The sequence below is a fragment of the Streptomyces galbus genome (assembly GCF_005280195.1).
GTDB classification, from domain to species: Bacteria; Actinomycetota; Actinomycetes; order Streptomycetales; family Streptomycetaceae; genus Streptomyces; species Streptomyces galbus.
In genome coordinates, this window is record NZ_SZPR01000036.1 from 55,388 (window position 1) to 113,058 (window position 57,671).

Annotated in this window: 26 protein-coding genes and 1 pseudogene (1 of these 27 cut by a window edge); 18 read left to right on the top strand and 9 right to left on the bottom strand. The window is 75.0% G+C overall.

Going from position 1 to position 57,671, the window contains the following annotated elements; translation table 11 throughout:
- The first annotated feature begins 91 nt into the window (after positions 1–91).
- Positions 92–1,186, top strand: coding sequence for an endo-1,4-beta-xylanase (locus E4U92_RS33630; protein ID WP_137304235.1), 1,095 nt, complete (start codon positions 92–94; stop codon positions 1,184–1,186).
- Between the two features lie 160 nt (positions 1,187–1,346).
- On the opposite strand, the gene E4U92_RS33635 is transcribed toward E4U92_RS33630, so the two are convergent.
- Positions 1,347–2,375, bottom strand: coding sequence for a LacI family DNA-binding transcriptional regulator (locus E4U92_RS33635; RefSeq protein WP_168725254.1), 1,029 nt, complete (start codon positions 2,373–2,375; stop codon positions 1,347–1,349).
- Between the two features lie 147 nt (positions 2,376–2,522).
- Between E4U92_RS33635 and E4U92_RS33640 the strand changes: the two genes are divergently transcribed.
- The 5 genes from E4U92_RS33640 to E4U92_RS33660 all read left to right on the top strand — a co-directional run bounded on the left by E4U92_RS33640 (position 2,523) and on the right by E4U92_RS33660 (position 8,567).
- Positions 2,523–3,827, top strand: coding sequence for an ABC transporter substrate-binding protein (locus tag E4U92_RS33640; RefSeq protein WP_137304236.1), 1,305 nt, complete (start codon positions 2,523–2,525; stop codon positions 3,825–3,827).
- Between the two features lie 5 nt (positions 3,828–3,832).
- Complete coding sequence (locus tag E4U92_RS33645; RefSeq protein ID WP_137304237.1) at positions 3,833–4,789, top strand: carbohydrate ABC transporter permease; 957 nt, start codon at positions 3,833–3,835, stop codon at positions 4,787–4,789.
- Positions 4,786–5,604 (top strand): carbohydrate ABC transporter permease, encoded by an 819-nt coding sequence (locus E4U92_RS33650; RefSeq protein ID WP_137304238.1) that lies wholly within the window; start codon positions 4,786–4,788, stop codon positions 5,602–5,604. The genes E4U92_RS33645 and E4U92_RS33650 overlap by 4 nt, the downstream gene beginning before the upstream one ends.
- Positions 5,601–7,991 (top strand): beta-xylosidase/alpha-l-arabinosidase, encoded by a 2,391-nt coding sequence (locus E4U92_RS33655; RefSeq protein WP_137304239.1) that lies wholly within the window; start codon positions 5,601–5,603, stop codon positions 7,989–7,991. Before E4U92_RS33650 ends, E4U92_RS33655 begins: the two co-directional genes overlap by 4 nt.
- Before the next feature lie 117 nt (positions 7,992–8,108).
- Complete coding sequence (locus E4U92_RS33660) at positions 8,109–8,567, top strand: nucleotidyltransferase domain-containing protein (protein ID WP_229863328.1); 459 nt, start codon at positions 8,109–8,111, stop codon at positions 8,565–8,567.
- Positions 8,568–8,569: 2 nt separating this feature from the next.
- On the opposite strand, the gene E4U92_RS33665 is transcribed toward E4U92_RS33660, so the two are convergent.
- From E4U92_RS33665 to E4U92_RS33680, 4 genes are all read right to left on the bottom strand, one after another.
- Positions 8,570–10,438 carry a GMC family oxidoreductase gene (locus E4U92_RS33665; protein WP_137304240.1) on the bottom strand — a complete coding sequence of 623 codons (1,869 nt, stop codon included), beginning with the start codon at positions 10,436–10,438 and terminating at the stop codon, positions 8,570–8,572.
- Entirely contained in the window at positions 10,435–11,859 is a 1,425-nt protein-coding gene (locus E4U92_RS33670; protein WP_137304241.1) for a hypothetical protein, read from the bottom strand. Before E4U92_RS33670 ends, E4U92_RS33665 begins: the two co-directional genes overlap by 4 nt.
- A gap of 138 nt (positions 11,860–11,997) precedes the next feature.
- Positions 11,998–12,708: a FadR/GntR family transcriptional regulator gene (locus E4U92_RS33675; RefSeq protein ID WP_137304242.1), complete on the bottom strand. Its 711-nt coding sequence runs from the start codon at positions 12,706–12,708 to the stop codon at positions 11,998–12,000.
- Between the two features lie 150 nt (positions 12,709–12,858).
- The gene (locus E4U92_RS33680; protein ID WP_137304243.1) at positions 12,859–14,196 is read right to left on the bottom strand and encodes an APC family permease; all 1,338 of its coding nucleotides are present in this window, start codon (positions 14,194–14,196) and stop codon (positions 12,859–12,861) included.
- 160 nt (positions 14,197–14,356) lie between these two features.
- Here E4U92_RS33680 and E4U92_RS36930 point away from each other — a divergent pair, with 160 nt between their 5' ends.
- A complete protein-coding gene (locus tag E4U92_RS36930) occupies positions 14,357–14,707 on the top strand; it encodes a HEAT repeat domain-containing protein (RefSeq protein ID WP_229863326.1) in 351 nt (116 codons plus the stop codon).
- Positions 14,708–14,717: 10 nt separating this feature from the next.
- Here the strand turns inward: E4U92_RS36930 and E4U92_RS33690 are convergent, their stop codons facing one another.
- Positions 14,718–15,851: a ferritin-like domain-containing protein gene (locus E4U92_RS33690; RefSeq protein ID WP_137304244.1), complete on the bottom strand. Its 1,134-nt coding sequence runs from the start codon at positions 15,849–15,851 to the stop codon at positions 14,718–14,720.
- Between the two features lie 123 nt (positions 15,852–15,974).
- Between E4U92_RS33690 and E4U92_RS36115 the strand changes: the two genes are divergently transcribed.
- Positions 15,975–16,196 (top strand): hypothetical protein, encoded by a 222-nt coding sequence (locus E4U92_RS36115; protein WP_168725252.1) that lies wholly within the window; start codon positions 15,975–15,977, stop codon positions 16,194–16,196.
- Positions 16,169–16,384 (top strand): annotated as a pseudogene (locus tag E4U92_RS33695) (ABC transporter substrate-binding protein); the annotation flags it as partial. The gene E4U92_RS36115 and the pseudogene E4U92_RS33695, both read left to right, overlap by 28 nt.
- A 5-nt stretch (positions 16,385–16,389) precedes the next feature.
- On the opposite strand, the gene E4U92_RS33700 reads toward E4U92_RS33695, so the two are convergent.
- A complete protein-coding gene (locus E4U92_RS33700; protein ID WP_137304245.1) occupies positions 16,390–17,148 on the bottom strand; it encodes an AfsR/SARP family transcriptional regulator in 759 nt (252 codons plus the stop codon).
- Positions 17,149–17,574: 426 nt separating this feature from the next.
- Between E4U92_RS33700 and E4U92_RS33705 the strand changes: the two genes are divergently transcribed.
- The 4 genes from E4U92_RS33705 (at position 17,575) to E4U92_RS33720 (ending at position 20,374) form a co-directional block, all read left to right on the top strand.
- Positions 17,575–18,483: a manganese catalase gene (locus E4U92_RS33705; RefSeq protein WP_137304246.1), complete on the top strand. Its 909-nt coding sequence runs from the start codon at positions 17,575–17,577 to the stop codon at positions 18,481–18,483.
- Between the two features lie 88 nt (positions 18,484–18,571).
- On the top strand, positions 18,572–18,811 hold the full coding sequence (locus E4U92_RS33710; RefSeq protein ID WP_137304247.1) for a hypothetical protein: 240 nt from the start codon (positions 18,572–18,574) through the stop codon (positions 18,809–18,811).
- Positions 18,804–20,141 (top strand): Nramp family divalent metal transporter, encoded by a 1,338-nt coding sequence (locus E4U92_RS33715; RefSeq protein WP_137304248.1) that lies wholly within the window; start codon positions 18,804–18,806, stop codon positions 20,139–20,141. Before E4U92_RS33710 ends, E4U92_RS33715 begins: the two co-directional genes overlap by 8 nt.
- A 47-nt stretch (positions 20,142–20,188) precedes the next feature.
- Positions 20,189–20,374 carry a hypothetical protein gene (locus E4U92_RS33720; RefSeq protein ID WP_137304249.1) on the top strand — a complete coding sequence of 62 codons (186 nt, stop codon included), beginning with the start codon at positions 20,189–20,191 and terminating at the stop codon, positions 20,372–20,374.
- Here the strand turns inward: E4U92_RS33720 and E4U92_RS33725 are convergent.
- Both E4U92_RS33725 and E4U92_RS33730 read right to left on the bottom strand, forming a co-directional pair.
- A complete protein-coding gene (locus tag E4U92_RS33725; protein WP_229863321.1) occupies positions 20,352–21,224 on the bottom strand; it encodes an SGNH/GDSL hydrolase family protein in 873 nt (290 codons plus the stop codon). The genes E4U92_RS33720 and E4U92_RS33725 overlap by 23 nt on opposite strands.
- Positions 21,225–21,312: 88 nt before the next feature.
- Positions 21,313–22,230 (bottom strand): AraC-like ligand-binding domain-containing protein, encoded by a 918-nt coding sequence (locus tag E4U92_RS33730; RefSeq protein WP_229863318.1) that lies wholly within the window; start codon positions 22,228–22,230, stop codon positions 21,313–21,315.
- 203 nt (positions 22,231–22,433) lie between these two features.
- Here E4U92_RS33730 and E4U92_RS33735 point away from each other — a divergent pair, with 203 nt between their 5' ends.
- The 5 genes from E4U92_RS33735 to E4U92_RS33755 form a co-directional block, all read left to right on the top strand.
- A complete protein-coding gene (locus E4U92_RS33735) occupies positions 22,434–24,158 on the top strand; it encodes an immunity 49 family protein (RefSeq protein ID WP_229863309.1) in 1,725 nt (574 codons plus the stop codon).
- Positions 24,159–25,456: 1,298 nt separating this feature from the next.
- Positions 25,457–26,665, top strand: coding sequence for a cytochrome P450 (locus tag E4U92_RS33740; RefSeq protein ID WP_137304252.1), 1,209 nt, complete (start codon positions 25,457–25,459; stop codon positions 26,663–26,665).
- 87 nt (positions 26,666–26,752) lie between these two features.
- Complete coding sequence (locus tag E4U92_RS33745) at positions 26,753–28,108, top strand: serine hydrolase domain-containing protein (protein ID WP_137304253.1); 1,356 nt, start codon at positions 26,753–26,755, stop codon at positions 28,106–28,108.
- A 392-nt stretch (positions 28,109–28,500) separates the two neighbouring features.
- Positions 28,501–47,184: a non-ribosomal peptide synthetase gene (locus E4U92_RS33750; protein WP_137304254.1), complete on the top strand. Its 18,684-nt coding sequence runs from the start codon at positions 28,501–28,503 to the stop codon at positions 47,182–47,184.
- 13 nt (positions 47,185–47,197) lie between these two features.
- On the top strand, positions 47,198–57,671 hold the 5' portion of the coding sequence (locus E4U92_RS33755) for a non-ribosomal peptide synthase/polyketide synthase (RefSeq protein ID WP_137304255.1). Its footprint extends 9,461 nt past the window's final position; only the first 10,474 of its 19,935 coding nucleotides appear in the window; it begins with the start codon at positions 47,198–47,200; the stop codon falls past the right edge of the window.

Consider the following 57,671-nt stretch of genomic DNA (forward strand, 5'->3'; position numbering starts at 1 on the left):
CGTCCCTTGTGGCGCCCCATACCGTTGCGCCGCGCTCTTCCGAAAGCGCCTCGAAACATTCGGAACTCCACTCTCCCTAGGAGGAGTGCCAGTGAAGGTGCCCCGCTACGTCCTGGCAGTCGCCGTGACGTCGTCCCTCGCTCTCGTCCCCCTCGCCACCGCCGGCTCGGCCACCGCCGCGCAGGCACCCGCCCACGCCGGCAAGGAGCGCACGCTCCGCCAGCTCGCGGCCGACGACCGGCTGCGCATCGGCACGGCCGTCGACATGGCGGCGCTCGCCGACGACCCCGACTACCGCCGGATCACGGGTGAGCAGTTCTCCACCGTCACCCCGGAGAACGTCATGAAGTGGGAGGTGATCGAACCGCAGCGGGGCGTGTACGACTACGCCGCGGCCGACCAGCTCGTCGCGTTCGCCGCGCGGCACGGGCAGAAGGTGCGGGGCCACACGCTGGTCTGGCACAGCCAGTTGCCCTCCTGGCTGACCACCGGCGACTTCACCGCGCAGGAGCTGCGCCAGATCCTGCACCGGCACATCACCGACACCGTCCGGCACTTCAAGGGCCGCATCTGGCAGTGGGACGTCGTCAACGAGGCGTTCAACGACGACGGCACCCTGCGCAACTCGATCTGGCTGCAGAAGCTGGGCCCGGGCTACATCGCCGACGCGTTCCGCTGGGCGCACGAGGCCGACCCGCACGCCAAGCTGTTCTACAACGACTACAACATCGAGTGGTCCGGCCCCAAGAGCGACGCCGTGCTCGACCTGGTCGGCAGGCTGAAGGCCGAGGGCGTGCCGATCGACGGGGTCGGCTTCCAGGGGCACTTGGGCATCCAGTACGGGCTGCCCGGCGGAGTGCCCGAGAACTTCGCCCGCTTCGAGAAGCTGGGCCTGGACACCGCGGTCACCGAGGCGGACGTCCGCATGGTCCTCCCCGCGGACGACGAGAAGCTGGCCACGCAGGCCGAGGGCTACCGGCTGCTGCTGGACGCCTGCCTGCGCACCCGGCACTGCATCTCGTTCACGGTCTGGGGATTCACCGACCGCTATTCCTGGGTGCCCGGCGTGTTCGAGGGTGAGGGCGCGGCCAACCTCCTGGACGAGGACTACGGCGTGAAGCCGGCCTTCCGCGCGGTCCAGAAGGCGCTCTCCGGCCACGCCCGCGCGAAGTCGGCGACGCGGTAACCGCTCACGCCTCCCGCCCCGCCCTGTCCCGAACGGCCCGCCTCCTGCGAGGGCCGTCGGGCGGGGCGGGGCTCTCTGCGTCTCCTCCCGGCCACCCGGTGATCGATCCGGACCGTCGCCCCGATGTCCGTCCACACAAACGGAGTTCGCCCCTCAATCCTCACCCCGCCACCGGCCCCGCGGTCGTCTGGCGCACCACCAACCGCGTCGCCAGCTCGATCCGCCGCGCCGTGGCGTCCGGGTCCGCCGGCTCCAGCAGCATGCGGGTCGCCTCCTCGGCCATGTGGCGCAGGGGCTGGTGGACCGTGGTGAGGGGCGGGCTCGTCCACTGGGCGAGGGAGACGTCGTCGTAGCCGACCACGGAGAGGTCCCGCGGGACGCTCAACCCCCGTAGCCGGGCCGCCTGCAGGACACCGAGGGCCTGCAGGTCGCTGCCGGCGAAGAGCGCCGTGGGCGGGTCGGGCAGCGCGAGCAGCTCCATGGCGTGCCGGTAGCCGCTCTGGACGTGGAAGTCGCCGTACCGCACGAGGGCGGGGTCGACGTCCAGGCCCGCCATGGCCATCGCGGAGCGGTAGCCGTCGAGGCGGGCCAGGGAGCACATCAGGTCCTCGGGCCCGGTGATCACGGCGACGCGCCGGTGCCCCAGGTCGGTGAGGTGGCGGGTGGCGGCGAGGCCGCCCGCCCAGTTGGCCGAGCCGACCGAGGGGACGTCGGGGTCGGGGTCGCCGGCGGGGTCGATGATGACGAACGGGATGCCGTAGGAGCGCAGTCGGCGCTTCACGGGCTCGGGGAGCGTGGAGAAGACCAGGACGACGCCGAGCGGCCGCCGCCGGAGCACTCCCTCGACCCAGTCCTCGGCGGGCGCGTGCCGGGTGCCGCTCTCGGTGAGGACGACCGTCGCGCCGTTCGCCTTCGCGACGGTCTCGACGCCGAGGATCAGCTCGACCGCCCAGACGCTCTCGAGTTCGTGGAAGACCAGTTCGACGAGCGGCGCCCGGGTCGGGCCGGGCGGGCGGCGCCGGTAGCCCTGGGCCGCGAGCAGGCGCTCCACCTTGGCGCGCGTCTGGTGGGAGACGTCCGCACGCCCGTTGAGCACCTTCGAAACAGTCGGCAGTGAAACCCCGGCCTTTCGGGCCACGGTCGCAAGGGTCACACGTCCCTCGTCCGTCGCGTCGTCGTCTTCGTCCATGCAGCGCAGGATAGGTCACTGGGGTCACGGCCGGGGTAACGCTTTGGTCGCGTGCTTGCAAGGTCATTGACCAGATCTCACGTCGGCCCCTACTGTCCGTCCGCATGGACTTTCGGCAATGATGCCGAAACTTTCGAGAGGCGGACGATGAAGACACGCACGCGGTTGCACGGACTGCTCGCCTGTGGCGCCACCCTCACCATGGCCTTGAGCCTGACGGCCTGCGGGGGGAACGGCAGCGGCGGATCGTCGAACGACGGGAAGATCCACGTCCTGGTGTACGGCGACGCCAGCAACAAGGTCGAGAAGCAGATCGTCGCGACGTTCAACAAGACGTCGGACGTCAAGGCCGTGCTCGACACCATTCCCGGTGCCGACTACCAGCAGAAGCTGCAGACGATCATCAGCACGCCGCAGGCGCCGGACGTCTTCTTCAACTGGGGCGGCGGCAGCATCCAGCCCTTCGTCAAGGCCGACCTGCTCATGCCGCTGGACGACTTCATCGCCAAGGACCCGAACCTCAAGGACAAGTTCCTGCCCTCGGTGTTCAACAGCGCCGTGGTCAACGGCAAGTCCTACGGCATCCCGATGCGCGGCACCCAGCCGGTGATGCTCTTCCACAACAAGAACGTCCTCGACAAGGCGGGCGTCCAGCCGCCCAAGACCTGGGACGAGCTGCTCGCCGCGGTCAAGGCGCTGAAGAAGGAGAACGTCACCCCGATAGCCCTCGGCGGCGGTGACCAGTGGCCGACGCTGATGTGGTTCGAGTACCTCTACGACCGGGTCGCCGGTCCGGAGCTGTTCCAGAAGGCCCTGGAGGGCGACAAGGACGCCTGGGCGAGCCCCGACAGCAAGAAGGCCCTCGGCAAGATCAAGGAGCTGGTGGACGCCGGCGCCTTCGGCACCAACTACGACTCGGTGAAGTACACCAACGGCGCCTCCCCGGCCCTGGTCGCCTCCGGCAAGGCGGCCTTCGAGCTGATGGGCTCCTGGTACTACTCCCAGCAGCAGACGGACGCCAAGGACTTCGCCGCCAAGGGCCTCGGCTACACCACCTTCCCGACGGTGCCCGGCGGCAAGGGCGACCCGTCCAACGTGGTCGGCAACACCAACAACTTCTACTCGGTGCTGAAGAAGACCAAGCACCCCGAGGCCGTCGCGCAGTTCCTGAAGCTCATGTACTCCGACGAGTTCGTCAAGGCGCAGATGGCCATCGGCAACCTGCCCACCACGACCAACGTGCCGAAGTTCCTCACCACGTCGGCGAGCCCCGAGTACTCGCGCTTCCAGTACGACCTGGTGGCCGCCGCCCCGTCGTTCCAGCTCTCGTGGGACCAGGCGTACCCGCCGGCCGCGAGCACGCCGATGCACCAGGCCGTGCAGCAGTTCTTCAACGGCCAGCTCGACGCCGACGGATTCATCAAGGCCATGCAGGCCCTGCCCACCGAATGACACTCATGACCACTCAGACCACGAGTGCTCCCACCGCCGCCGAGACCCCCAAGAAGGTCCGGCGGCGGCCGGAGGGCTCCTCCGCCGTCCTCGTGGGGCGCCCGGGCTTCGTCTGGGCGCTGCCCGCCACCCTGTTCTTCGCCCTCTTCGCCATCGCACCGCTGATCATGGTGGCGGTGCTGTCCTTCATGAGCTGGAACGGCCTCGGCTCACCCCAGTGGGTCGGCACCGACAACTGGAGCCGGATCCTCGACGACCCGGTCATGATCAACAGCATCTGGCTCACCCTCCTGCTGACCGCGCTCGGCGTCGCCATCCAGACCCCGCTCAGCATCGTGCTCGGCGTGTGGGCCGCCGGCCACCAGCGCAACCGCGCCGTCCTGTCCGCGATCTACTTCATCCCGCTGCTGCTGTCCTCCACCGCGGTCTCCGTGCTGTGGCGGGCGCTGCTCGACCCGAACTTCGGCATCCCCGCCCGCGCCACCTGGCTGTTCGGGGACGGCAACCTGTTCGGCAAGCAGGCCACCGCGATCGGCGTGCTGGCGTTCGTGAGCACCTGGCAGTTCACGCCCTTCCACACGCTGATCTACCAGGGCGCCGCACGTGCCGTACCCGACGTCCTCTACCAGGCCGCGGAGATCGACGGCGCCGGGCGCTACCGGCAGTTCTTCCACATCACCCTGCCGCAGCTGCGCAACTCGATGATCACCTCGATGATCCTGATGATCGTCGGTGGACTCACCACCTTCGAGACCGTGCTGATCCTGACCCAGGGCGGGCCGGGCAGCGACACCACGATCAGCGCCTACTACATGTACCAGAAGGCCTTCAAGAGCTTCGACTTCGGCGCCGGCTCGGCGATCGCGCTCTGCCTCGTCGTGGCGGCCACCATCATCTCGCTGGTCGTCGTGCGCGTGTCCGGCTACGACAAGATGCGCAGCGACATGGAGGGTGTGTCATGAGGCGCCGCCCCAACTACCTGGCCGGCGCGGGCTCGTTGGTCTGGCTGCTCTTCGTCGGCCTGCCGCTGTACGTGCTGCTCGCGGCGACGCTGCGCACCCGCGAGGACTACGCCAAGAACGGCCCGGTGTCCTGGCCGGACACCTTCACCCTGCACAACTACACCGGCGCCTTCGACTCGGGCTTCGGGCAGTACTTCTTCAACACCCTGCTGGTCACCGTGTGCGTGGTCGGCATCGTGCTCGCCCTGGTGCCGCCGCTGGCGTACGCCATCGTGCGCAGCCGCAGCCGGGTCACCTCGCAGATCTTCCGCCTGTTCCTGCTCGGCCTCGCGATCCCCGCGCAGGCGGTCATCGTCCCGATGTTCTACCTGATCAGCGAGGCAGGGCTGTACGACAACCTGCTGGGCGTGATCCTGCCGACGGCGGCCTTCTGCCTGCCGATGTCGGCACTGATCCTCAGCGGCGCCATGCGCGACATCTCCCCCGAGCTGTTCGAGGCGATGGCCATGGACGGGGCGAGCCCGCGGCGGATGTTCTTCCAGCTGGTGGTGCCGCTGTCCCGCGGCGGACTGTCCACCATCGTGGTGTTCTCCGCACTGCAGGCGTGGAACGGCTTCCTGTTCCCCCTCGTCCTGACCCAGTCCGACTCCACCAAGGTCGTGACGCTCGGTCTGTACAACTTCCAGACCGAACACGGCGTCGACATCCCCGGCCTGCTGGGCGCGGTGACGCTGTCCATGGTGCCCGTCCTTCTCGTCTACCTGTTCGCCCGTCGCGCCCTGGTCCAGGGCCTGATGGGCGTCGGAGGAAAGTGACCCCCAACGTGGCCGTTGAGACCACCCCCGAAACCCCTCAGATTCCCTTGTGGAACGACCCCGCCCACGACATCGACACGCGGGTCTCGGCGCTGATCGAGGCCATGACCCTCGACGAGAAGATCGCCCAGTTGTACGGCGTGTGGGTCGGCGCGTCCGCCGAGGGCGGTGAAGTCGCCCCGCACCAGCACGAGATGGACGACGCCGTCGACCTCGACGCCCTGCTCCCGGCCGGGCTGGGCCAGTTGACCCGTCCCTTCGGCACTGCGCCCGTCGACCCGGCGCTCGGCGCGCTGTCCCTGATGCGCACCCAGGCGCGGATCACCGCCGCCAACCGCTTCGGCATCCCGGCCGTGGCCCACGAGGAGTGCCTGGCCGGCTTCGCCACCTGGCAGGCCACCGCCTACCCCGTGCCGCTGTCCTGGGGCGCCTCCTTCGACCCCGAACTGATCCGCGAGATGGCCACCGCGATCGGCCGCGACATGCGCGCGGTCGGCGTCCACCAGGGCCTCGCACCCGTCCTCGACGTGGTGCGCGACGCCCGCTGGGGTCGCGTCGAGGAGACCATCGGCGAGGACCCCTACCTGGTCGGCACCATCGGCACCGCCTACGTCCAGGGCCTGGAGTCCGCCGGGATCGTCGCCACCCTCAAGCACTTCGCCGGCTACTCCGCCTCCCGCGCCGGACGCAATCTCGCCCCGGTGAGCGCGGGCCCGCGCGAACGCGCCGACGTGCTGCTGCCGCCGTTCGAGATGGCCCTGCGCGAGGGCGGTGCCCGCTCCGTCATGCACGCCTACACCGACACCGACGGGCTGCCGTCCGTGGCGGACGAAGGACTGCTGACCGAACTCCTGCGCGGCACCTGGGGTTTCGAGGGCACGGTCGTCGCCGATTACTTCGGCATCGCCTTCCTCAAGATCCTGCACGGGCTGGCCGGCGACTGGGCCGACGCGGCGGGCACCGCCCTGCGGGCCGGCGTCGACGTGGAACTGCCCACCGTCAAGACCTTCGGCGCACCCCTCACCGAGGCCGTGCGCGCCGGACGCGTCCCCGAGGCCCTCGTCGACCGCGCGCTGCGCCGCGTCCTCGCCCAGAAGGCGCGGCTCGGCCTGCTCGACCCGGACTGGAGCCCGGTGCCGCCGGCCCTGGCCGGAGCCGACCCGGACGACCCCGACGCACTGCGCGGCACGGTCGACCTGGACAGCCCCGCCAACCGCGAACTGGCCCGCACGGTCGCCGAGGAGGCGGTGGTGCTGCTCAGCAACGACGGCGTCCTGCCGCTCACCGCACCGCGCCGCATCGCCCTGGTCGGCCCCAACGCCGAGGAGGCCACGGCCGTCCTGGGCTGCTACTCGTTCCCGCAGCACGTCGGCGTGCACCACCCCGACCAGCCCGTCGGCATCGAACTGCCCACCCTGCGCGAGAGCCTGGAACGCGAGTTCCCCGGCGCGGAACTGACCGTGGTGCGCGGCACCGGCGTCGACGACGGCGACACCTCCTCCCTCGCGGACGCGGTGGCGGCGGCGCGCGACGCCGACGTGGTGGTGGCCGTGCTCGGCGACCGCGCCGGCCTGTTCGGGCGCGGCACGAGCGGCGAGGGCTGCGACGTGGAGTCGCTGGCCCTGCCCGGCGCCCAGCAGCAACTCCTCGACGCGCTGCTGGACTCGGGCACCCCCGTGGTGACCGTGCTGCTCGCCGGACGCCCCTACGCGCTCGGCCGGGCCGTGGCGGAGTCGGCCGCCATCGTGCAGTCGTTCTTCCCCGGCGCCGAGGGCACCCCGGCCCTGGCGGGGGTACTGAGCGGGCGGGTCAACCCGTCCGGGCGCCTGCCGGTCAGCGTGCCCCGCGGCACCGGCACCCAGCCCTCCACCTACCTCGGCGCGCGGCTCGCGCAGGCCAGCGAGGTCTCCAACGTCGACCCGACGGCGGCGTTCCCCTTCGGGCACGGCCTGTCCTACACGCGGTTCGTGTGGAGCGACCTGGCCGTCGACGCCGACACCACCGGTACGGACGGCGAGGTGACCCTCGCGTTCACCGTCCGCAACGCCGGTGAGCGGCCGGGCACCGAGGTGGTCCAGCTCTACCTGCACGACCCGGTGGCGTCCGTGGTCCAGCCGGTGCAACGGCTCGTGGGATTCACCCGGGTGCCCCTGCGGGCCGGCGAGTCCCGCCGGCTGCGGGTGACCGTCCCGGCCGACGTCGCCTCGTTCACCGGCCGCGACGGCCGGCGCGTGGTCGAGCCGGGTGAGCTGGAGCTGCGGCTGTCCGCGTCCAGCGGCGACGCCCGGCTCACGGCGCGGGTGACGCTGGAGGGCCCGGAGCACCCCGTGGACCACACCCGGCGCTTCCACGCGCTGTTCCAGGAGGACACCGCCATGACGGCGTAGGGGGGCCGTCGGGCGGGCAGGACGGGTCGGTCGCGGAGGGAGGCTCCCGCGGCCGGCCCGTCATCATGGGCGGCCTGAGAACCTTGCGACCATCACCGCGCGGAAGGGAACGCACACGTGCCTCACGACGACCGGTCGGCGCACCCCCCGGCCGCCCTGCCACCGCAGCGGGCGGCCGAGATCCACGACGTCATCGACCGGATCACCGCGTGGTGCGGGGACCGGGAGGACGTCGTCGGACTCCTCCTGGTGGGTTCCTGCGCCCGTGGCGCCGCGCGACCGGACTCCGACGTCGACCTCGTCCTGCTCACCACGGACCCCTCCCGCTACCTGCTGGCGGACGCCTGGGTCGCGGACCTGCGGCTGGGGGAGACGGTCCGCACCCGGCGGTGGGGACCCGTCACGGAACGGCGCTGCCGCACCGCCTCCGGCCTGGAGGTCGAGCTGGCCGTCGCCTCCCCGGACTGGGCGAGGACGGACCCCGTCGACCCCGGGACGCGACGGGTCGTCACCGACGGCGCCCGCGTCCTGCACGATCCGGCCGGCGTGCTCGCCGCCCTCGTCGCCGCCTGCTGAGGTCACTCCCCGTCGCGGCGGACGGCTTCCACGCTCACGGCGTGGGCCAGCGCCATGATGGTGACCTGGGGGTTCACGCCGGGGGAGGACGGCAGCAGGCACGCGTCGGCGACCAGGACCCCTTCCGTCCCGCGCAGCCGTCCGTCGGGGCGCACGGGGGAGTGCCGGCCGTCCGCCCCCAGGGCCGCGGTGCCCGTGGGGTGGAAGGCCGACAGGTGCAGGCGCCGGTGGCCGGTGCGCCCGACCACGTCGTCGAGGGCGCCGGGCGAGGTGACCGCGGGGTGCGCCGGAATGCCGGTGAGGACCTCGCGGGCGCCCGCGGCGAACAGGATGCGTCCCATGTGGCCGACGGCCCGCAGCAGGCGGCGCCCGTCCTCGGCGTGCAGGGCGTACGAGGCGTGCGGCCGGCGCGCTCCGCGCACCCGTCCCGAGGGGCGGTCCGAGACCATCGCCCCGAGGAGAGCCAGGCGGGGCGCGTCGTCCAGCTCGCGCCTGAGCGCCGCCCCCAGGTGGGGGAGGACGAACGAGGTCATCCCCGGCGGTGCGGCGGTCGCCTCGACGAGGATCCCGTCGGCGTGCCACTGGTCGACACCGACGCTCTGCAGGACGTTGGGGCCCGCGCCCGGACCGGTGACGGGTTCGTCGAAGCGCCCCGCGACGCTGACCGCCGGGTGGATCGCCAGGTTCCGGCCCACCCCGGGGTGACCCGCCAGCCCCGAGCGCCGCAGCAGGGCCGGAGTGTGCAGGGCTCCCGCCGCCACGACGACGAGGCGGGTGGCGAGCGTGAACACCGTGCCGTCGGGGCGTACCGCCTCCACCGCGACGGCCCGGCGGGCGCCCGCACGGTACTCGGTGACGATCCGGGTGGCGCGGGCACGCGTGACGATGCGCGCCCCCGCCGCGCAGGCCCCGGGCAGCACGGACAGGTGCACGGCCTTCTTGGCACCGCTGGGGCACCCGGCCACGCACTCACAACACCCGCCGCACCCGGCGGCGTTGCGACGCAGGGCGGCGGCGGACCACCCCAGGCGGCCGGCACCGAGCAGGGCCAGCGCGCCGTTGCGGCCGAGCACGGCCGGGTCGGGCGCGGCCACGCCCAGGAGTTCCTCGACATGGTCGAGGTGGCGCGCGAAGTGCGCGGGGTCGGCGAGTTCGACGCCGTGCCCGCGGTGCCAGCGCCGCAGGACGGGGTCGGGAGTGCGGAAGCACGTGCCGGAGTTGACCAGCGTGGTGCCGCCGACGGCCCGCCCGAGCGGCAGCAGCACGGGCGGCAGACCCCAGGCGAACGTGGCGCCCCCGTCGCGGTAGGCGTCCGCGAAACGGTCCAGGGGCGGCCGGGAGGCGAGTTCCCGCGTCGAGAAGTGCCGTCCTTCCTCCAGGACGACGACCGAACGCCCGGAGGCCGCGAGGGTCAGCGCCGCCACGGCCCCGCCCGCGCCCGAACCGATCACCACCGCGTCCGCGCGGTGGCTGTCCGGCCAGTCGGCCGAGGGGCACAGGTCCAGCGGGGGATCGGCCCGCTCGAAGGGCCCAACGGCGCGCGTCCCGTGGCGACTTGCCCCTGCGGCCAGGAGCACGGGGACCTTCACGGTGTCGAGCAGCGTCTCGCAGCCGGGCAGGCGGAGCAGCCGCCGCAGGAGCCGCGCCCGTGCCTCCGGCGGCAGCCGGTGTGCGCGCCGGGCGGTGGTCAGCAGGGAGACGGCGTCCAGCGCCAGGTCCGCGGCGTCGAGGCCGGCGCGGACGTGCGCCGGCAGGGCGGAGGCGAAGGCCGACAGGCGTTCCGCCACGTCGCGGTCCCAGTGCGGGACGTGGACGTCCTCGCCGATGTCCAGCAGTACGGCGGCCAGCGCCCGGCCGCGGTCCGAGGTCATCGGAGCCCCACCTCGGCGTGTGCGGTGCTCCGTACGTCCCACACCCGTTCGGTCCGCCACCGGCCGGCGCTGCGCCGTTCCAGGCGGACGTGGACGTCGGCCCGCTCGCTGTTGTGACAGGTGGCCCCGGACCCGTCCGGGTCGGTGTAGGCGACGGCGGTCCTGTGCTCCTCGGGCAGGTGCACCCGCACCGTGACACGGCGTCCTCCCGCCCGCCCCCGCACGCTCCAGGCCGGCAGTTCGGGCCGGGCCGTGAACCGTCGCGCACCGCACACCCCCAGGGCGCTGCGCCAGTCGCCCCGCGGCCAGTCGCGTCCGGCGCCGCGCAGCCGCAGGAACACCAGTGGCGGAAGGCGCCGCAGCAGGGGCAGGGTGGAGACGGCGGCCACCACTTCGAGGACGGTGTCGTCGTCCAGGTCGGCGTGCAGCCAGGCCCAGCGGTGGGCGTTCCCCCGCCCCACGATGCGGGCGCCGGCGCCGACGGCGTCGGCCACCGGGAACGGCTGCCCGTCGAGGCGCACGGAACCCGAACAGCGCGCCCGCACCTGGGGGACGACGTGCACGGCGGGCAGCAGTCGGCGCCGCCAGGCCAGTCGGGGGAAGGTGTGCAGGGGCGCGGACCCCGCGCTCACCTCCAGGTCCCAGGCCAACCGACCGGCGCGTCCCCGTAGTCGGGTGGCGGTCGCGACGGCGGAAGGGCAGCGGAACCCGGGAACGCCGGCGAGCGGGTCGCCGGTCAGAGGGTGCGGGCCGAAGCGCTCGAGGACAGGGGATGCGTCCGGCGGGTACACGGCTGCCCAACCATGGGTGTAGGGAGCGCCGTCGACCGGGCGGACGAGTTCGTGGTGGAACCAGTAGCCGGTGCCGGTGGCCGGATCGGAGAAGGTGCTGTACCAGACGTTGAGCCGGCCCGGGCGCACCGAGTCGTAGGACCCGGCGGCTGCGGGAGGTGCCGGAAGACGCCAGCTCGCCATGAAGCGCGGCAGGCCGCGCAGCCGGAACCGCAGGACGCCCTCACCACCGGACGCCACCGGGGGACCGCCCGTGCCGTCCTCCTCCGCGGGCCGCAGACGGACCGGCAGGAAGGTCATGGAACGCAACGGGTCACGCCACGTGGGGGACTTGTGGCCCTCCAGCACGTAGGCGCGGCCGTCCTGGGCCGTGAAGCGCACCTGGTAGTCGATCCGGCCCTGGGCCAGCGGGGCGATGAGCATGCGGCCCGTGGCGTGCGGGTCGTCGGCCCAGCCGCTGACGCGCACGCGGCCGGTGACGTCGGCGGTGGTCGAGCCGAGGGGCCGGAGCAGGCGGTGGGTGTCGACCCGTAGATCGAGCCGCAGACCCCGCTCACGGCCCTCCCCGCGGGCGAGCCGCAGCGTGCCCTCCATCGTCTCCGCGAAGTGCGTCGTCCGGCCTTCTCCCACGTGCGACACCGTTCCTCTCCGAACGGAACCCACCAGCAGACCAGTGGCTGACTGGCTCAGTGGCTCATCCACTGAGGGAAGAGAAGCAGCCCCCGGCCCACGGGTCAAGACCTCCGACCGGCGTGCGCCGGCCGGTCGTCACCTCCGCCGCTCGTGGCGGGCGAGATCCGTGGTCATCTCCTGCGCCGTCAGCCGGAAGTAGTCGTCCGCCGCGCGCCCGGCCTCGTCGGCCCTGCCGTCCGCCACGGCTTCCACCACCTGCCGGACGCGGTCCGCGACGGTCGCGGGCTCCGCGAAGGACGTGGTCATGAGGTGGCGCACGGGCAGGTAGGCGTTCAGCAGCGTGTTGGTGAGCAGCACGTAGACGCGGTTGCCGGTGGTGCGCGCGAGTTCCCGGTGCACCTCGAGCTCGGCGAGCTGCGCGGCGGCCGGGTCCGGCGCCCCGGCCACGGCGTCGACCGCGGCGCGCAGCCGGGCCGCTTGCGCCGTGTCGCACTCGGCGGCGGCCTTGCGCGCGATGACCGCACCGATCGCCCGCCGGGCCTCGAACACGTCCGACAGCCAGCGCCCGTCCCGGCCCACCAGCAGCGGCAGCAGGTCGGCGCCGCCGGACTTGAGGAAGTCGAGGACCCGGGTGCCGACTCCGTGCCGGGTGCGGAGCAGACCCGCCTGCTCCAGCCGGGACAGGGCGTGCTTCAGGGTGGTGCGGGTGACGCCGTAGGAAGCGGCGAGCTCCCGCTCGGGCGGGAGCAGGGAGCCGGGTTGCAGGGCGCCGTCCAGGATGCTCGTCCGCAGGCGCTCCTCCAGCACGTCGACGACGGACTGGCGGACGATCGCTTCGGCTGACATGGCCGCACCCCTTCACTCCGGCCCCCGCTCCCGCCAGGGGCACGGGGACCGCACGTCGCATCCTGGCAGGCAGTGGACCAGTGCGGACTTCCCACCGTCAAGCGCGGCCGGGGAGGGGCGGGGTCCCCGGCGCCGGGGCCGGGGGAGCCGTCACGCCGTCGACGCGGCCCTGCGCCGGGCCGCGCGGTGGCTGATCGCGCCGAGCACGGCGCCCACCGCCAGCACCACGAGCCCGCGCCACCAGACCTCCGCCTCGACCTGGGTGGCGAGCACCACGCAGGAGGCCGCTCCCAGGACCGGCAGGACGGTGGGCGTGCGGAAGTGGTCCGCCGTACCGGTGTCACGGCGCAGGACGAGGACGGCGATGTTGACCATGAAGAAGACGACCAGGAGCAGCAGGACCAGCGTCGAGGCCAGGGTGGCCACGCTCCCGGTCACCGCCAGCAGCATCGACAGGACCGTGGTGACCGCGATCGCGAGCCAGGGCGTACGGCGGCCGGGGAGCACCTTCGTCAGCACCGACGGCAGCAGCCCGTCGCGGGCCATGCCGAAGGCGAGGCGCGAGGACATGATCCCCGTGAGCAGCGCGCCGTTGGCGACCGCCACCAGCGCGATCGCGCTGAACAGCCGCGGGGGCACCCCGCCCGCCGCGTGGACGACCTCGAGCAGGGGCCCGCTGGACGCGGCGAGACGGCTGGTGGGCACGGCGGCCGAGGCGGCGATGCCGACCAGCACGTACACGGCCCCGGCGGTGGCCAGCGCACCGAACAGCGCCCGCGGGTAGGAGCGCCGCGGGTTGCGGGTCTCCTCGGCGACGTTCACGGACGTCTCGAACCCGACGAAGGAGTAGTAGGCGAGGACGGAGCCGCTGAGCACCGCGCCGGCCGCGTTCTCGCCGGGCGTGCCGAGCTGGGTCAGCCGTCCGACGTCGCCGTCGCCCCGCAGCAGCAGCCATCCGCCCAGGGCCACGATGATCAGCAGCCCGCTGACCTCGATCACGGTGGCGACGACGTTCGCCCGCGTCGACTCCTGGATGCCCCGCGCGTTCAGGGCGGCGAGCAGCGCGAGGAAGACGACGGCGACGGCGGCCACGGGCAGGTCGACGAACGCCGACAGGTAGTCGCCGCCGAAGCCCCGGGCGAGCGCCGCCACGGAGACGACGCCGGCCGCGAGCATGCAGAAACCGGCGATGAAGCCCGCGAACGGGCCGAACGCCTTGGTCGTGTAGTGGGAGGCGCCGCCCGCCTTCGGGTACTTCGTCGCCAGCTCCGCGTACGACGAGGCGGTGAGCAGGGCGAGCAGGAGGGCGACGAGCAGCGGCACCCACACGGCCCCGCCGGCGTCCGCGGCGACCTGCCCCACGAGCACGTAGACCCCGGCGCCGAGGACGTCGCCGAGGATGAAGAAGTACAGCAGCGGGGTGGTGAGGGCTCTTTTGAGGCCGGCGCCGGAGGCGGTGTCCGGCTGGGCGTTCTGGACCGAGGACATACAGCGCGTATCCCCCACGGACCGGAGATCACGCACCCCACATAGGTCACCTGGGTCACTCCGACGCCACTCCGCCCCCGCGGCCCCCGGGCGGTTCCCGACCGAAGCAGTCCGGGAGGGCTGCTGCCGACTGCTCGACCACCTGGTCGACACCGACTCCATGGACGAGCTCATCACCATGGTCGACGACCCCGACGCCCGGGTCAGGGTCTCCGCCTTCCACGCCCTGGCCTGCGACCGGTGCAAGGGCGACACGTGTGCGCCCGGCGCGGACCGGGTCCTCGGCCCCGCGGTGCGTCATCTGGCCTCGGACCCGGACCCGCACGTCAGGAGCATGGCCGTCGAACTCGTCGGCAAGTTCGCGCACACCGACGACCGCGCCGTCGCCGCTCTGCGGACGTCCCAGGCACAGGACCCGAGCCCGGCCGTCCGCAAGAAGGCGGGCCGGTACGCACCCGGCGGGACCGTCTACGAACGGACCGTCCCCCGGAGCCGCGTCCGGACCGCGTAGCCGTCCTCCGTCACTGGGCCAGGACGTGGAACTGGGGACCGTACGTGCTCCGCCTGCCGGGGATGCGTGTCTCCATCAGGTGCAGGGCGGGTTCCTCCATGCCGCGCATGGCGTGGACGGCCGCGCCCAGGGCGCGGGCGCCGCCGTCCGCCCAGGCGGCGTCGAGGGAGGCCAGCACGCTGGTGTAGGTGGTGTCGAACCGGTGGAGGAGCTGCCGTACCGGCGCCGGCGGGCGGGACCAGCCCCCGGCCGGGACCCGTGCCATGGGGCGGGTGTCGGGGAAGGGGACGCGCGGCCCGGTGAAGGCCCAGCCCCGGTCGGTCTCGCGCATCTGCCGGCCGTGGTAGATCTCGCTGAACGCGTAGTAGTGGGCGGGGTGGTCGTCGGCGAAGGAGTCGGCCGGTGACCTGCTCGTGCCCTCGCCCTGCTCCCGGACGACGTCGATGGCGCGCTCCACGTCGAGGAGCGTCCGGACCGGCCGCAGGTCGTCCGAGCCGATACGGGTCTCGAGCTGCCGGTGGGTGGAGAGCTGCGGGGCCACCAGCCAGAACGCCTCCAGCACCGCCGTGTAGAAGTCGCCGACGGAGGGGGAGGTGCCACCGTCGTGCGAGAGGGGTGCGTCGGGTGCCTCGATGGCCATCATCACGTCGTGCACGAAGGACCGGGTGAGCCCCGACAGGTACACGGTGACACCCGCGTGCACGCCGCCGGGCAGGGGCCCGGGGTAGGCGGGTGCCGTCGCCCGCATCCGGGGCTGCCCGCCCACGGCCACGAGGAGGTTGCAGGCCACCCCGAGGTGGTACATCTCGTCGTCGATGACGCGCCGGATCAGCCGCGCGGCGTCCGAACGGCGGTCCTTGACGGACCACCAGCCGCACAGGTAGGGCGGGATGGTGGACAGCTCCAGCCGCACGGCGACCTGGAGGGCGGACCTGAGCCACTCGACCCCACGGCCGGCCGCGGGAACGGCCAGCAGGCGGCCCACGGTGCCGGGCAGCCGCGGTGCGGCCGGTGCCGCGGTGCCCGCCGAGGCCGGTGCGGGCGCCGCGACGACGGCGGACGCGCCGGCCGCCGCGGCGGCGCCGGCCAACAGGGTCCTGCGCTTGGGCTCCGCCACGGTCGACCTCTTCGCGTCCTCGGTCATGCCCGCCGTCCTCGCCTTGGCTCACGCTCCGGGCCCCGCCTGCGCCGCAGCGGTACGAGGCTCATGATCAGCTCGTGAAGCTAGCAGGGGTCACCTCGGCGGGGCGGCGGTGTCGGGGAGCGCGTGGCCTTCACCACCCGGTCAGGCCAACCGGTGCCGAGCGCACGGCGGTCGGCCCGCGCTCCCCGTCGGGACGACGCGACGGAGTCCCGGGACGCGAAGTCCACGGCGGTCACCCTCACCAACTGCGACCGCGAGGTGAGCTACGACAAGGTCCCCGAGCGGGTCGTCACCAACGACGTGGGGATCACGGAGCGATCACCGGGGCCGGCGGAGTCAACGTGATGCACGACGTGGCCGGCTCCTGGACCACGGTCGGCTGGGAGAGCGCCCCCCTGCGGGACGTCTCCGCGGTCCGGCACCGGCGGATCGTCTCCCTGGACTACGCCGACCTGGTCGAGAGCCCGCGCAACCCGTCCGCGATCGCCCGTCTCGGCGCCTACCTGCGGGGCGTGCCGAGCGCCCCACGCTGACCCTCTCACCGGGGCGGCGGCGCGTCGGCCGGGCGCCCGAGGTAGGGGGCGAGCAGACGGCGGAACTCGGGTGACGGGGGGAGTCCGAGCTCCCGGCGCAGCCGCCGCCGGTAGAGGTCGAAGTGGCGCAGCGCCTCCGCGACGTTCCCCTCACCGAGGTGGACGGCGGTGACCTCGCGGTGCGCGCTCTCCCGGAGCGGCTCGGCCTCCACGGCCGTCATGGCGTACAGCAGCGCCTCGCACATCCGCCCGGCGCGCCGGTGGCGCCGGCTGACGGCCTCCAGGGCGTGCAGCCGCGTCTGGTGGAAGTGCTCGCGGGCGTCCACGAGCCAGTCGTCGTACCAGCTCGGCAGCAGCTCCTCACGGAGCTGGGGCGGGACGTCCGGTCCCGGAGTGGTGTCGTGCCGGTCACCGGCCAGCGCGGTCGCGTACGTCGCGGCGGCGTGCAGGTCGATGTCCACGTGCGGGGCGAGGGACAGACGGCTGAAGTCGAGGTCCGTGACGAGGCCGCGGTCGCTGCGCCGGGACAGCCGCCACAGCGCCGAGCGCAGGCCCGCCGTCGCCCGGTTGCGGGGCAGGTCGGGCCAGAGCAGTTCGGCGGCCCGCTCCCGGCTCGTCCCCTCCCGGTGCAGGGCGAGGAAGGCCAGCACCTTCTGCGCCGTCGGCGGGACGTACACCGGCCGCGCGTCGATCTGCAGGCCGAAGCCGCCGAGGAGCCGAAGCGCCGCCGGCACCGGCGGCCGCTGGGGAGGAGAAGGCGTCATGAGTGCATCGCTCCGACCGCCGTCGCGTGCGTGAGATGGCGCAGGGCTGCTCTCCGAACCCGCGGGACCCGCCAAGTAACCGCCTGGGCCGCGCCTAAACGGCCGCCGCCGCGGCCTCGGCGGCGAGCCCTCCGGTCCTTCGCCGAAGCGCCGTCTCCGCCGCGTCACCTCGGCCGTTCGCGGCCGGTTCACCCCGGGCGCCGCGTGCGGCAGCCGCAGGGCGGGAGCGGGACGGGCCCCGCCGGGCCCCTGGTACCCCTCACCCGGGCCGCGGCGGGGCCGCCGCCCCATCGGCCGGCACCGTCGCGGTACGCCGCGGGAGACGGACCCGCGACGGGCGGTGCCTAGCGTCGTCCGTGTCATCCGGCGACGGATCCGCAGGCCCGCGACCGCTCGCCCCGCGCACGATCGGCATGAGGAGCAGCGATGTTCACCCACACGCAGCGGCTGCAGTTCGAGGCCAAGCCGGAGAAGCCCGACCCCGCCTACGCGCGCAAGCTCCAGGAACTCGTCGGCGGCGCCTACGGCGAGATGTCCGTGATGATGCAGTACCTGTTCCAGGGCTGGAACTGCCGGATGCCCGGCAAGTACAAGGACCTGATCATGGACATCGCGACCGAGGAGATCGGCCACGTCGAGATGCTGGCCACGATGGTCGCCCGGCTGCTGGAGGGCGCCCCGGCGACCGCCACCACGAAGATGGCCACCAGCGACCCCGCAGTCGGTGCCGTGCTCGGCGGGATGGACCCCCAGCAGGCGATCGTCGCGGGCGGCGCGGCCCTCCCCGCCGACAGCAACGGCTACCCCTGGAACGGTCGCTACGCCATCGCCAGCGGCAACCTGCTGGCCGACTTCTACGCCAACGTCGCCGCCGAGGCGCAGAGCCGGCTGCAGACCGCGCGCCTGTACAACATGACCGACGACCCGGGCGTGAAGGACATGCTCAAGTTCAACCTGGCCCGGGACACCGTCCACCAGAACCAGTGGCTCGCCGCGATCGAGCAGCTGCGCGAGGACGGCCTGGAGGGCGTCGTCGTCCCCGGCGGCCTCGAGGACGAGGAGCACCGCCGGCACGCGCAGGAGCTGTGGCACCTCTCCGACGGCACCGAGTCCGGGGCCGGCCTGTGGGCCAGCGGCCCCGCTCCCGACGGCGAGCACGAACTGACGGTGCTGACCAGCCCGCAGCCGCTCGGCGACAAGGCCACCGTGCCGCCGCCCGACCCGAAGCTCTACGCCACCTACGACGGCAGCCGGGGCAAGCCGAAGGGCCCGGTCCTGGGTACCGAGACCGGCGTCAAGGGCAAGATCAAGGACGCGCTCACGCCGGACGAGTGACCCGCTGCCCGCACCCGCCGGGCTCCCGTGGCGCGGCGGCCGCGACCGGCCGCCGCGCCGCCCTCCTCACCCCCGTGGAGCAGCGATCATGGAACGTCCCCTTCCCCCCAGCGCCCGCCGACTGCCCGGCCACTGGACCCTGGTCCGCCACGCCCTGACCCTGCTGTACCTGACGGCCGCCGTGACGGGTCTCGCCCTGGGCCACGGCGCAGGCGTCACCGCGGTGTCCCTCGCCCTGCTGGGCCTGGCCGTGTGGCGCACCGTCGGACTCGGCGCGCCCCCGACCGCCGCCCGCACCGGCACGGCACGGGCGGGCCGCCATGCTTGACCCGCGCGCCTACCGGGCCGTCCCCGTCGGCACCCTGCGCCCGCCCACGTCCGACACCCCGGCGCACCCGCTGCCCGCCCCCGCCCCGTCCCGCCGGCCGGCCCCGGGGGACCCGCGGCCGCGCCGCCCGCGGACCGGGCTGCGCGCCGCCCTGGCGATGCTGGGGCCCTCCCTCGTGGTGTCCGTCGCCTACATGGACCCGGGCAACTTCGCCACGAACATGACCGCCGGCACCCGGTACGGGCCCCTGCTCCTGTGGGTCATCGGCTTCGCCAACGTCATGGCCGTCTTCGTGCAGTACCTGGCGTGCAAGCTGGGCGTCGCCACCGGCCGGGACCTGCCCGAGCTGTGCCGCGAGCGCGTGCCCCGGCCGGTCGCCCGCGGCCTGTGGGTCCAGGCCGAGCTGGTCGCCATGGCCACCGACCTCGCCGAGTTCGTCGGCGGGGCGGTCGCGCTCCACCTGCTGTTCGGGATGCCGCTGCTGCCGGCGGCCTTCGTCGTGGCCGGCAGTTCACTGCTGCTGCTCACGCTGGCCCCCGAGGGGCGCCGCCGCTTCGAGACGGTCACGGCCGTCCTGCTCCTGGTGATCCTGGCCGGCTTCGCCTACCAGTCCCTCGCGGCCGGTTCCTGGACCGGCGCCCTGCAGGGGATGCGACCCCGGCTGCAGGGCACCGACAGCCTGCTGCTGACCACCGGCATCATCGGCGCGACCGTCATGCCGCACGTCATCTACCTGCACTCCTCGCTCAGCCGGGTGCCCGCCGACCGGCCCCTGGAGCGCAAGCGCCGGGCCCTGCGCGCGCACCGCACCGCGATCGTCATGGCGCTCGGCCTGGCCGGGCTGGTCAACGCGGCGATGCTCGTCCTCGCGGCCTCCACCCTGCACGGGTCCGGCTCGACGGCCGAGACCCTCGACGGCTTCCACCGGGGGCTGGGCGACGCGCTGGGGCCGGGAGCGGCCGTGGCCTTCGCGCTGGCCCTGCTGGCCTCCGGTCTCGCCTCGGCGGGGGTCGGCACGTTCGCCGGGCAGGTCATCATGCGCGGGTTCCTGCGCCGCCAGGTCCCGCTCACCCTGCGGCGGATCCTCACCATGACCCCGCCGCTGGCCGTGCTCGCCCTCGGGACGGACCCCACCCGAGCGCTCGTGCTGAGCCAGGTCGTGCTGTCGTTCGGCATCCCCTTCGCGCTGGTCCCGCTGCTGCTCTTCACCGCCCGGCGCTCGGTCATGGGCCCGTTGGTCAACCGCCGCACGACGACCGTCGCCGCCGTGCTGGTGTGCGCCGTCGTGGTCGGCCTGAACCTCTTCCTCGTCGGCCAGGCCCTGCTGTGAGCCGACAGGCCGGCCGGCGTCACCCTCCCGCAGCCGGAACGCCCGTCGTGTCAGGGATCGCACCCTTACCCCTGGTGTACGGCGCCTGGCTGACGGCGCTGCCCCTCACGGTGGCGAACGCGGCCCTGCGGTCCGTACGCGTGCGCACGGAGAACGCGGTGCCGCGGCTCGCGACCGCGTCGTCGCGGCCGGATCACGAGGAGCGGACCGTCACGACGCCCGTCGCGCGGTGACAGCGGCGGTGAGCGCCTCGCCGATGGCTTGTGCGCCGGCCGCGTTGGGGTGCAGGGGCGCGGCCGGGCGGGCGGGCGTCACGCCTTCGATGTAGCGGTCGCTCGGGGCGGCGCAGCTGTCGTGGCCGATGCCCGGGCGGTAGGTGTCGACGAAGGTGGCGCGGTGCTCCTCGGCGGCCCGCCGCAGAACTGCGGTGAGGCGGTCGATCGTCTGCTGCAGGTAGGTGGCGTCCCGGCTCCAGAACGGCTGGTCGGGGTAGCAGCCGCCCGTGCGCAGGTAGTTGCCGTAGCCGACGACGAACACCTCGGCCGCGGGAGCGCGTCGGGCGATCTCGTCCAGGACGGCGTCGAACGTCGGCGCCCACGCGTCGATGCGGGCTGCGAGCCGGTCGGTGCCGCCGGCGGTGTTCTCCTCCGCGCAACTGGTGCCGAGCGGCTCCGGAAGGACGTTGACGCACTTGAGCGCCTCGGAGAAGAGACGGGCGTCGTTCGCGCCGATGGTGACGCTGACGAGGTCGGTGGCGGGGGAGAGGGCGTCGTACTGGGGCGGGACGCCCGGGTGCTGGGAGGTGCTCAGGTCGCCGGTGGTCGCGGCCGAGCAGCTCACGTCGGTGAGGTCGGCGCCGAGCGCCCGGGCGGCGACGTGCGGATACCCGGCCAGGGAGCGCAGGCACGCGGGGTCGGCCGGGTCGGCGGGCGGCACCAGCGGCTCGGCCGCGTAGGAGTCGCCCAGGGCGACGTAACGCAGGGGCGGGGAGGGCGCGGCCGAGGCAGCCGCGACCGGTGCCGTGACCGCCAGGGCGGCCGCGCAGAGGAGGACCGTCAGCGTCAGGCGCAGGGCTGTCTTCACCGGGCGTCTCTCCGTTCGTGGCCCCGAGATCGACCGAAGCATAGCGTGACGGAGTGGGTGCACACGGTGAGCGACGGTGTGCGTCCCCTCAGCCGCGGCGCAACTCGGCGACGTTCTCGCCGAATTCACGCTTCAGGGCCCTGCCGAGGTGCTTGGGATCCAGTACTCCCCAGCGGGCCGCGATCGCGGCCGTCGAGACGTGCGCCGAGGCGGGGTCGAGGAGGTCCCGGCGGATGCGCAGCAGGCGTTCGTGCCGTACCCAGGCGGCGAAGGTGAGGTCACAGCCCTTGAAGAGCGCGTGCAGGTGCCGGACGGAGATGTGGTGCCGGCGGGCGACCTGCTCCGCGCTCAGCCGGGGATCGCCGAGGTGGGCCAGGACGTAGGCGCGGATGCGGTCGACGAGGTCGCTGCCGACCGGCACCTGCTCGGGGGAGGTGTCGGCGAACGCGGCGAGCAGGAGCGCGGTGAGGGCGTCGGCCAGGTGCGTGCCGGCCGCGCCCCGTCGGGGGAGGTCCTCGTCGGTCGCGGACAGCGCGTGGCCGAGGAGCGCGCCGATGCATCCCGCCGTGGGCACGGGGCGTGCCGTGCGGCGGCTGATGGGGCTCGCGTACCCGCCGAGGCTCGCCCGGGGGACGCAGACCACGGTCATGTCGATGCGGTCGGCGCCGACCAGCCGGTAGGGCCGGGTGTTGTCGCAGACGAAGAGTTCTCCGGCCCTCACCCTGGTGGTCCGGTCGGCCTGGGCCGCCATGACCGGGCCCCGGTGGTGCAGGTTGAAGTGCATCCATTCCACGTCGGTGGAGGTGATGCTGCGGCTGTCCCGCGTCACCACGCCGGCCGTGGCCCGGACACGGGCGACGACCACGGGCCCCACGACCGTGTGGTCGACCACGGCCTCGAACCCCCGCGGGTCGGGTTCCGTCACCCGCAGCGGGGCGAACAACCCCGACGCCACCGCCTCGAACGACTCGGTTCCCCGTAAGCGGATACCCCTGCGGTCTGACATGCCGATGCGCCCCCAGCCCCCGTTTCGCACAAAAACCCTACAGCGGTGTCCCGGGGTGGTGCACGGACCGGGAGCGGTGAGGCGCAGACACCGGGCGGCCGCCCGCGGATCTCCCTGTCGGTACCGGCACCTACGCTGTCCCCAGAAGTCGATCAAGGAGTAGGACCGTGCGGATAGAGCGTCACCAGGTGGGCGGAGCAGCCGTGTCGGCTGCGCGTGAGGACTTCACGAACCGGATCGGGCGCACGGTGCGTTCCCTGTCGCAGAGCGGCCGGATCGGCACCTCCGCCTGGCAGGCGATCGCCGACGAGTTCCTCGACCACCTGGGCGCGCTCTCCGTCGAAGCGCCCGACCTCGACACCCCGGAAGCCCGAGCGGTGCTCAACGGCGCGGCCGAGGCGGCGGCCGGTGCCGTCGCCTACGCGGCGTACCACCCGCACTCCTCGTTCCAGGTGTTCCTGGAGTACGTGAACTTCGGCACGGGCTACGACCCGGGCGACGACGCCCCCGTGGAGCACATCAGCCCCCGGAAGTGGGTCGACGCGCTCTGCCTGGCCGTCCTCCGGGACCAGGTGGAGCGGCACGGCGAGGCCTTCCACTTCGCGCGTCAGAAGTTCGCCGGCGACGTCCGGGGAACCCCCGCCGGGGAACTCGCCACCGGGCTGACGGCCGTGGTCCTGGACGACACCGGCACCACCGAGGAGTACCCGCCGACCGCACCGGCCAAGGTCGCCGCCGTCGACGCCGCCCTGCGACGGATCCGTGTCCGCGCCGACGAGACCGGCGAGCCACTGCTCGACCAGCCGGACAGCGCGGCCCTGCGCACGCTGCGCGCCCTGGCCGCCGGGGACCGCCCGGCCTTCGACGCCGCGCTCGCCGAGGTGCTGCTGGCCCACTCCCGCCTGCACGGCGGCCCCTCGGCCGCACCGAGCAGCCTGCTCCCGCTGGTCCCCCTCGCCCTGGCGGCGCTGGCGTACCGGACGCGGGGCTGGGCGCCCGCCGTGCGCACCGACTACCTTCCGCACGCCTGGGTCACCGGCTTCGAGCACCAGGGCCCCCGGGTCGCCGGGTTCGGCCGCGACCGGCGGCCGGACGCCGTCGCCGCGCTCGCCGCCGGCCCCCTCGTGGTGGAGCGGCCGGACGACGACCGGACCCTGGATCCGGAGGTCGTCGCCTTCTACCAGGAGCAGCTCCGGGAGGCGCTCACCCCCACCGGCGACGAGCCGGCCTCCTTCTCGGCGCTGGTGTGGGCCCTGGATGATCAGGAGCGCCTGTTCAAGTGGCGTGCGGCCGCCCCCGGCGGCGTCACGGACGCCGTGCTCGCCGACCTCCGGCTCGCCTCCCGGATGGCGTCGGCCGTCTTCCGGATCGCCCTCGCCGAGCCCGGGACCGAGGTGGAGGTGACCCTCGACGGCCGCCCGCTGCGCTACCGGGCCCGGCGGGGCGAGGCCGCCGGTGCCGGCAGCTGGCACAGGGCCACGTCCCTCGCCCTGATCACGGGCGTGCGCGAGGACCTGGCGCCCCTGGTCCTCACCGGACCCCTGTTCACCGGGCCGGACGGCTCCGCCTTCGCCGCGTACCGGCAGGCCCTGCACGCCTACTTGACGGGCGCCGATCCCGAGCGGGCGGCCCAACGGGCGCTGGAGCAGGACGCGAAGGCGAAGGGCTGGGGGTTCGCCATGCCGCCGGCCGTGCTGCTGTCCCAGCTCGTGGAGGGCGACGAGGAGAGCTTCGACCTGGCCCTCGCCGACGCCCTCGAAGCCCACCGTGCCTACTACCAGGTCGCCGACCGCGCCGACGATCCCGACGCGGGCATCAACCTCGACATCCTCGGTCTGGCCTGCCACGCCCGCCGCCGTGGCTGGGCCGTCCGGGTCGAGTCGCCGTACCTTCCGCAGAGTGTCCTGCGGGAGGCCCGAGCGTTCTGAGGAACGGGGCCGGGTTCTCGGGCTCCCGCCGCCACTTGCCCAGGCTTTACCGCGCGGAGCCCGGGAACCGCGACCGACCTCGACCACTTTCCATCGCGTATGACCGCGCGGAACGGCACTTCGGATCGGTTTCCGGGCGGTGGTTGACAACGTTCGCGTGGGTCTCCAGGCCGACCAGCAGCGTCTACTCCACCGCACCGAACCCCGGGTCAGCGCCTTGTGCTACCCGGAGTTGGACGTGACGCAGCAGTGCGGCCGCAGGACGGCATGATCCGCGACTACATCATCTGGCGGAAAAAATGCGCGTCCGCTGACACCTCCGCGGCGCCGGAAAGCGGGCGAATCTCGTCGGATACGGATATAGGTGTATCGACATGAGCCGGAGAGGCGCCGCTGGTTCGGCGGGAACCGCGTGGGTCCGGGGATTCGGCCGTTTCCGGTGACGGTTCCTCAGGGGCCGCTGCCCAGCGGCTCGTTGGGAAGTGCGCGGCTGTCCGGGCCGTGGCCGGCGCCCCCTCCCGGTGCCGCCTGGAGAGGCTCCGGAGCCGGCGCTCCGGTGGGACGTGACCTGCCCGTGCAGGGCTGGTGGCGGCGGACGGCGCCGCTGTCAATTCCTCGATCCGGCCGAGTCGATGGGCTCTCCGGCGGCCGTCGTGCGGCCCGGACGGCGGCTCCGGGGGTGGTACGCGGGGTGGCGGGACGCGCGCCGATTTTTCTTCCACACCCCGGGTTTGAGTGTGAAACGGCGGGATACACGCGGTCATTGGCGGGTTGCTGAACGGCCACCCCCTTCGATTTCGGGGGGTTGCCTTCCGGTGACCCAACGTGAAAACTGTGAGCGCACTCGGCCCGGACGAACTGTGTCGAAGCGCAATCTTTACCCGTACACCGTGGGACGAGGGAGTTCGCGCAGGGCCGCTGCGCGTGAGAGATCACTGGGGGGACGTAGTGGTGTCTGCAAGGTGTCCTGGCCGCAGGGTGCCAGGCTGCGCACGTGCGGGTCGGTCCGCCGCCCGGCGGGCGTCCGGCCCGCTCGCGACCGCCGTCCCGCCGTCCCTGTTCCGCCCCCAGGTCCGCTGACCGGCCGGACCGGCCACATCCGGGCGGCGGACCGGCCGCCGACCGCAGCCGGCCGACCAGGCCGGGGCACGCACCGGCCACCTGGCACGGAGCGACACCACCCCGCGGGGCCGCCGTCCGACGGCCGCGGCCCGACGGCCACCGCTGCCCGCGGCCGACCACACGGCACCACCGGTGGCCCACCGCCGGGCCCGCGCGTCCTCACCCAAGGAGAAACGGTGACAAGCACACAACTGACCGGGGCCGAATCGCCCCTTGACGCGTTACCCGGAAGATGGCGGTCCTTACGCGACGCGGGGCCCGTGACGTACGACGAAGAGCGGCGGCAGTGGCACGTCGTGGACCACCAGGGCGTCGCGGCGATCCTGTCGGACCCGGCGACGTACTCCTCCGACATGACGCCGATCGCCCCGACCCAGGAGGACTTCGAGACCTTCACCCAGGGCAACTTCGTCGGCATGGACCCGCCGGAGCACCGCAAGCTCCGCACCCTGGTGAGCCAGGCCTTCACCCCGCGCGTGGTCCACGGACTCGCGCCGCGCATCGAGGCCATCTGCGCCCGGCTGTTCGACGGTGTCGCCGACCGCGACCGCTTCGACCTGGTCGACACCCTCGCCTACCCCCTGCCGATCATCGTGATCGCCGAACTCCTCGGTGTCCCCGCCGAGGACCACCGGCTGTTCCAGGAGTGGGCCGCGACCCTCTTCGGCGGCGACCAGCTCGGCGACAGCCTCGACATGGCCGACCTGGAACGCGCACTGGAGGCCATCGCCCCGACCGTGCGCGAGATGAACGGCTACGTGCTGGACCACATACGCCGGCGCCGCGCCGACCCCGGTGACGACCTGACCAGCAGACTCCTGTCCGCCGAGGTCGACGGGACGCGCCTGGAGGACCAGGAGATCGTCGGCTTCGTGGCCCTGCTGCTGGTCGCCGGGCACATCACCACCACCGCGCTGCTCGGCAACGCCGTGGTCACCTTCGACCGCCACCCCGGCACGCTCGCCGCGCTGCGGCAGGACCCGGCCCGGGTGCCCGTCGCCGTGGAGGAGGTCCTGCGCTGGCTCCCGCCCTTCCCCGAGCTGGGCCGGCGCACCACCCGCACCGTCGAACTCGGCGGCCACGAGATCCCGGCCGACACCCTGCTGATGGTCCACCTGGGGGCCGCCAACCGCGACCCCTCCCGCTTCACCTCGCCGGACGTCTTCGACCCGGCCCGCGATCCCAACCCGCATCTGACCTTCGGGCACGGCATCCACTTCTGTTTCGGCGCCCCCCTGGCCCGGCTGGAAGCCCGTATCGCCCTGCAGATGATGATGGATCGTTTCCCCACCATCGCGGTGCCCTCGTACGACGACGTGACGTACCAGAACCCGGCCGTCATCGTCGGCGTGCGCCACCTGCCGATCGTCGTCACCAGGCCGTAAAGCACGTCGACGCGCACCCCCGCACCGCTCACCGCGGGCCGGCGCGTCCGCTCTCCCGCACCCGCTCTCACCAGGAGTGACGTCCCCATGCCCTACTCGACCGCCGCGCCGGCCACCGACCGGCCATCGGCCCCCTCACACCACGAGTTGCGCAGTCACCTCGACTCCCTCGCGCGCATCCACCGCGTGCCCGGCGCCCAACTCGCCGTCCACACCGGAACCCACCTCCTCAGCCTCCACACCGGCACGGCCGACGCCCTGGCGAACACCCCGTTCACCGCGCGGACCGCCGTCCCCCTGGGCTCCGTCACCAAGGTCGCCACCGCCACGGCCGTCCTGCTCCTCGCCGACGACGGCGACATCGACCTGGACGAGCCCGTCAGCGACCTGCTGCCCGACTTACCGGGAGAGCTCCCCGACGTGACGGTCCGTCATCTGCTGAGTCACACCGCCGGCCTCCCCACCGGACCTGACTCCGACAGCGCCGTCGGCACCACCGCCGCCCGCTACCTCTCGACGGTCTGGACCGCCCGGAACACCCTCTTCGCACCGGGCACCGGGTTCTCGTACTCCAACGCCGGTTACGTCGCCGCCGGCCGCATCCTGTCCGAAGTGACGGGCATGACCTGGCAGGAAGCGGTGACGGCGCTCGTCCTCGAACCCCTGGGCATCGTCCCCGCCTTCCTCGGTGACGCCGCCCCCGCGCGGCCGCTCGCCAGCGGCCACGCCCTCAACACGGCGACCGGCCTGGTGCGCCCGGCCCACCAGAACCTCGCCCCGGTGGAGGCCCCGGCCGGAGCCCTGCTGGCGAGCGCCGAGGACCTGGTCACGCTGGGCAGAGCCCTGATCGGCAGATCGACCGCACTGCCGGCCGCCGTCGCCGACCGGATGCGCCGGCCCGAACCGGCCGCCGACGCCGGTGCGCTGGCGGACTCCTGGGGCCTGGGCCTCGCCCTCTTCGAGCAGGACGGCCGCACGTGGTGGGGCCACGACGGCAACGCGCAGGGCACCTCCTGCCACCTGCGGGCCGACGCCGACAGCGGCATCGTCGTCGCCTTCACCGGCAACGCCGGCGCCGCCACCGCCCTGTGGCGCGACATCGCCGCGGAACTCACCCGGGTCACCGGCGTCCGCGTGCCCACCGGTCCGTCCGCCGACACCCGCCGCGGACCCGCCGTGACGCTCACCGATTGCGCCGGGACGTACCGCAACGGGGGCATCGAGTACAAGGTCAAGCTCGACGGGGACGGCAAGCCGACCCTGTCCGTCGACGGCGACTACCCCCTGCCGCTGGTGTGCTACGCGGACCTGTCCTGCGACCTGGTCGACCCGTCCACCGACCGGCTCGAACCGGGCGGCCGCTTCCACCGCGACCCGGTCACCGGGGCCATCGACCGCCTGCAGATATCCGGGCGCACCGCGCGCCGAATAGGCACCGGCTGACCGCGCGCCGCACCGGCACCGGCCGACCGCGCGCCGACCCGCCGCGCGCCGACCGGCACCGACGAGCCGGAGACCGGCCCCCGCGACGTCCCCCCGTGCGCGCGATCGACGCCGACTGACCGTGCGCGCGGACGACGCCGACGAGCCGTGCGCGCGGCCACGCCGACCTGCCGCGCGCCGGTGCACCCCGGCCGACCGCCGGCCGGCGCCGTCCGACCGCGCGTCCGGACCCGCACCGTCCGGCCGCGCGGGACCGGCACGGCCCGGTCGCGCCCCGCACCCGCACCCGCCCCGTACGCAAGGACTCCCGCCCCGCTCCGGTGTGCCCACGGGCCGCCGTCCAGCGGCGCGGCGGGCCCGCGCGCCGCCACCGCCCGAAGGACTGCACCCCGATGACGGACCTGCACGCCCAGCGCCCCGCCACGCCCCCGTCGGCCGGCTCCGTCCCGCCGGCCCCCGCTCACGCCGCCGCCCGTCACGTGCCGCTCGGGGAGCTGTTCACCCGGCAGGTGACGCGCGACCCGGACGCCCCCGCGGTCACCGACGGCCGGCGCACCTGGTCCTACGGGGAACTCGCCCACAAGGCCGGCCGGCTCGCCGCCCACCTCGCCGCGCACGGCGCCCGGCCGGAGCGGACCGTGGCCCTGGTCCTGCCGCGCTCGATCGAACTGATCGCCGCCGAGCTGGCCGTGGCCCTCGCCGGGGCGGCCTTCCTCCCCGTAGACCCCGACTACCCCGCCGAACGACGGGAGTTGATGCTCGCCGACGCCGCGCCCGCCGTCGTCCTGGACGACCTCGCCCGGGTCCGCGCGCTGCTGGACGGCGAAGGCGGGGAACCGGACCCGGCAGACGCGGACCCGGGCCCGGACGTGAGCGGGGTGCGGCCCGACCACGCCGCGTACGTCATCTTCACCTCCGGCTCCACCGGCACCCCCAAGGGCGTCACCGTCACCCACCGGGGCATCGCCGGGTTCGCCGCGGCCGCCGCCGAGCGCTACGCCGTGGGCCCCGGCGACCGCGTGCTGCAGTTCTCCTCGCCGAGCTTCGACGCCTCCGTACTGGAGCTCTTCATCTCCGTGCTGTCCGGCGCCGCCCTGGTCGTCCCGCCGCACGGGCCCTGGCTGGGGGACGAACTGGCCGCCGTCCTGGCCGAACACCGCATCACCCACACCCTCATACCGCCCGCGGCCCTCGCCACCCTGCCCGACCCGGCGGAGCTCGGTGGCCTGCCGTCGCTGCGCACCCTGATCGTCGGGGCCGAGGCGTGCCCGGCCGCCCTCGTCGACCGGTGGGCCCCCGGCCGCCGCATGATCAACTCCTACGGGCCGACCGAGGCCACCATCGTCGCCACCTGGACCGGCCCCCTGGCCGCCGGCACCGGGACCCCCACCATCGGCGGCCCCCTGCCCGGCACCGAGGCCCACGTCCTGGACGCGGCGTTGCGTCCGGTGCCGGCCGGCGCCGAGGGCGAACTGTACGTGGGCGGCGACGGACTGGCCCGCGGCTACCTCAACCGGCCCGGACTGACCGCGGCACGCTTCGTCGCCCACCCCGCCGGACCGCCCGGCGCCCGGCTCTACCGCACCGGCGACCGGGTGCGCCGACGCGACGACGGCGAGCTGGAGTTCCTCGGCCGCGCCGACCGGCAGGTCAAGGTCCGCGGCTTCCGCATCGAACCCGGTGAGATCGAGGCCGCCCTGACCCGGGACCCGCAGGTCCGCGAGGCCGTCGTCGTCGTCCGCGACCAGGAGCCCGGCCGCGGCCGGCTCATCGGCTACGTCACCCCCGCCGACGCCGCCCGCGGACCCGAGCCGGCCCGGCTGCGCGCCGCCCTCGCCGCCGCCCTGCCCGTGCACATGGTGCCCTCGGCGATCGTCGTGCTGGACGCGCTGCCGCTCACCCCGCAGAACAAGATCGACCTCAGGGCACTGCCCGCCCCCGGCACGGCGCCGGCCGAACGGCACGTCGCCCCGCGCACCGACGGCGAACGGACCCTGGCCGCGATCTGGGCCGACGTCCTCGGCGTCGACACCGTCGGCATCGACGACGACTTCTTCGACCTGGGCGGCGACTCGATCCTCGCGGCCCGGGTGCTGACCCGCATCCGGGAGGCGTCCGGCGCCCGGCTCACCCTGCGCGACGTGTTCACCGCGCGGACCGTCGGCGCGCTCGCCCCGCTGACCGCCGAGCCGTCCGCCGCCCCGCCGGAGCCGATCCCCGCCGCCCCGCGCTCCGCGCCCGTCCCGCTCTCCAGCGCCCAGCGGCGCCTGTGGTTCCTCGACGACCTCACCGACGGCGGCACCGAGTACAACACCGGCGTGGCGCTGCGGCTGCGCGGCCCCCTCGACGCGCCGGCCCTGGAACGCGCCCTGCACCGGCTCGCCGCCCGCCACGACTCCCTGCGCACCACCTTCGCCACGGTCGACGGACAGGGCGTCCAGCTCGTCGCCCCCGAGCCGGACCTGCCGTTGCGCACCGCCGACGTCGGGCACGTGCCGGCCGACCGGCGGGACAGCGCCGTCGAGCGCCTGCTGACCGAGGAGCTGCGCCGGCCCCACGACCTGACGACCGGGCCCCTGACCCGGGCGCTGCTCGTCCGCCGGGCAGCCGAGGACCACGTCCTGCTGCTCGCCCAGCACCACATCGTCACCGACGGCTGGTCGGTCGGCGTCCTGACCCGGGACCTGGCCGCGCTCTACCGCGCGGAGGCCGCGGGAGACCCCGACGGGCTGCCCGAACCCGGCGTGCAGTACCCGGACTTCGCACTGTGGGAGCGCCGGCGGCACACCGCCGACGCCCACGCCGACGACCTCGCCTACTGGAGACGCCACCTCGCCGGCCTCCAGCAGCTCGACCTGCCCACCGACCGGCCGCGGCCCGCGGTGCGCACCACCGCGGGCGCGGCCCACCGCCAGGACGTACCGCGCCACCTGGTGGACCGGCTGCGGCAACTGGCCGCGGGCCGCGACACCACCGTCTTCACGGTGTTCGCCGCGGCGGCGGCCGTGCTGTTCGCCCGCTACTCGGGACAGCGGGACGTCGCGTTCGGCACCGTCACCAACGGGCGGGACCGCCGCGAACTCGAGGACGTGACCGGCTTCTTCGCCAACACCGTGGTCCTGCGCGGCGAGGTCGACGACGCCGCCACGGTGGACCGGTTCGTGCAGAGCATGCGCGCGACCGTGCTGGACGCGTTCGCCCACGACGGCGTGCCCTTCGACCGGGTGGTCGAGGAGCTGGCCCCGCCCCGCGACCCCAGCCGCACCCCGCTGGTGCAGGCGCTAGTGGTGCAGCAGGCGGCTCCCGCCCGGCCGCCGGTCGCCGCCGGACTGCGCATCGAGGACCACCCGCTGCCCCGCCCGGCCGCCCGCTTCGACCTGGTGCTGGAGTTCGCGCCGCGCGCCGACGGCGGGCACGAGCTGACGGTCGAGTACAACACCGACCTGTTCGACGCGGCGACCGTGGCCCGCATGGCCCGGCAACTGCGCCACCTGCTCGAAGGGATGGCGGACGGCCCGCAGCGGACCCTGGCCGACCTCCCGCTGCTGACCGACGACGAGCGGCGCGTGCTTCTGGACTCCTGGAACCCGCCCGCGGCGGCCGCGGACCCGGCCGCCGACACCACGCTCCCCGCGCTGTTCGAGGAGCAGGTGACCAGGACGCCCGGCCGTACCGCTGTGACCTGCGGCGACGCCCGGCTGGACTATGCGGGCCTGAACCGGCGCGCCAACCGTCTCGCCCGTCTGCTCGCGGCGCGCGGCGCGGGTCCTGAGTCCCTGGTGGCGCTGTGCCTGCCGCGCACCGCCGGCCTGCTGCCGGTGCTGTGGGCCGTCCTGAAGTCGGGCGCCGGCTACCTGCCGGTCGACCCCGCCTACCCGGCCGAGCGCATCCGCTTCATGCTCACCGACGCGGCCCCCGCCCTCGTCCTCGCCACCCGGGAGACCGCGCACGCGCTGCCCGAGGACTGCGAACCGCTGCTGCTGGAGGACGTGGCACCCTTCCTCACCGAGGCCGCAGCCGACGCCACGGACCTGGCCGGTGCCGACACCGACCTCACGGACACCGACCTCACGGACGCCGACCTCACCGACGCCGACCTCACCGACGCCGACCGCACGGCGCCGCTCCACCCGTCCCACCCGGCCTACGTCATCTACACCTCCGGCTCCACCGGCCGGCCCAAGGGCGTGGTCGTCACCCACCGCAGCGTGGCCGCGCTGGCCGCCTGGGCGCGGGACACGTTCGGGGCGCGCGGCTTCGCCCACGTCGTGGCCTCCACCTCCCTCAACTTCGACGTGTCCGTCTTCGAGCTGCTGTGCCCCCTGCTGGCCGGCGGCAGCGTCGAAGTCGTCGCCGACCTCACGGCCCTGGCCGACCTCCCCGCGCCCGCCGACGGATCGGGCCCGTACCGGGCCGGACTGCTCAGCGGCGTCCCGTCCGCGCTGTCCCGGGTGTTCGGCGGCGCGGGCGCCCTGGCGGTGGACACCGTCGTCCTGGCCGGTGAGGCGCTGCCCGCCCGCACCGTCCGCGACATCCACGACGCCATGCCCGCGGCCGAGGTGGCGAACATCTACGGCCCCACCGAGGCCACGGTCTACGCCACGGCCTGGTTCTCCGGCGGCACGGTGCCCGACCAGGCCCCGCCCATAGGGCGCCCCGTCGCCCGCACCCGCGCCTACGTCCTGGACCACCTGCTGCGCCCCCAGCCGCCGGGCGTCACCGGCGAGTTGTACCTCGGCGGCGGCGGACTCGCGCGCGGGTACCTGCACCGCCCCGGCCTGACCGCGGCCCGCTTCGTCGCCGACCCGTTCGGCGTTCCCGGGCAGCGCATGTACCGCACGGGCGACCTGGTGCGCTGGAGCTCCGACGGCCAGCTCGAGTACCTCGGCCGCGTCGACCAGCAGGTCAAGGTGCGCGGCTTCCGCATAGAGCTCGGCGAGGTCGAGGAGGCGCTGCGCGGCTGCGCGGGTGTTGCCGAGGCCGCCGCCACGGTCCGCGACGGCGACGGCCACCGCCGCCTGGCCGGGTACGTCGTCCCGGCCCCCGGCGCCACGGTGGAGCCCGAGGCGGTCCGCCGCGCCCTCGGCCGCACCCTGCCCGACTACATGGTCCCGTCGGCCGTCGTGGTGCTGCCCGCCCTGCCGCTCAACCCCAACGGCAAACTGGACCGCGCCCGGCTCCCCGACCCGGCGCCCGCCGAACGCACCGCCCGCCACGTCGCGCCCCGCACCGCGACCGAACGGACCCTGGCCGCCATCTGGGCCGGCGTCCTGCAGGTGGAGCGGGTCGGCGCGGACGACAACTTCTTCGCGCTGGGCGGCGACTCCATCCTCAGCATCCAGGTCGTGGCCCAGGCCCGGCAGGCGGGCCTGACGATCAGCTCGCGGGACCTCTACCAGCACCAGACGCTCGCCGCTCTGGCCCGCCGCGCCGACGAGGCCGGCAGCCGGCGCCGAACCGCCCCGGCCGCGCCCGTCGAGGCCACCGGCGCCGCGCCGCTGACCCCCATCCAGCACTGGCTCTTCGACAGCGCCGCCGAGCGGGCCGGGCACTTCGCCCAGACGCTGTCGCTCGACCTGCCCGCCGACGTCGACGAGAGCGCGCTGCAGGCTGCCCTGGACGACGTGGTCGCCCACCACGACGCGCTGCGGTCCCGGTTCCTCGCCGACGGATCGGGCGTCCGCTGGCTGATCGACGGCCCGGCCGCACACTGCCGCCTCGTCCGCCACACCGGGCCGGACACCGACACCCCGCACCTCGGCCGGTACGACCTGGACCACGGCCCGCTGCTGCGCGCCGTCCTGCACGACCGGGGCGACGGACGGCCGCCCGTGCTGCACCTGTCCGTCCACCACCTCGTCGTGGACGGCGTCTCCTGGCGCCTGCTCCTGGAAGACCTCGAACACGCCTACCGCGCCCGCCGCGAGGGCCGGGACGGCGCGGCCGCGCTGCCCCGCAAGTCCTCCCCGCTGCGGCAGTGGGCCGAGCGCCTCGCGGCGCACACCGCCGCCGGCGGCTTCGCCGCGGAGAAGGCGTACTGGTCCCGGCAGACCGAGGGCGTCCCGGCGGCCCTGCCCACCGACCGGGAGGGCACCAACACCTACGCCTCCCAGCGCTCGGTGACGGTCCGGATCGGCGCCGAGGACACCGACCTGCTGCTGCGGACCCTCCCGGAGACCTACCGCACCCGGGCCAACGACGTCCTGCTCGCCGCGCTCGGCCGGGTGCTGTGCGGCTGGAGCGGCCACGAGCGGGTCCTGGTCGACGTGGAAGGACACGGCCGCGAGGACCTGTTCGCCGACGTCGACACCAGCCGCACCGTCGGCTGGTTCACCACCCGCCACCCCGTCGCCCTGGCCGTGCCGCCCGAGGACGACTGGGACGGCGTGCTCAAGCAGGTCAAGGAACACCTGCGCGCCGTGCCCCGGCACGGCATCGGCCACGGCGCGCTGACCCTGCCGGGCCGCGACGGCGCACCGCTCCCGGCGACCAGTGCCCAGATCAGCTTCAACTACCTGGGCCGGTTCGGCCTGTCCGGGACCTCCGGGGAGGGCCTGTTCCGCGGGCTGGCCCGCCCGCTGGAGCTGGACGCCGACCCCGCGTCGACGCGCCCGCACCCCCTGGAGGTGGTGGGGCGCCTCGACGGCGACAGCCTGGAGTTCACCTGGTTCTACTCCGACCGGCTGCACCGGGAGGAGACCGTCGCGGACCTCGCGGAGCGCTACGCCGGCGCGCTGGCCGGGCTCGCCCGGCACGCGGCCCGGCCCGGCGCCGCCGGACGCACCCCCTCCGACTTCCCGCTGGCCCGGCTCGACCAGAGCCACGTCGACCGGATCGCGGGGGAGGACCCGGCCGGCCTCGAGGACGTCCACCCGCTCACGCCCACCCAGGCCGGCATGCTCTTCCACCGCCTCTCCCAGGCCGACCGCGGCGTGTACTTCCAGCAGTTGACGTTCGTCCTGGACGGCGTGCCCGACCCGGCGGTGCTGGCCGACGCCTGGCAGCGGGTCACCGACCGCACCCCGGTGCTGCGCGCACGGGTGGTGTGGGAGGACGTGCCCGAGCCGCTGCTCGCGGTGCAGCGCCGGGCCGCCGTACCCGTGGAGTCCGCCGACTGGCGCGGCCTGACCGCCGCCGAGCAGGACGAGCGGCTGCGCGACCTGCTCGACCGCGACCGGGCCCGGGGCGTCGACCTGACCCGCGCCCCGCTCCAGCGCCTGGTCCTGGCCCGCGTCTCCGACGCCGCGGTGCGCGTCGTGTGGTCCTTCGACCACCTGATCCTGGACGGCTGGAGCCTGTTCCAGGTCCTGTCCGACGTGTTCGCCTGCCACTCGGGCCTGTCCGGCACCGCACCGCTCGTGCTGCCCGAGCGCCGCCCGTTCCGCGACTACGTCGCCTGGCTGCGGGAGCACACCGAGGCGGCCGAGGGCGAACGGCACTGGCGGGCCCGCCTGAACGGGCTGGCCGAGACCACCGCGCTGCCCTTCGACCGCGAGCCCCGCGAGAGCCACCGCGCGGAGTCCACGGCGGCGGTGCGCGTCACCCTGCCCGAGACGGTCACCAAGTCCCTGCTGGACGTGGCCAGGACGGCGGGCCTGACGGTCAACACCCTCGTCCAGGGCGCCTGGGCGGTGCTGATGAGCCGTCAGGCGGGCCGCGACGAAGTGGTGTTCGGCACCACCGTGTCCGGACGGCCGCCGGAGCTCCCCGGCGCCGACGCCATCACCGGCCTGTTCATCGCCACCCTGCCCACCCGCGTGCGGGTGCCGCGCGACGAGCCGCTGCTCACCTGGCTGGCCCGGCTCCAGCAGGAGCAGAGCGAGGACCGGCGCCACGACCACGTGCCGCTGCACCGGATGACGGCGTACACCGACCTGCCCGAACGGGCCGCCCTGTTCGACAGCATCGTCGTCTTCGAGAACTACCCGGTCGACGACGACCTCGCCGCCGCCCACGGCCTGCGGCTGACCGGCCTGGAGGGGATCGAGACCACCAACTACCCGCTCAGCCTGGTCGCCTACCCCGGCACGGAGCTCGCCCTGCGCCTCGGCTACGACCCGGACCTCTTCGACGCCGCCACCGTGGAGCGGATGGCCGAGTACCTCACCGTCCTGCTGGAGGGCTTCGCCGCCGCCCCGCGGTCCGTCCCCGCCCGGCTGTCCCTGCTGACCGACGCCCGCCGCGAGCAGGTGCTGCACGCCTGGAACGACACGGCCACGGACGCGCCCGTCACCACCACCGCGGACCTCTTCGCCGCCCAGGTGGACCGCACCCCCGACGCCGTCGCGCTGCTGGCCGGCGACGAGCGGCTGACCTACCGCGACCTCGACACCCGGGCGCGTGCCCTGGCCGGCCGGCTCGCCGCGCTCGGGGTACGCCCGGAGGTCGCCGTCGGCGTGCTCATGGACCGCTCCACCGCCCTCGTCGTCACCCAGCTCGCCCTCGCCCGCCTCGGCGGCGTGTACGTCCCGCTCGACGGCCGGGCCCCCGGGGACCGGCTGCGCACGATGCTCACGGAGGCCGGCGCCGAGCTGCTGCTCACGGACGCCGAATGGCACGCGACGGCCGCGGACCTGCTCCCCGAGGGACACGTCCTGCGCCCGGACCTGGACACCGACGGGCCCACCGCGGACCTCGCCACCGTGCCGCGCGTGCACCCGGACAACGTGCAGTACCTCATGTTCACCTCCGGCTCCACCGGCAACCCCAAGGGCGTGGCCGCTCGGCAGCGGGACGTCGCCGCGCTCGCCCTCGACCGTTCCTTCGCGAGCCACGACCGCGTCCTGGTGCACTCCCCGCACGCCTTCGACGCGTCCACCTACGAGCTGTGGGTGCCCCTGCTGCGCGGCGGCACGGCCGTCCTCGCCCCGCCCGGGGAGCTGGACGCCGCCGCCGTACGCCACGCCATCACCGAACAGGGCGTCAGCAGCGTGTTCCTGACGATCGGCCTGTTCCGCCTGTTCGCCCAGGAGGACCCCGCCTGCCTGCGCGGCGCCCGCGAGGTGTGGACCGGCGGCGAGGCCGTGCCCGGCGCCGCCGTACGGCGCGTGCTGGACGCCTGCCCCGACCTCACCGTCGTCGACGTGTACGGCCCCACCGAGACCACCACCTTCGCCACCCGCCGGCCCTTCCGCGCCGGCGACACCCTGCCTGCGGCCCTCCCCATCGGCCGCCCCCTCGACGACACCCGCGCCTACGTCCTGGACGGCGCCCTCCAGCCGCAACCGCCCGGCGTACCGGGGGAGTTGTACCTCGCCGGGGCCGGGCTGGCCCGCGGCTACATCGGCCGCCCCGGCGCCACCGCGGCCCGCTACCTGGCCGACCCCTACGGACCGCCCGGCGCACGGATGTACCGCACCGGCGACATCGTGCGCTGGAGCGCCGACGGCGACCTGCACTTCGTGGGACGTGCCGACGACCAGATCAAGATCCGCGGCTTCCGCGTCGAGCCCGCCGAGATCGAGGCGCGGCTCACCGCCCACCCCGCGGTCGCCGAGGCGGTGGTGTCGGTGTCCCGGCACGAGGGACGCAAGCGCCTGGTCGCGCACCTGGTGCCGGCCCCCGGCGCCACCGTGCCGCAGACGGCCGAGCTGCGCGCCCACGTGGCCGCGGAACTGCCCGACTACATGGTCCCGGCCGCGTTCGTGCCCCTCGCCGAGCTGCCCCTGACCACGAACGGCAAGGTCGACCGGCGCCGGCTGCCCGCCCCCGAGTGGTCGGCCGCGGCCGACAGCGCCTACCGCGCGCCGCGCACCGAGGCGGAGCAGGTGCTCGCGGGCATCTGGGCCGAGCTGCTGGGCGTGGAACGCGTCGGCCTCGACGACCACTTCTTCATGCTGGGCGGCGACTCCATCGTCAGCATCCAGGTGGTCTCCCGGGCCCGCACCGCCGGACTCGCGCTGACCCCGCGGGACCTGTTCCGCCACCCCACGCTCGCCGCCCTGGCCGCCGCCTCGACCGGCGCCGTCGCGACCGTCGCGGGCACCGGCACGGTCGCGGGCGAGGTGCCCCTCACCCCGATCCAGCACTGGTTCCTCGACGCCGAACCGCCGCGCCCGGAGTACTTCAACCAGTCGGTGGTCGTCGAGACCGGCGAGGACGTCGATCCCGGCGCCCTGCAGGCCGCACTCGCCGCGCTGTGGACCCACCACGACGCCCTGCGCGCCCGCTTCGCCCGCGCCGCCGACGGCACCTGGGGCCAGGAGTACACCGCCGCGGACGCCGACGTACCGGAGCTGCTGCGCACGCACGACCTGAGCGGCCGGGACGCCGACGCCGCCGCGGCGGCCGAGGCCCGCCTCACCCACGAGGCGCACACCGGCTTCCGGCTGGACACCGGGCCGCTGATCGCCGCCCGCCTGTTCACCGGCGGCGGCCGGCCCCCGCGCCTGCTGCTGACGGCCCACCACCTGATCGTCGACGGCGTCTCCTGGCGCGTCCTCCTGGAGGACCTGGAGACCGCCTACCGTCAGGCCAGGAGCGGCGAGCCGGTCCGGCTGCCGCAGCGCACCACGTCCGTGCGGGAGTGGGTGCGGCGGCTCACCGCCCGCACCGGCGAGGCGGACCTCGCCGCGCAGCGCGCCCACTGGGCCGACGTCTCCCGGCACTGCGCCGCACCCCTGCCGGTGGACCTCGACGGCGGCAACACCGCCGCCGACCTGCGCGCCGTGACCGTACGCCTGGACCGACAGCGCACCGAGGACCTCCTGCGCAAGGTCCCCGGCGTGTACCGCACCCGCGTCGACGACGTCCTGCTGACCGCCCTCGGCCGCGTCCTGGCCGACTGGACCGGCCGCAGCACCGTCGCCGTGGGGCTGGAGGGACACGGCCGCGAGGACCAGCACTTCGACGACCTCGACCTGTCCCGCACAGTCGGCTGGTTCACCAGCCTCTTCCCGGTCGCCCTCCGCCTGCCCGACGGCGACTGGGGCGCCGCGCTCAAGGCCGTGAAGGAACAGCTGCGGGCCGTACCCGACCGGGGGATCGGCTACGGCGCCCTGCGCCACCTCGCGGGCGACGAACGGCTCGCCGGCGCGCCGCTGCCCGGCATCAGCTTCAACTACCTCGGCCGCTTCGACTGGTCCGCCGCCGGCGCCGAGCTGGTCCGGGCCGTGCCCGGCGGCCTGGACGGCGCGGAGGACCCCGGCGCGCCCCGCCCGCACCTGCTCGACGTGGTGGCCCGCGTCGAGGACGACGAACTGGAGATCACCTGGCACTACAGCGGCGGCCGCCACCGCGAGGAGACCGTCGCCTCCCTCGCCGGGGGCATGCTGCGCTCGCTGGAGGAGATCGTCGCGCACTGCGCCGCCCCGCGGGCCGGCGGCCGCACCCCCTCGGACTTCCCGCTGGCCCGGCTCGACCAGGCCGCCGTGGACCGCGTCGTGGGCGACGGCCGCGGCGTCGAGGACGTGTACCCGCTGACCCCCATGCAGGCGGGCATGCTCTTCCACAGCCTGATGGACCCGCAGGGCCGCACCTACGTCAACCAGGTGCAGGTCGTCCTGCACGGCGTCACCGACCCGCACGCCCTCGCCGGGGCGTGGCAGGACACGGCGGACGCCAACGCGATCCTGCGCACCCGCCTGGTGTGGCAGGAGACCGCCGAACCCCTCCAGGTGGTCGAGAAGCGGGCCGCCGTGCCCGTCACCCACCACGACTGGACCGGCCGGACCCCCGAGTGGTGCGCGCGGGAGACGGAGGCGCTGCTGGCCGCCGACCGCGAGGCGGGCATCGACCTCGGGGCGGCCCCGCTGATGCGGCTCGCCCTGATCCGGCTGGCCCCCGACCGGGTGCGCATGGTGTGGACGTTCCACCACGTGCTGCTCGACGGGTGGAGCGCGGCCCAGGTGTTCGACGAGGTGTGCGAGCGGTACGCGGCCCGCACCGCCGGCCGCCGCCCGCAGGTGCCCGACCGGGCCCGCTTCGCCCGCTACCTGGAGTGGCTGGCCGGCCAGGACACCGCCCGCGCCGAACAGCACTGGCGGGACACCCTCGCCGGGTTCGCCGTACCCACCGAACTGCCCCGCGACCGGCGCTCCGCCGACACCCACGGCGCGTCCTCCTCGGGCACGGTCCGGGTCGCCCTCGGCAAGGAGGTGTCGGCCCGGCTCAGGGACACCGCCCAGCGGGCCGGGCTGACCGTCAACACCGTGCTCCAGGGCGCCTGGGGCCTGCTGCTGCACCACTACGGTGGCGGCGACGACGTCGTCTTCGGCACGACCGTGTCGGGCCGCCCGGCCGAACTGCCCGGCGTCACCTCGATGGTGGGCCTGTTCATCAACACCCTGCCCACCCGGCTGCGCGTCGACCGGCGGCGCCCCCTGCTGGAGTGGCTGCGCGACCTGCAGGCCGCGCAGTCCGAGTCGCGCCGCCACGACTTCGTCTCCCTCGCCCAGCTCCAGTCCTGGAGCGAAGTCCCCGGCGGCACCGGTCTGTTCGACAGCATCGTCGTCTTCGAGAACTACCCGTTCGACGCGGGCGCCCTGGCCCGGCACGGACTCGCCGTCGAGCAGGAACGCGACGTCGAGCCGACCAGCTACGCGCTCAGCGTGGTCGTCGCCCCCGGTGACGACGTCACCGTGAGCCTCGACTACGACCCGGTCGCCTTCGACGCGGCCACCGTCGAGGGGATCGGCGCGAGCCTGCGCACCCTGCTGGCCCAGTTCGCCGCCGGCGCCGACCGCAGCCTGGCCGACCTGACCGTCCTCGAACCGGCCGACGGACGCCGCCTGCTGGACCGCCTCGCCGGACCCGGGGCGCGGCTGCCGCGGCGCACCCTCCCGGACGCCTTCGCGGACCAGGTCGCCCGCACCCCCGACGCGCCCGCCGTCCTCCACGGCACCGATGAGTTGACGTACCGTCAGCTCGACGAGCGCGCCAACCGGCTCGCCCGCCTGCTGATCGAGGCCGGCGCCGGACCGGAGCGGTTCGTCGCCCTGGCCCTGCCCCGTACCGCCGACCTGATCGTGGCGCTCCTCGCGGTCCTCAAGAGCGGCGCCGCCTACCTGCCGGTCGACCCCGGCTACCCGGCGGAGCGCATCGCGTTCCTCTTCGAGGACGTACGGCCCGACGCGGTCATCACCAGCGCGGAGACCTCCGCACGGCTGCCGCAGGGCCCCTGCACGCGGATCGCCCTGGACGACCCGGACTGGGCCGCCCGGCTGGCCGCCGCGTCCGCCGCGCCCGTCGGCGACGGCGAGCGGCACGGCAGGCTGCTGCCGGACCACCCGGCCTACGTCATCCACACCTCCGGCTCCACCGGCCGGCCCAAGGGCGTCGTCGTCGCGCACGCCTCCGTGGTGGCGCTGACCGACTGGGCCGCCGCCGAGTTCAGCGGCCGCGGGCTCGCCCACGTCGTGGCGTCGACCTCGCTCAACTTCGACGTGTCGGTGTTCGAGATCTTCTCGCCGCTGCTGGCGGGCGGCCGGGTGGAGGTCGTCCGCGACCTGCTGGCCCTCGCCGAGCGGACCGAGCCGTGGCGGGCCGGGCTGCTCAGCGCCGTCCCGTCCGCCCTCGGCCGGCTGCTGGCCGAGGACACCGTGCACGTGGGCGCCGACACCGTCGTCCTGGCCGGCGAGGCCCTGCCCGCCCGCGCCGTCCGGCAGGTGCGCGCGGCGGTCCCCGGCTGCCGGGTGATGAACATCTACGGCCCCACCGAGGCCACCGTCTACGCCACCGCCTTCACCTGCGACCCGGCCGACCCCGACCGGGTGCCGCCCATCGGCCGGCCCGTCGGCGGCGCCCGCGCCTACGTCCTGGACACCCGCATGCGGCCCGTGCCCGTCGGGGCGCCCGGCGAGCTGTACCTCGCCGGGACCGGCGTGGCCCGCGGCTACCTGAACCGGCCCGGCCTGACCGCCGGCCGCTTCCTCGCCGACCCCTTCGGCCCGCCCGGCAGCCGCATGTACCGCACCGGTGACCTGGTCCGCTGGAGCGCGGACGGTGACCTGCTGTACCTCGGCCGCTCCGACGACCAGGTGAAGGTGCGCGGCTTCCGCATCGAACTCGGCGAGCTGGAGGCCGCGTTGGCCCGGCACCCGCAGGTCGCCGCGGCCGCCGCCCGCGTCGTGGAGCACGACGGCCACAAGCGTCTCGTCGGCTACGCCGTGCCCCGCGCCGGCGACCTCCCGGCGCCGGCCGAGCTGCGCGCGTTCCTCGCCCGCACCCTGCCCGACCACCTGGTCCCCGCGGCCGTGGTGCCCCTGGAGCGGCTGCCGCTGGGCGCCACCGGCAAGCTGGACAGGCGCGCCCTGCCGGAACCGGTGTGGTCCGCCGCCGTCACCGCGCAGGACACCCGCCCGCCGAGGACCGCGACCGAGCAGACCCTCGCCGCGATCTGGGCGCAGGTCCTCGGCGTGCCCGAAGTGGGCGCCACCGACAACTACTTCGCGCTCGGCGGGGACTCCATCCTCGGCATCCAGATCGTCTCCGCGGCCCGCCGCGCCGGACTGTCCCTGACGCCCCGTCACCTGTTCGCCCACCAGACGATCGCCGAGCTCGCCGCCGCGGTGGACACCACACCGGCCGGCCCCGCTGCCGCCACGGCCGACCAGGGGCCGGTCGTCGGCGACGTCCCCCTCACCCCCGTACAGCACTGGCTGTTCGACACCGTCACCGGTGACCCGGCGCACTTCACCCAGGCCGTCTCCTTCGAGGTGGCGCCCGACACCGACGAGGCGCTGCTGCGCGCCGCGCTCGCGGCGGTCCTGGAACAGCACGACGCGCTGCGCATGCGCTACGAGCCCTCGGGCGACGGCCGGTGGCGGCAGGTGGGCACCCCGCCCGGCGCCGCACCCCACCTGGAGGTGCACCGCGCCCCGCAGGAACCGGCCGACGTGGCCGCCGGGTTGTGCTCCGCGTTCGACCTGGCGGGCGGGCCCCTGCTGAAGGCCGCCCTGTGCCACCGGGACGGCGGCCGGCCGTCCGTCCTCCTGCTGGCCGCCCACCACCTCGTCGTCGACGCGGTGTCCTGGCGGGTGATCCTCGAGGACCTGGAGGCCGCCCACCGGGCGCTGAGCGCCGGCGGGACCCCCGACCTGGGCGCGAAGACCACGTCGTTCCGCGACTGGGCGCGGCGCCTGGCCGCGCACACCGCCGACGGCGGCTTCGACGACGAGGTCGCCCACTGGGGCGCCCTGCACCCCACCGGCCTGCCGGCCGACTTGTCCGGCGCCAACACCGCCGTGGACGAGGAGACCGTGACCGTGGGCCTCGGTGCCGAGGAGACCCGGCGCCTGCTGAAGGAGGTGCCCGACGCCTACCGCACCCGCGTCAACGACGTCCTGCTGACCGCCCTCGGCCGGGTCCTCGCCCGCTGGACGCAACAGGACCGGGTGGTGGTCGCCCTGGAGGGCCACGGCCGCGAGGACCTCTTCGACGGCGTCGACCTCTCCCGCACCGTCGGCTGGTTCACCACCATGTTCCCCGTCGGCCTCGACGTGCCCCGCGACGCCGACCTCGGCACCGCGCTGAAGACCGTCAAGGAGAACCTGCGCGCCGTACCGCGCGGGGGAGTGGGCTACGGCGCGCTGCGCCACCTGCACCCGACGGCGGGAGCCGGCCTTCCCGCCCTCCCGCAGATCGCCTTCAACTACCTCGGCCGGCAGGACCGGAGCGCCGGCGGGGACGGCCTGCTGGGGGCGCCCCACGAGGGACTGACCGGCGGCATGGACCGCTCGGCGGAGCGGCCCCACCTCATCGACGTGCTCGGCCGCGTCACCGACCAGCGCCTCGAATTCACCTGGTCGTACTCCCGCGGGGTGCACCGGCCGGAAACCGTCGCCCGCCTCGCCGAGGAGACGGCGGAGGAACTGCGCCGGATCGTCGCGCACTGCGCCGAGCCCGGCGCGGGCGGCCGCACCCCGTCCGACTTCCCGCTGGCCCCCCTCGACCAGGCCGCCGTCGACCGGCTCGTCGGCGACGGCCACGACGTGACGGACGTCTACCCGCTCACCCCCACCCAGACCGGCATGGTCGTGCACGGCATGGACGAGCCCGGCGAGGGCCTCTACGTCGAGCAGATCACCTTCGTCGCCGACGGCGTGCGCGACCCCGCGCTGCTCGCGGACGCCTGGCAGCACGTCGTGGACGCCACGCCCGTGCTGCGCACCGCCGTCGCCCTGACCGGGGTGCCGGTCCCGCTGCAGACCGTGCACCGCCACGTGCCCCTGCCCGTCACCCGCCTCGACTGGACCGGCCTCGACCCGGCGGAGCAGGAGGGGGCACTGCGCCGCCTGCTCGACGAGGACCGCGCCCGCGGCATCGACCTCGGCCGCCCCCCGCTGCTGCGCGTCACCCTGATCCGGCTCGGCCCGGACGAGGTGCGCGTGGTGTGGACCTTCCACCACGTCCTGCTGGACGGCTGGAGCGTCTTCCACGTGCTGTCGGACGTCCTCCAGGCGCACGCCGCGCTCGCCGCCGGGACCGAGCCCCGCCTCCCGGCCCGGCGGCCCTTCGCGGACTACGCCGCCTGGCTGGCCGGCCGCGACGGCGCCGCCGCCGAGGAGCACTGGAAGGCCGTCCTCGCCGGGTACGCCGCGCCGACCCCGCTGCCCTACGACCGCAGGCCCGCCCCGGGCGCCGCCGCCCGGTCGGGCACCTGGCTGTCGCAGCGGCTCGACGCGGCCGGCACCGCCCGGCTGACCGACTTCGCGCGCCGCCACCGGCTCACCCTCAACACCCTGGTCCAGGGCGCCTGGGCGCTGCTGCTGGCGCGCTCCGGCGGCGGGCGGGACGTGTGCTTCGGCACCACGGTCTCCGGCCGTCCCGCCGACCTGGCGGGCGCGGACACCATCACCGGCCTGTTCATCACCACGCTGCCCGCGCGGGTCACCGTGGACGAGTCCACCGCGTGCCCCGCCTGGCTGCGGGAGCTGCAGGCCGCCCGCGCCGAGGACCGGCGCTTCGACCACGTCCCGCTGACGGACCTCCACCAGTGGAGCGACGTGCCCGCCGGAACGCCCCTGTTCGACAGCCTGCTGGTGTTCGAGAACTACCCGGTCGGCGACGCCACCGCCGGCGCGCACGGCGTGCGCGTGCACGGCCTGGACGCCCGCGAGGCGACCAACTACCCGCTCACCGTGGTGATCTCGCCCGGTGACGAGCTGACCGTGGAACTCGGCCACGACCCGCGGTACTTCGACGAGGCCACCGCCGAGGCCCTGGCCGCCCGGCTGATGCACACCCTGACCGCCCTGGCGGCCTCCGGCGACGAGGAGCCGCTGCGGACGGTGGACGTGCTGCCGCCGGCCGAACGCCACCGGCTGCTGCACGCGCCCGCCCGCCCGCAGCAGGCGCCGCCGCCCCCCGTGACGCTGCCCGAGCTGATCGAGGCCGCCGTCGACCGGTGGCCCGGCGAACCCGCCCTGGACACCGGGGAGTCCACGCTCACCTTCGCGCAGGCGGAGGCCCGCGCCAACCGGCTGGCGCACCGGCTCATCGCCCGCGGGGCGGGCCCCGGCGACATCGTCGCGCTGGTCCTGCCGCGCTCGGCCGACATGGTCCTCGCCCAGCTCGCCGTGGCCAAGGCGGGCGCCGCGTTCCTGCCGGTGGACCCCGGCTACCCCGCCGAGCGGGTCGCGCTGATGCTGCGCGACGCGCGGCCCGCCGTCACCCTGACCGCCGAGGAGGTCGCCGACCTGCTCGCCGCGCCGCCCGACGGCACGCCGGACCACCGCCCCGCCGACCCCGACCGCGTCCGCCCGCTGCACCTCGACGACCCGGCCTACGTCATCTACACCTCCGGCTCCACCGGCACCCCCAAGGGTGTCGTCGTCACCCACCGGGGCCTCGCCCCGTTCGCCGCCGCCGAGGCCGCGCACTACCAGGTCGGCGCCGGGGACCGCGTGCTGGCGTTCGCCACGCCCAGCTTCGACGCCTCCGTGCTGGAGCTGTGCATGTCCCTGCCGCACGGCGCGGCCCTCGTCGTCCCGCCGCCCGGACCGCTGCTCGGCGACGAACTGGCCGGCGTCCTGCGCGACGCGCGCATCACGCACACCCTGCTGCCGCCCGCCGCGCTCGCCACCCTCCCGCCGGACACCCCCGGCACCCTGCCCGACCTGCACACCCTGATCGTCGGCGCCGACGCCTGCCGGGCCGAGCTGGTCGCCCGCTGGGCACCCCACCACCGGATGATCAACTCCTACGGGCCCACCGAGGCCACCGTCGTCGCCACCTGGTCCGACCCGCTCGCACCGGACGGCGAGGCACCGCCCGTCGGCCGCGCCCTGCCCGCCACCGCCGCGTACGTCCTCGACGCCGGCCTGCGCCCCGTCCCCGACGGAGTGCCCGGCGAACTGTGGCTCGCCGGACCGGCCCTGGCCCGCGGCTACCTGCACCGCCCCGGCCTGACGGCGACGCGCTTCACCGCCGACCCGTTCGGACCGCCCGGCGCCCGCATGTACCGCACCGGCGACCTGGTCCGCCGCGACGCCCGCGGCGAACTGCACTACCTGGGCCGCACCGACCACCAGCTCAAACTGCGCGGCCACCGCATCGAGGCCGGCGAGGTGGAGGCCACCCTGGTGCGCCACCCGGCCGTCCTGGACGCCGTGGTGAGCGTGCGGGAGGACGAGCCGGGGCTGCCGCGCCTGGTCGCCCACGTGCTCGTCGCCCCCGGCGCCGAACCGCCCGCCGGCGCCGACCTGCGGGCCCTGGCCGCCCGCACCCTGCCCGGCCCCATGGTGCCCTCGGCGTTCGTGCCGATGGACCGCTTCCCGCTCACGGAGAACGGCAAGACCGACCGGTCCGCACTGCCCGCCCCCGCCCCGCAGACGCGGCAGCCCGACGCCGCGTACGTACCGCCCCGCACCCCCACCGAGGAGGCCGTCGCCGCCCTGTGGGAGGAGGCCCTGGAGACCTCCGTGGGCGCCGAGGACGACTTCTTCGCCCTGGGCGGCGACTCCCTGCGCGCCCTGCTCATCGCCTCCCGCGCCAACGACACCTTCGGCGTGCACCTCACGCCCCGCGACGTCCTGGTGGGCCGCACCGTCGCCGCCCTGGCGGACCTGGTGGAGGAACAGGTGCTGAGCGAACTCGAAGACGCCGCACGCGGCGACAGCGACCACGAAGAACGGTGAGGACCGGACGACCATGACGTCTTCGAAGCGAAACCGTGCCGAGGCCCTTCCGCAGGACCTCCAGGAAGCACTCCGCCGCCGGCTGGCCGGACGGGCCGCCGCCGGCGCCCCCGGCACCGCCCGGCAGGCCATCCCGCGCGCCGACCGCACCCGCCCGCTGCCGCTGTCCTTCGCCCAGCAGCGCCTGTGGTTCCTGGACCGGCTGCGCCCCGGCGACCCGCGCTACAACAGCGCCGTCGCGCTGCGCCTGACCGGCGCCCTCGACCACACCGCCCTGGCCGCCGCGCTGGAGCACGTGGTGGCGCGGCACGAGGCGCTGCGCACCACGTTCGAGGAGCACGACGGCACCCCCGCGCAGCGGGTGCACCCCGCCGGACCGCTCCCGCTGCCCGTCCACGACCTCACGGCGGCGGCCGGCGCCGGCCTGGAGGCGGCGCTGGTCGCCGAGTACGAGCGGCCCTTCGACCTGGAGGCCGGGCCGCTGCTGCGCGCCCTGCTCCTGCGGGAGGCTCCCGACGCGCACGTCCTGCTGCTGACGGCCCACCACATCGTCACCGACGGCTGGTCCATGGGCGTGGTGCTCGACGAGCTGATCACCGCCTACGACGCCCTCGCCCGGGGCGCGGGCCCGGCCCTGGCGCCGGTCGCCACGCAGTACCCGGACTTCGCCGTCTGGCAGCGCGAGCAGCTCTCCGGGGCCCGGCTGGAACGCCACCTGGCGTACTGGAAGGAGCACCTGTCCGGGGCGGTCGCCCCCGAACTGCCGCTGGACCGGCCCCGCCGCGGCGAGGAGTCCGGCGCGGGCGCGGTGCACACCTTCACCGTCCCGGCCGCCACCACCGCCCGGCTGAAGCAGCTCGCGGCCGACGGGCACACCACCCTGTTCACCGCCCTGGTCGCCGCCTGCCAGACGCTGCTGGCCCGCTGGTCCGGGCAGGACGACATCACCGTCGGCTCGCTCACCCCCGGCCGCGGCCGCACCGACCTGGAGCGGGCCGTCGGGTTCTTCGTCAACACCGTCGCGCTGCGCACCCGCGTCGAGACCGGCGGCTCCTTCCGGGACCTGCTCACCGCCGCCGCGGACACCGTCAACGACGCCTTCGCGCACGGCGACACGCCGTTCGAGCGGCTCGTCGAGGCCGTCGGCGCGACCCGCGAGGCCGGCCGCAACCCCCTGTTCGACGTGATGGTCCTGCTGCACCCGGCACCGCCCACCGCACCCGACCCGCACGGCCTGTCCGCCTCCGCGGTCACCGTGCCCCGGCGGGCCGCCACCTTCGACCTGAGCGTCGAGTTCGTGCCCGACGGCGACGGGCTGACCGGCCTGCTGGAGTACCGCACCGACCTGTTCGACGCGGCCACCGCCGCACGCATGGCGGACCAGTTGCTGCGCACCCTGGACGGCGCCGCCGCCGACCCCGACCGCCCGCTCGGCGCCCTGCCGCTGCTCTCGCCCGAGCAGGAGCGGCAGGTGACGCACGACTGGAACGCCACCGCGCTCACGGTCCCCGAGGAGACCCTGCCCGAGCTGTTCGCCCGGCAGGCGGCCCGCACCCCGGACGCCACCGCCCTCGTCGCCGGGGACGTCCGCCTGGACCGCGCGACGCTCGACGCGCGCGCCGACCGCGTCGCCCGTCACCTCGTGGCGCGCGGCGCGGGCCCCGAACGCCTGGTCGCCCTCCGGCTGCCGCGCACCGCCGACATGATCGTGGCGATCCTCGCCGTCTGGAAGGCCGGCGCCGGCTACCTGCCGCTGGACCCGGCGCTGCCCGAGGACCGGGTGCGGTTCCTGCTCGACGACGCCCGCCCCGCGCTGGTCCTCGACGAGGCCGCGCTGCGGGAGGCGTACGACGCCCAAGACGCCTCGGCCGACGTTCCGTTGCCGCCTCCGCATCCCGACACCACCGCGTACGTCATCTACACCTCCGGCTCCACCGGCCGTCCCAAGGGCGTCGCGGTGGCGCACCGGTCGCTGGCGAACCTCCTGGCGGGCCACCGCGAGGGCTTCGTCGCCGAGGCGGGCGGCGGACCGCTGCGGGTGGCGCTCACGGCGTCGTTCTCCTTCGACACCTCGCTGGAGGGCGTGCTGCTGATGGCCGACGGCCACCCGCTGCACCTGGTCGACGAGACGACCCGGCTGGACGCCGCCGCCCTGGTCGAGTACGTCGTCGAGCACCGCATCGACTTCCTCGACCTCACCCCCACCTACCTGCGCCAGCTCCTGCCCGCCGGGCTGCTCACCGACCCGCGCCACCACCCGCGCGTCCTCATGCTCGGCGGCGAGGCCGTGGGACCCGCCCTGTGGCGGGAGCTGGCGGCGCGGCGGGACGTGGCCGCGTACAACTTCTACGGCCCCACCGAGTGCACCGTCGACGCGCTGGCCTGCCGGATATCCGGCGACGGCCCGCCGACCGTGGGCCGGCCGCTGCCCAACGTGCGCGCCTACGTCCTCGACGACCGGCTGCGGCCCGTCCCGCCCGGCGTCGGCGGCGAACTGTACCTGGCCGGTGTGCAACTGGCCCGCGGCTACAGCGGGCGGCCCGGACTGACGGCCGCCCGGTTCCTGCCCGACCCGTTCGGCCCGCCCGGCACCCGCATGTACCGCACCGGTGACCTGGCCCGCTGGAGCGCCGACGGACGCCTGGACTACCTGGGGCGCGCCGACGACCAGGTCAAGGTGCGCGGCCACCGCATCGAGCCCGGCGAGGTCGAGGCGGCCCTGACCGACCTGCCCGAGGTCGCCGCCGCCGCGGTCGTCGCCGTCACCGACCCGCACGGCCACGTCCGGCTCGCCGCCTACCTGGTCCCCGCCGGTCCCGCCGCCCGGCCCGTCCCCGGCGAGGTGCGGACGGCCCTGCGGCAGGTGCTGCCCGACCACATGGTGCCGTCCTCCTTCACCGTGCTCGACGCCCTGCCGATGACCGTCAGCGGCAAGGTCGACCGGCGTGCCCTGCCCGCGCCCGACTTCGAAGGCGCCGAGCAGGAGCGGGAGTTCGTCGCCCCGCGCACCCCCGAGGAGGAGACCCTCGCCCGCATCTGGGCCGAGGTGCTGGGCGCGCGCCGGGTCGGCGTGACGGACAACTTCTTCGAGTTGGGCGGCGACTCCATCCTCAGCATCCAGGCCGTCTCCCGCGCCCGCGCGGCCGGGCTGCACCTGACCTCACGCGACGTCTTCCGCCACCAGACCGTCGCCGACCTCGCCGCCGCCGCGTCCGTGCGCACCGCGCAGGTGCCCGCGCCCCGGCGCCCCGCCGAGGAGGGTCCGGCACCACTGACCCCCGTGCAGGAGTGGTTCTTCGCCACCCACGGACCGCTGCGGCACTTCACCATGTCGATGCTGCTGGACCTGCCGCACGACCTCGACGCCCCGGCGCTGGAGCGCGCGCTGGAGGCACTGGCCGCCCACCACCCGGCGCTGCGCACCCGGTTCGCCCGCTCGGGCGACACCTGGCGGCAGCACCCCGGCGAGGGCCCGGCCACCGGGCTGCTCACCCGCCACGACCTCTCCGGCGCCGCCGACCCGGCGGCGGAACGTGAACGCGCCGCCGAGGCGGCCCGCGCCGCCCTCGACCCGGAGACCGGCGCCCTGCTGCGCGCCGCCCTGTTCACGCGCACCGGTGAGCGACCCCAACTGTTCGTCACCGCCCACCACTTGGCGGTGGACAGCGTCTCCTGGCGGATCCTGCTCGCCGACCTCACCGCGGCCTACCGGCAGGCGGCCGGGGGAGAGGCGGTCCGGCTGGAGCCCGTCGCCACCCCGTTCACCGACTGGGCCGCGCACCTCGCACGCCGGGTCCGCGACGGCGACCTCGACGCCGACCTGCCGCACTGGACGGCCGAGGCCGCCGAGCCCCGCACCCCCCTGCCCGTGGACCGCCCCGGCACCCCGCGGGCCGGCTCGGTCCGCACCCTCGACACCCGCGTGGACCGCGCCACCACCGAGGCGCTGCTGCGCCGGGTGCCCGCCGTGTACCGCACCCAGGTCAACGACGTGCTGCTCGGCGCGCTGAGCCGGGTCCTCGCCGACTGGACCGGCGCCGAACGCGTGACCGTCCTGCTCGAGGGCCACGGCCGCGAGGACGACACCCTGGACCTGTCCCGCACGGTGGGCTGGTTCACCGCCCAGTACCCCGTCACCCTCGCGCCCGCCGGACCGTCCGGCGCGCCCGACTGGGGCGCCACCCTCAAGGCGGTCAAGGAGCGGCTGCGGTCCGTGCCCCGGCACGGCCTGACGTACGAGGCCCTGGCCCGCCTCGGCTCGCCCGACCCGGCCGCCCGCGCCCTGAAGGACGTACCGCTGCCGCAGATCAGCTTCAACTACCACGGCCAGTGGGAGGCCGCCGACGGCGGCGACTTCGCCCCGGCGGGCGCGGCGCCCGGCCGCGACATCGCCCCGGACACACCGCTGGACCATCTGCTGGACGTCTCCGCCGTCGTCACCGACGGCGAGCTCCACCTCACCTGGCACTACAGCGACCAGGTGCACGACGAGGCCACCGTCAGCGCCCTCGCCGACGGCATGACCGGCGCGCTCGCCGCGATCACCGAACACTGCGCCCGGCCCGGCGCGGGCGGCCGCACCCCGTCCGACTTCCCGCTGGCCCGCCTCGACCAGGAGCGCCTGGACCGCCTCGTCGGCGACGGCCGCGACGTGGAGGACGTGCTGCCGCTCACCCCGCTCCAGGAGGGCATGCTCTTCCACCGGCTGGTCGGCGGCCCCGACGACGTCTACGTCGACCAGGCCGGCCTGCTCCTCGACGGCGTCGCCGACCCGCACGCCTTCGCCGCCGCCTGGCAGCGCGTCACCGACCGCACGCCCGCCCTGCGCACCTGCGTCGTCTGGGAGGACGTGCCCGTCCCCCTCCAGGTCGTGCGCCGCGACGTACGGGTGCCGGTCACCCACCTCGACTGGCGCGAGCTGGACGAGGTGGAACGCGCCGAGCGCCTGACCCGGCTGCGCGCCGACGACCTGGCCAGGGGCATCGACCTCGCCGCGGCACCGCTGATGCGCCTGACCCTCGTCCGCCTCCCCGACGCCCGCCTGCACCTGCTGTGGACCTCCCACCACATCGTCCTGGACGGCTGGAGCCTCGCCCAGGTGCTCACCGAGGTGTGCGAGGAGTACGCCGCGCTCACCGCCGGCACCGAGTCCCGGCCGCCGCTGCGGCGGCCCTTCGGCGACTACGTGCACTGGCTCGCCGACCAGGACCCCGACGCCGCCCGCGCCCACTGGCAGGGCGTCCTCGCCGCCTTCGCCGAACCCACCCCGCTGCCCGCCGACCGCCCCCTGCGCGAGGCCCACCAGGCCCGCTCCGCCGCCCTGCACACGGCCGGCCTGGACACGGAGGCGTCCGCCCGCCTCGCGCGCACCGCCCGCGAGGCCGGACTCACCCTCAACACGGTCGTCCAGGGCGCCTGGGCGCTGCTGCTGTCCCGCTACGCCGCCCAGGACGACGTGCTGTTCGGCACCACCGTCTCCGGACGGCCCGACGACCTGCCCGGCGTCGAGTCCATGGTCGGCATGTTCATCAACACCGTGCCCACCCGCGTCCGCGTCGACCCGGCCCGCGACGCCGGGGACTGGCTGCGCGAACTCCAGGACGCCCAGGCCGAGTCGAGACGGTTCGCCGCCGCCTCGCTCGCCGAGCTGACCCAGCTCGGTGACGTGCCGTCGGGCAGCCCGCTCTTCCACAGCATGGTCGCCTTCGAGAACTACCCCTTCGACGAGGCCCGCACGGCCGGGTCCGGGATCCGCCTCGCCGACGTCTCGTCCCGCGACGCCACCAACTACCCGCTCGTACTGCGCGCCTACCACGGCGAACGCCTCGGCTTCGACCTCGCCTACGACCCGGACCTCTTCGACGCGGCCACCGTCCACGCGCTCGCCGACCGGCTCTGCCTGCTCCTGACCGGGCTCGCCGACGGCACCGACCGGCCGCTGCGCGCCCTGGCCTGGACGACGGCCGAGGAACGGCACCGCATCCTCACCGACTGGAACGGCACCGCGTCCGGCCGCCCCGCCGAGACCCTGGTGGACCTGTTCGAGGCGCAGGCCGCCCGCACCCCCGGTGCCGTCGCCGTCACCTGCGGGAGCGAACACCTGGACTACGCGACCCTCGACGCCCGCGCCGGCCGCCTCGCCCACCGGCTCGCCGAACTCGGCGCCGGACCCGAGCAGTTCGTCGCCCTCGCCCTGCCCCGCTCCACCGACCAGGTCGTCGCCGTCCTCGCCGTGCTCAAGACCGGCGCCGCCTACCTGCCGGTCGACCCGAACTCGCCCGCCGAACGCATCGCCCACCTCCTCGCCGACGCCACCCCCGTCGCCCTGGTGACCACCACCGGCACCGCGGCCCGCGTCGACGGCACCGGTGTGCCCGCCGTCCTCCTCGACGCCCCGGACGAGGAAGCCGACCTGGCCCGGCGCCCGGCGACCGGCCCCGGGCCGACCCGCCGCCCCCTGCCGGAGAGCCCCGCCTACGCCATCTACACCTCCGGCTCCACCGGCCGCCCCAAGGGCGTGGTGATCCCGCACGCCAACGTGGTGCGGCTGTTCACCCGCACCCGCCCGTGGTTCGACTTCCGCCCGGACGACGTGTGGACGCTGTTCCACTCCTACGCGTTCGACTTCTCCGTGTGGGAGCTGTGGGGCCCGCTGCTGCACGGCGGCCGGCTCGTCGTCGTGCCCGACGACACCGCCCGCTCCCCGGAGGACTTCCTGCGGCTGCTGGCCGACGAAGGGGTCACCGTCCTCAACCAGACGCCGTCCGCGTTCTACCCGCTCGTGCGCGCCGACGCCGAACACCCCGACACCGGCGCCCGCCTCGCCCTGCGCACCGTGATCTTCGGCGGCGAGGCCCTCGACGTCGGCCGGCTCACCGACTGGTGGGCCCGCCACCCGGCCGACACCCCGCGCCTGGTCAACATGTACGGCATCACCGAGACCACCGTCCACGTCACCCACGCCCCGCTCGACCCCGCCACCGCGCACGGCCCCGCCAGCCCCATCGGCGTCGCGATACCCGACCTGAGGGTGTACGTGCTCGACGCGGACCTGGCCCCCCTGCCGCCGGGCGCGACGGGCGAGCTGTACGTCGCGGGGGAGGGCCTGGCCCGCGGCTACCTGGGCCGCCCCGGCCTGACCGCCACCCGGTTCCTCGCCGACCCGTTCGGCCCGGCCGGCAGCCGCATGTACCGCACCGGCGACCGGGCGAAGTGGCGGCCCGACGGCACCCTGGAGTACCTGGGCCGCGCGGACGCCCAGGTGAAGATCCGCGGCTACCGCATCGAGCCCGGCGAGATCGAGGCCGCCCTGCACGCCCACCCCGGTGTCGCCGACACCGCCGTCGGCGTGTTCGAGGACACCTCCGGCACCCGCCGCCTGGTGGCCCACGTCGTCGGCACCGGCGGCGCGACACCCCCGGCGGCCGAGCTGCGCGCCCACCTGGAGCGGCTGCTGCCCGCCCACATGGTGCCCGCCGCCTACGTCCCGATGGACGCCCTCCCGCTCACCGTCAACGGCAAGCTCGACCGGCGCGCCCTGCCCGCCCCGACGGCGGACGGCTACGCCGCCGACACCGACCGCACCGCACCGCGCACCCCCGCCGAACGGGCCGTCGCCGCCGCCTGGTCGGACGTCCTCGGCGTCGAGGAGGTGTCCGCCGGCGACGACTTCTTCGCGCTCGGCGGCGACTCCATCCTCGCCGTCCGCGTCACCGCCCGGCTGCGCGCCGCGTTCGGCCCCGACGTGTCCCCGCGCGTGCTGTTCACCCACAGCACCGTGTCCGCGCTCGCCGCCGAGCTCGGCGACCCGGTGGGCGACACCACGGCCGCGCCCGCCGACGCGATCCCGGCGACCGCCCCCGAGACCCCGGCGCCGCTGTCGTACGCCCAGCAACGCCTGTGGTTCCTCGACCGGTTCGAGCCCGGCAGCACCGAGTACACGACGCTGTCCGTGCTGCGCCTGCGCGGCCCGCTCGACGAGCGCGCCCTGCGCACCGCCCTGGACGGCCTCGTCGCCCGCCACGAGTCCCTGCGCACCACCTTCGCCGAACACGACGGGCAGCCCCGGCAGGTGGTGCACCCGCCCCACCCGGCCGCCCTGACCGCCAACGACCTGACCGCCGCCGCCGACCCGCGGGCCGCGCTGGAGGACCTGCTGGAGCGCGAGGCCGCCACGCCGTTCGACCTGGCGGCCGGGCCGCTGCTGCGCGCCCGCCTGGCCCGCACCGCGGACGACGAGCACGTCCTGGCCCTCGCCGTCCACCACATCGTCACCGACGGCTGGTCCCTCGGCGTCCTCGGCCGGGACCTGGGCGAGCTGTACGCGGCCGCCCACGAGGGCCGCGGCCCCGAACTCCCCGGCCTGCCCGTGCGCTACGCCGACCACGCCACCTGGCAGCGCGCCCGCACCGACCAGGTCGAGCGGCAACTCGCCCACTGGCGCGAGCAGCTCGCCGGCGTACCGCCGCTGGAGCTGCCGACCGACCGGCCGCGCCCGGCCGTCCGCTCCCGCGACGGCGCGCTCGTGACCTTCACGCTGCCCGCCGAGCTGACCGACCGGCTGCGCGAGCGGGGCCGGGAGGCCGACGCCACCCTCTACATGACCCTCCTCGCCGGCTGCACGGTCCTGCTGTCCCGCTGGGCCGACCAGGACGACTTCGCCCTCGGCACCGTCACCGCCGGCCGCGAGCGCCCCGAACTGCACGACGTCGTCGGCATGTTCGTCAACACCCTGGTGCTGCGCACCGAGGTCCGGCCCGGCACGTCGTTCCGCGCGCTGCTGGAGCAGGTGCGCGGCACCGTCCTGGACGCCTTCGCCCACCAGGACGTGCCCTTCGAACGGCTGGTGGACGTCCTCCAGCCCGAACGGGACACCAGCCGCACCCCCCTGTTCCAGGTCATGGTCGCCCTGCACAACCTGGGCGCCGAGGCACCCGAACTGCCCGGCCTGGACGCCGAGCCACTGCTGCCACCGGTCCGGCACGCCACCTTCGACCTGGCCTTCGACTTCGTCGAGGGCGACGACGGCGTCACCGGCCACCTGGAGTACGACACCGGCCTGTTCGACGAGGACACCGTCCGCGGCCTGGCCGCCCGCCTGCGCCTGCTGCTGGAGGCGGCGGTGCGGAACCCGGACCGCGACGTGCGGGCGCTGGAGCTGATGACCGCCGACGAGCGGCGGCGCGTGCTGCACGACGGGCAGGGCGCGCACCTCCCCGTCCCGCACACCACCTTCCCCGCCCTGTTCGAGGCCCAGGCCGCGCGCACCCCGCACGCCACCGCGCTGGTCGCCCGCGACGCCACCCTCGACTTCGCCGCCCTCAACGACCGCGCGAACCGGCTCGCCCACCACCTGCTGGCCCTGGGCACCGGACCCGAGCGGGTGGTCGCCGTCCGGCTGCCGCGCACCTCCGAGCTGGTGGTCGCGGTCCTCGCCGTCGCCAAGGCCGGCGCCACCCTGCTCCACCTCGACCCCGACCTGCCCGCCGAACGCGCCGCCGGGCTCCTCCAGGACGCCGCCCCGCGCGTCGTGCTCACCGCCGACGCGCTGCGCGCCACCCCCTGGGACCGGCTGCCCGCCCACGACGTCACCGACCGCGACCGCCCGGCCCCGCTGCTCCCGCAGCACGCCGCCTACATGATCTACACCTCCGGCTCCACCGGCCGCCCCAAGGGCGTCGTCGTGGAACACCGCCACCTGGTCAACCTCTGCCACGACCACCGCGCGGGGCTCGTCGCCCCGCACACCGCGGACGGACGGCGGCTGCGCGCCGCGCTCAGCGCCTCGTTCTCCTTCGACACCTCCTGGGAGGGCCCGCTGCTGCTCGCCCTCGGCCAGGAGGTGCACCTCATCGACGAGGACGTGCGCCTGGACCCCGAGGCGTTCTGCGCGCAGATCGCCGACCGGAACCTGGACCTGGTCAACGTCACCCCGTCCTTCCTGCGCGAACTCCTCGCCGCGGGCCTCCTCGCCCCCGGCCGCCACCACCCCCGCGTCCTGCTCGTCGGCGGCGAGGCGACCGGCCCCGACACCTGGCGCGAGCTGTGCGCCGCCGCCGAACTCGGCGTCACCGCCTACAACATGTACGGCCCCACCGAGTGCACCGTCGACGCCACCTACGGCCGCGTCACCGACCGCCCCGACCGGCCGGTCATCGGACGGCCCGGCGCCAACCTGCGCGCCTACGTCCTGGACGGCTCCCTGCGCCCGGTACCGCCCGGCACCCCCGGCGAGCTGTACCTCGCCGGCGCCCAGGTCGCCCGCGGCTACCTGGGCCGCCCCGGCCTGACCGCCGCCCGGTTCCTCGCCGACCCGTTCGGCGCGCCGGGGGAGCGCATGTACCGCACCGGCGACCGCGCCCGCCGCGACGCGCAGGGGCTGCTGGAGTTCCTGGGCCGCGCCGACGAACAGATCAAGATCCGCGGCTTCCGCATCGAACCCGGCGAGATCGAGGCCGCGCTGCTCACCCACCCGGACGTCGCCGACG

Coding starts and splice junctions, on each gene's coding strand:
- E4U92_RS33635 (WP_168725254.1), bottom strand. CDS start 2,375: ATGGACGAAGACGACGACGCGACGGACGAGGGACGTGTGACCCTTGCG.
- E4U92_RS33640 (WP_137304236.1), top strand. CDS start 2,523: ATGAAGACACGCACGCGGTTGCACGGACTGCTCGCCTGTGGCGCCACC.
- E4U92_RS33645 (WP_137304237.1), top strand. CDS start 3,833: ATGACCACTCAGACCACGAGTGCTCCCACCGCCGCCGAGACCCCCAAG.
- E4U92_RS33650 (WP_137304238.1), top strand. CDS start 4,786: ATGAGGCGCCGCCCCAACTACCTGGCCGGCGCGGGCTCGTTGGTCTGG.
- E4U92_RS33665 (WP_137304240.1), bottom strand. CDS start 10,438: ATGACCTCGGACCGCGGCCGGGCGCTGGCCGCCGTACTGCTGGACATC.
- E4U92_RS33675 (WP_137304242.1), bottom strand. CDS start 12,708: ATGTCAGCCGAAGCGATCGTCCGCCAGTCCGTCGTCGACGTGCTGGAG.
- E4U92_RS33680 (WP_137304243.1), bottom strand. CDS start 14,196: ATGTCCTCGGTCCAGAACGCCCAGCCGGACACCGCCTCCGGCGCCGGC.
- E4U92_RS36930 (WP_229863326.1), top strand. CDS start 14,357: ATGGACGAGCTCATCACCATGGTCGACGACCCCGACGCCCGGGTCAGG.
- E4U92_RS33690 (WP_137304244.1), bottom strand. CDS start 15,851: ATGACCGAGGACGCGAAGAGGTCGACCGTGGCGGAGCCCAAGCGCAGG.
- E4U92_RS33700 (WP_137304245.1), bottom strand. CDS start 17,148: ATGACGCCTTCTCCTCCCCAGCGGCCGCCGGTGCCGGCGGCGCTTCGG.
- E4U92_RS33705 (WP_137304246.1), top strand. CDS start 17,575: ATGTTCACCCACACGCAGCGGCTGCAGTTCGAGGCCAAGCCGGAGAAG.
- E4U92_RS33710 (WP_137304247.1), top strand. CDS start 18,572: ATGGAACGTCCCCTTCCCCCCAGCGCCCGCCGACTGCCCGGCCACTGG.
- E4U92_RS33715 (WP_137304248.1), top strand. CDS start 18,804: ATGCTTGACCCGCGCGCCTACCGGGCCGTCCCCGTCGGCACCCTGCGC.
- E4U92_RS33730 (WP_229863318.1), bottom strand. CDS start 22,230: ATGTCAGACCGCAGGGGTATCCGCTTACGGGGAACCGAGTCGTTCGAG.
- E4U92_RS33745 (WP_137304253.1), top strand. CDS start 26,753: ATGCCCTACTCGACCGCCGCGCCGGCCACCGACCGGCCATCGGCCCCC.
- E4U92_RS33750 (WP_137304254.1), top strand. CDS start 28,501: ATGACGGACCTGCACGCCCAGCGCCCCGCCACGCCCCCGTCGGCCGGC.